Below are 48,689 nucleotides of genomic sequence, written 5' to 3'. Positions count from 1 at the left end.
ATAGCAGTATATTAGTCAACTGTATTGCTTTATATCTAAGAAAGAGCGCTTAAGCGCAACTACGTACCTTTATTGCAGTATCTATTTTTCAGAGGAGTTGTTTTTAAATTCGATAGCTGCATCATTTTTTTTTGTTATTCAAACGCCTTGGTGCTTTTAATTTTGCTTTCATGCGATAGTGTAATTGCTTGTGTAATGTTTGATATTTGACTGATATTTGATAGTTATCTTCTACCCAGGCCGCAATTTCTTTGTAAGTTGTGAATTCACAGGATTCCTCACTTAACTTTTCTGCAATTCCTGCTATTACTGCTGAGGGAATTATTCTGGGTCTACCAGTTGCTTGCCGTATTTTTAACAGTTCTTGCAGACCGCCAGCACTATATTGTTTTAACCATCTATGTACAGTAATTCTATGTACACCTAAACGTTCAGCTACATCTGTAAGGCTTTGGCTATATCCAGCCTTTAACCAATAAAGTGCCTGGATTTTTGAGCGATTAGTCAAGGTTCGTTGCTGCGACAGAAGTTGTTTTAATTCCTCGGCTGTTACATCAATTCTTTCTTGGTAGTTTACTTTCATAGAACATTTCTCAAAGCCTAAGCGTCATTGTAGCATATTTTTGGGTAAATTCTCTAAGCTTTAGCAGTTTTGATGAGCGCACAAATGACCCGATTTCGTAAAGGAATCGGGTCATGCGTGTTATGTTTTTTAGCGGTTATGGTTAGCGGCAAGTGCGATATTTGACGTGATAAACTAAACCGCGATGAGCTAAATCGAAGGAGTCAACGGTGGCTGTGCCGGCACCGCGGGCTGTCATCGAAGCATTTACTCGCATATTTACACTGTCGCCACAGCGAGACCACACATCTGCTACAGTGGCTAAGCTATCTCGAACGTTGTAGTTGGTTTCGCCGTTGAAAGTGCGAGAAAAAACTGGGCCCTTGGCTCCAGCAAAAAAGTATTCTGCTCTGAGGTTTCCGCTGGTTTTAGGAGCAACGTAACCGCGATAATCGGCATCGTAAATCGAAATTTGGAAGCCTTGGGGTACTTTGATGGGAATGCTCAAATTGCAGCTTTTCCGGGTCTCTGCTGAGACGTTTCCTTGGGCTACAAACTTATCAAATAGGATGCTGAGTTCTTGACCGTCGGGGCTGACGCTGACGCTGGCGGATCTGTCTGGGCAACCGCTACCGCCGTAGCTTGCACCTAATATTTGAACTGATGGGTTAGCAGCCAAGGCTGGGCTGATAGCAGCAGTGGTTAATACTGTGGCTAGCAATAGTTTTACAAATTTCATGGATGTTCTCCTTAATGTTTTTTTGTTAGGACAAACCTGAATTATTCAAGGAAGATTGAGGCGATACCCTTCCAATTAGGAGATGGCAAGCCTTTACTGAAAAGGCAGTCAGACTCTGACTGGGAGCTAGATCGCTGTACCTGGCTCGGAGCTTGATCAAGTAGCATTAGTTGATGGACTAATACTTGTTTTGTCCTGATACTTTCTAAGATTCATGGCATTTAGAGATTGTTCCGGAAAATTCGATGATAAAAAATTGATTTTTTTTTACAGGTGTTTGCGGGAACAAAGCTCTATTTTTTTTGTCTGCTGCTGCGCGGAAAAATGTTTTTTCAGCAGCAAATATTTTCCCGTGGCTATTTGTTGAGAAAAGATGCTTGAATTCTGGAATCATAGGCTTTGTAGCTGTAGTAAAATGATCTGTGTGGTAGCGGGTAACGGTAAAAAAGAGGAGAGATGTATTCTCAGGCAGATCTAGGTAGGGAGAGATGATAGTAAGGTAGATTAACTCTTCACAAAAAAATGAGTTAGTGTTATCGACCATCTTTTGATACAGCACAAGTTAACTCTCGTGCTGCAAGCTCAAGCGCACACGGGAAAATTTCGTTAACTGCTGAAAGAAATTGGGATGCTGCTAGCCTGTGAGGTGACGCGAGATTTGCTGCTGAAATACGAAGAAATGGAAATGCCGATCGCTAAAGTGAGATGTTTTGATTGTCGATCGCATTCTGGTTGCTGCTAACTCAGCAGTGGCGGCAGTCGATCGGCTTAAACAAGTGAATCCGAAGTCTATTAAGTTTTTGTCCTTGCTGGCGGCGCTGGAGGGAATCGATATTGTACTGGGACTTGCAGATGTGGCGATCGCCTTTATTGCCCTTTGTAAATTGAATTAAATATATTTTTGCTGTATATGCTAATACATTCATTTAACAAAACTTTGTTAACATGAATCTTGGTTTGATATTGCCATAATTTATAAATAGTTACATCTTTATGTCAGGAAAAACCTATATATAGCAAGGATTACAGGATTCTTAAGATTTTATTCACAAATTGCATTATCAAGATGTATTTACTGCATCTAATCGTTAAATTCTATGTATTTAGTATAACTAATGGCAGCAATTACTACATAAAATAGAGGTATGATGCTCACTGCTTACGATCGACTAATAACTTTTTTTGAACGAGGAAAAAAACAATGGAGACTACAGCACAGAAGCAAGCCCCACATCAGACTGCTGAGGAAGTGAAAATTAACGATATCAACAGCTTGGAGTTTGAGCTTTGGGCTAAAGCGGTCAAACGACAGATGATTGCAGCACTCTCTAAAAAGGCCGCGATCTAACATCTCTGGGTTTTTGTGTGCAAGTGGTGTAAATTAACTTAACAAAATTGTTGTCTGCATTGTTGTCCGATCTCTATAGGGGGAGATCGAGAGAAGAGAAGGAGAGGGGGAGAGGGGGAGAGGGGGAGAGGGGGAGAAGAAAACTTTTTGCTTCTTCCTTGTTTTGAACGCACGGGTGGCCGGAAACTGGGTTTTTTTGCGGAAATACTTCTGTTGCGACGGGCAGAAATGGTAAAAAAACTGGTTTCTTTGTACCAAGACTGCGTCCGTGACTTTTCCCTCTGCCGAAGGTTTTTTGCCGGATTACCAGAAAAACATGGTTTAAAGCCTCTGCCTTAAGCGGGAGAAATTAAAACAAGACTATTCATTACTCGAATCCTCAAACTTCCAGGTAGAGGTCGCCCTCAACTGTCAACTGTCAACTGTCAACTGTCAACTGTCAAGATCGCTTATCAACCGCCGCTAGCAATCGCAGATTTCCGTCTTGAATCTGCACCGCTTTTACGGTTCCCACAGCGACTCTTTGTTGACCGTTAGCCATCGCTACTTCTATCTTAATCTTGGGGTCAGCCTGCAAGCCCAGGCGCCCCCACAACCATTTGATTTGAGTAGCAGGAAAAGAGCGGACTTCTACATCGGCAAAGGGCGGATTAACCCAGCGGGTTCCGTCGTAAAAACTGGCTACTTGTACCTGATACCAAACTTGTTCTCCGGTCAATTTTAACTCGTTTTTCGCTTCTGGTTCCAGCCACTCAGCGGGGTTGATACTGCTAATTAAAGTAGCAGAACCCATAATTTGACTTTTGTGGTCTTCTAAATTTTGGGCCACAGAAACTGCTTCCTCAAGTTTATTGACCAAATTGCGAATTCGAGTTCGAGTTTCGCTGTCAGTATCTGATTGTTGGTCGAGCCAATTCATCGCCTCGCGAGTTCCGTCTTGAGAGGCTACAATCAGGGTACCCCAAGCTTTGACATCGGCGTCAGCCGCGTTGACTCTCAAGGCGGCGTCTACGCGGTTCATGATCCGCCCGCCTTCATTTTTGAGGGTGGTGGCAATTTCGTGAGTGTTGCTGGGATCGGCTTCAAATACTTGCAAAGCTTGACTCCAGCGGCCGTCTATCAATTCTGCGAGAACTTGTTGGCTGGGACTGGCCCAAGATGCGATCGCCTGAGCACGAGTAATTTTAGCATGAAATTCGATCGTCTCTAGTTGAGCTTGGGCGACTGCGGGCCAATTCTGACCGGCTTTGGCTTTAGCTGAACGCATGACATTTAATCCGGGAGACCAAAGTCCGCTTTTTGCCAGTCGCAGCCCATTTTTATAAGTCTGGTCATTGAAGGCAAATTCTTCTAAGGAAATCGCGGTTAATTGAACTGGGTTCGGGATAAATTTGCGCGAACCAATTTGATAAATGGTAAATTGCGGTTCTAAACCAATTGTTTGGTCGATCGCCAACTGGGGGTTTTGCCCCTTAACAATTTGCTGCCAATTCGGCGCTTGTCCGGCCGCACTCGCCCAATCCAACAGCGAGATTAAATGATTTTGACTGGGGTTGTAGCGAACGACTTGTCCGTAGGGAATTTTCTTGTCGCCCCGCACGAGTTTACCGCTGACATTAAACCAAATGCCCAATTCGGGGGGCTTGCCGTCAAAGCGGCGCAGTTCTGTTAGCGGTAGCGACTGATTTGAGGCTTGATTGTTGGATCCAGAGTCATCCAAAGAAGCAATGACAAAAGATTCCGCCGGGCCTTCTATATTCACAGAACTTGCTAGCTGAAAATACTGTACGGTATCGGAATCGCGATCGGGAAGTTGCACCCGCTTGTACACGCGAAGTTCGACAATTTGACGGCAAGGATTTTTGCAAACTGTAGAAGCATTAACTGTTCTTTCCACCATCACCGGCAACAGCAAATCGGAAATAGAATTATCTGCGGATTTCTCAACAGGAAGCGGTAGGGGTTCGCCGGTGATGAATCCCAATTTGCGGATGCTGGCTTTGATTTGATCGAGAGTTTGGATGGTATCTCTGCTACCTGTAGGCAGGCGCGACCATCCGGGTACAAACTGAGATATCAATCTGTTCCCGTTGGGATCGACAATTAGCTGGTAACTCAGCCAAGCGCCACCTCCCATCAAAGCTGCACAGCCGCACAAGACGCTGAGGGCTGTCAAATTAGCTACCAGTCTTTTCCAAGGATATCTGGCGGGAGTTGGGGAACCAGGTATGGGAAGCTGGGACTCTTGAAGTTTTTTGGCGCGTCGGTTTTGGCGGCGGCGTCTTGTCGGAGAAGGAGTAACTTTGCGATTTTCTGGGGGTTTGGCTCGATTTTTTGAGGAGTTTATTTTGTGTTCCATCGTCGAAATTTTAGAATTTAGATTTTAGAATTTAGAGTTTAAATTTGGAATAGCCGATCGTACTGCCGACCTATGATATCCCAGGTATATTGGCTTTCAACGAGCGATCGGGCCCTCAGAGAGAGTTCCTGTCTTAGCTGATAATTTTCAAACAAACTGGTAATCGCCTCAACATACTCCTGAACTTCGTTTGCCCGCAAGGCCCTTGTCGGGGAAGGCCCGCCACCGACGGTTAAACCCTCCAAACCTCGATCGCTAGCAACTACAGGCGTTCCAGCCGCCATCGCCTCCAAAGTTTTATTTTTAATTCCAAAACCAATCCGCATCGGCACCACACAAACAGCAGCCTGATGCAAATATTCTGCCACCCTTTGCACCCTGCCTACTACTTGAATTCCCGGAAGTTTCCCCAAGGCGAGGACTTCGGGAACTGGCGAGGTGCCGACTAGGGTGAGGGTAGCATCGGGATACCGCTGCTGCAACTTTGGGAGTACCTGCAAACTGAGAAACCTGGCCGCGTCTATATTGGGCAAATTGTTCATGGCGCCTGCAAAGATTAAGGTGTGTCCTCCTGGATCGATCGACCGATAGGGAAATTCTGCCAAATCCACGCCGTTAGGAATCACATCAATGGGAGGGACAAAAAAATCTGCTTTCCCTCCGAGGCTGCCAGAGGACAGCAATTCTAGCAGTTGCTGCTTGTCTGTGGATGTGGTGGCGACAATACGGGAGAATTTGGTACAGTAACGTTTTTCGTAGCGGGCGAGTAGCGGTAAATTTAGTCGATCGCGCAGGGGTTTTTGGGAAGTCCCGGTGGCTAACATTTCCCTGCAAGTTCCCCAAACGGAACTGTGAATATTTGCAACTGTTAGCAGTTTTTGCCGCCATTCTGGACGCACATAAATCTCGTTAACGCTGTGCTCGCAGGTAACAGCATCACATTTGCCTGCTATGACTAAATTGTCTGCCCAATTTTGCATTGCTTGAGAGTAGCTGGAGATTACGTTCGGAGGCGTCCCGGATAACAAAAATTGACTAAATCTGTGGAATTTTCCTATTATTTCGTTCATTTTCTCATCAATCCCCTGATTGAGGGGAGGAAAGAATTCTTCCTCAATCCCCCCCTTGTTAAGGGGGGGAGGAAAGAACCCCCCCTCAGTAGTCTCCTGATTGAGTCTTAGCCCCCCCTTAGCAAGGGGGGGTTGGGGGGGTGTCTGCGGGTGGAGGAAAACTGCTAATTGTGTAACTTGTTGCCTCAATGCGTCGATTTGTGAGTCAGTGACATCTGGCGATCGCACAGTACCAAGAATTACATCATGCCGCCGGCTCAAGTATTGCAACAAATTAAATGTCCTTACCTGAGTTCCGCCGCGGCTTGGCGGATAGGGAAAAGTTGAAGAAAGCATCAAAATTCGCATGGGATGTTGAATAAATAAAGTTGCCACTGTCACGATAAAATTGATTGATAAAACCTGTTTAACAATCCTCCCACCTATGGATGAATTATCTGTTAAGGCGCTGCTCGAAGATTTGAAAAAGTCTGACGAAAGCGTGCGCGATCGGGCTACTACAGAACTCTGGCGCACTTGGTTTAACCAGAAGGGTGACTACGGGATGCAAGTTCTCAGGCGATCGCAAGTTTCCCTAGATGCAGGAGATGTTCGGCACGCTTTGGATTTGCTGACAAAACTGATTGCGGAAGCGCCGGATTTTGCTGAAGCTTGGAACCGGCGCGCCGTACTTCACTATACCCAAGGCAATTATCAAAGGTCGATCAAAGACTGCGAAACAGTCCTCCAACTAAATCCGGTGCATTTTGGGGCGTTGCACGGTCTGGGTTTGTGCTACGCTGCCCTGGGAGAATACAGAAGTGCTATTCGAGCTTTTCGTCGCGCTTTGGAAATTCAACCTTTTGCATTGGTGAATCAAAAGTTAATTCTGGAATGTACAGCTCGTTTAAATTAAAAGACATAGGGCATTGGGCATTGGGCATTGGGCATTGGGCATTGGGCATTGGGCATAGGTGGTTTCTTTCCCTGAACTCAATTGCGAATTTTTTTCGCAATCTCAATCCCAAATCTAAAATGGTTTTAATGCCGAAAATTAGTGTTTGCATTCCTACTTGCAATCGAGTGCATTTGCTGGCTAGTGCGATCGCCAGCGTGCTAGATCAAACTTATACAGATTTTGAGTTAATTGTCTGCGATGACGGTTCGACGGACACGACTGCGCTGTTGATGTCGGAATTTGTCGTAGCTTGCGGGGCTCCCAGCCATCGCCCGATTCGCTACATTCGGCACCCGCAGAATATCGGCAAAAGTAATAATATGCGATCGGGCTTTGCGGCGGCTAGGGGCGAATATTTTATCAAGTTTGACGATGACGATCGCCTGAGCGCGCAATTTCTAGAGCGGACATCTGCTATTTTGGATAAAAACCCCAACATAGATTTTGTCAGTACCGACCACTGGGTCATTGATGTCAACAACAACATTGACGAAAACCAGACACAACTGAATTCGCAGCGGTGGGGCCGCACCGAGTTGTCGGCGGGAATTATTGAAGATTTACTTGCTACAGTTTTTCTGAGGCAAAGTTTGCAAATAGGCGCAACTTTGTTTCGGCGCCGCGCGCTGGAATCTGTCGGATTTCTGCGGCCCAATTGGCAAAATTGCGAAGATAACGATTTGTTTGTGAGACTTGCGCTTGCGGGCAAAAAGTGCTATTACTTGCCCGAGCTGTTGATGGAGTATCGATTTCATGCAGGACAGCAAGGATGCGATCGGGCAATTCCCTATTTGAGCGATAAATTGCGCTATTTGACCAGCTACGAATTTGATTCCGAGAAGTTGGAAACAGTCAGGATCAAGAGGATTGCAGAAACTCAATTAGCGCTTGGTTTGCGGTTAATTGAGGTGGGTGAAACGGCAAAAGGGCGGCGGATGGTGCGAGCTGGGAAGTCGGTTTCTGAGACTAAAATGTGGGCTGCTTTGGGATTGTCGCTGCTGCCAATTGAGTGGCGGGGGAGGGCTTTTGCGGCTGTGCGGGAGTTGTTGAAACGCGAGTTGTGAAGAGAGAAGATTTCGATAGAATACCGGGCGGTTGAAACGGCGGTTGAAACGGCGGTTGAAACGGCGGTTGAAGCGGCGGTTGAAGCGGCGGTTGAAGCGGCGGTTGAAGCGGCGGTTGAAACCGCGTCTACACAGACAAAACCTGCCTCCGCAGGTTGAAGAGTGGGTAGTTAAAATCACATTTATGGAGACAAAATCTACCGAAAAAGCGGTTTTAATTCTTGATTTTCTTGAGTCCGCGGAGGCGGACATTGTTTGTGTAGACGCGGTTTCAACCGCCGAGTCTTTTATACTGACATTATACGAATGCGTCTTTCACAATACTCCTGACTCTAATTGGTCTAAATAGATAAATTCAGGAGCTTTAACTCCCGCTTCCTCTCTAATTTTAACCAGTGCAGGCGACTCAAAAAATGCCCTGGCATCTGCTGTTGATGTCCACGCGGAGAAATGAACAATTTTGTTAGGTTCATTCTCATACTTCAAAACCTGATACGAGCGCTCGCCAGCTTCTTTTCGGATATTTGCAGCATTGTCAAATACCTTTTTCCAAGCTGCATAATTTTCGACTTCATGAATAATTAAGACATATTGTATACTAATCAAACCTATTTTCCTCTCAATACACTTGATCGTGACTACCAATATCTACAAACACAGTTTTACCATCTTCCGTAAAGTAGAATAGCACCCTTTCGTCATAATCTACGGTAAAACTCCAAAAATCATTAAGTTTCCCCGACAGTTTGTGAGTTTTCAAAGTCGGATCAAATGGATCTATCGTGAACTGCTCTAATTTTTGCCAAAACCTTGCCTCTAAATCTGCATTGCCTTTAATACGCTTTTTGAAAGCACGTTTAAATGAAGAACTGAAACTGACTTCCATGATTACTCCTCTATCAGTTGTTTCAGTTCATTGATGTTGGCAGAAAATTTCAGCAAACCTTTTTGTTGTTCGACTTGCGCCGACTTAAAATTCTCAGAGATCTCCTCACGGCGTTCTTCACGGAGATATTGTTTCAACAATAGTTGAATTTCTTGCTTCTCATCAGCGGAAAGAATTTTTATAGCTTCAACTACATCACTGAAAGTCATAGTCTAAAAATCCCTATCGTGTTTATTCGATTAATCTAACATGAAAAAAGTAAACGCGGTTTCAACTGCCGAGTCTACTTCATGAACGATCGAGACATCCTGCACAGGCATAAAACCTATTTTCCTCTAATTTCAAACATTCACAGAGCAACCTAAAAACTGCTCGTACCCCTCTTTAAACTTTTGCTTTCCCTGAGTCTCGATGATGCTGCCGTGAGCGACAATCACTCGCTCAAAGTCCCAACCTAAAACCTTCTTAACTGACTCTCTCACTTTTTCTTTATCCTTTGTCGCAATTCGCTCCAGTATCGATGGACTCAAATTTTTATATCCGCCGATCGCTCTGCTCGCAAATTGTGTGATAATTGGGAAGCTCTCATCAAAGTGAAAGGCCGTGTCAGTTAAGATCAGAGTGCGGCTTGCAGCATGAAAAAATACACATTCATTGAGTGAATCAAAACCGCTTAAACTAAGGGTTCTGAATCCATCAAAAAATACATATTCTAGCCCCTTCCATAAACTATTTGCTTCACCCTGGATGGTTAGATCGATCGCCAAATCTGGTTTTTTAGCTTCCAAACCCGGTGCAGCCCAGAATTTCGCGTTTGGGTAGAGCTTTTTGAAATTGGCTGCAAACAAATAGTGATACAGATTGGGCGCTATGATGTGGCTAACGGTTCCCTGTTCGCTAAGCTGACTCACGATTGTATCATTGACTTGAATCGGAGAAATAACGACTAACTCGCGATTAGCCAGCCGAATCACGGTCATTCTCGTGCCAACGCTGAGTCCAAAGTACCGTAACGGTTGTTCGGCAACCCAAATATCTCGATCGATTTCTCTGAGCATCTCAAACCTTCAGCAGCTTGCGAAACAGAGTCAATTGTAGCGCTTTTTGACATCGCACCCTCAACGATCGCGATCGCGCTTTCCACTAAAGTAGTACATAGTGCCCGATCGCAGTTTTTCCTAAATATCGTGTTTATATTGTCTGAAATTCCGACTGTGTGGTTGCAAATTTCCCTCGTGGGAGCCTGGTTGGGCGTAATTTTGCTGGTGGCTGAAGGGTTAAATCGCTTTACTGCTGTCGGTGCCGAGGTATCGCGCAAGGTGGTTCACATCGGTACTGGAAACGTGATTTTGCTGGCTTGGTGGCTGCAAATACCCGACTGGGTGGGGATTTCGGCTGGTTTTTTGGCTGGTGCGATCGCCCTAATTTCCTACCAAGTTCCGATTTTGCCAAGTCTGAACACTATCCACCGCAAGAGTTTCGGGACTTTTTTCTATGCTGTCAGTATCAGCGTTCTCGTCGCTTGGTTTTGGCCGCTACAACATCAAGAATACGCTGCTTTGGGCATTTTAGTGATGGCTTGGGGGGACGGATTGGCCGCTGTTATTGGGCAGAAATACGGCAAACATCTTTATCGAGTTTGGGGAATGCAGAAGAGTTGGGAAGGTTCTGCAACTATGTATTTGGTGAGTTTTGCTGTTAGCAGTTTGATTTTGCTGGCTGTGCAAGGTAATATTTGGCAAACTTGGGCTGTGTCGGCTGTTGTAGCTTTGGTTGCTGCTACTTTGGAGTCGGTGTCTAAGTTGGGAATTGACAATTTGACTGTGCCAATCGGCAGCGGGGCGATCGCCTTTTTGCTCAATCAATTTTGGTAATTGGTTCGTAGTGAGGACTTCAGTCCTCATAAAACTCAAAACATCAACGTCAATCGATTTTAGATTTTAGATTTTAGATTTTAGATTTTAGAGGCGACCCCACTGATAAATTCGGGGGAAGAGAGGATTTTCGATTTTTGATTTGGGATTGATTCCACGGATAAATCACGTGGCGGGTACCACCTTTGAAAATCTTGATCATTACTACCAATTTTTAACGGCAAAACCCCAGCTAAACTTTGTTTAGCTGGGGGAAATTGAAGATATTTCAAAGTAGTTGAAAAACTTACCGTTATTGGGTGAGGCGAATGTCTTTGCCTATCTCACTAGAAATACTCCGATCGCCTTTTCATCTGTCCCATTTAGAGCCTTTGGGTGGCGTACCTTCAAAAGGCTGAACGCCAGTAGCCGGATAATCGTCATCGCTCCGTCTAAAAATCCTCGATGCAGCTTCCGAAACGTAACGCATTGCGCCTACCACAGATTTAGAAAGATTCATAAGAACCGCCTCTCTTTTCTGGCTGTTGATACTTTATAGATTAGTCTGAGTTTCTGCCCTGCGATCGCTTTAGCAATATTTGTTTGAATTACTTATTAGTCTGCAACATCGAAGCAAACTGAAGCTTTTACCAATTCAGTGTTTTGGTCGATCGCCCCAATCTCCTCATATATATTTTGCGATCGATTTGCTGAGATTGCTAAATGCGAACTTTTTAGTGATTCTACCATAATTATTTTGTACCCATCTACACAAAAACCCCTATTAGAGGGCATAAATCATAAAATATTCCGACTCTCTCTGAAATCTTAATCAAACCTTTACAAAAAGATATGGTATTTGTCACTATAATTAAATAAACAAAGTTTGTCCGGGGTTTTTTTGATGAAAACTGCGACAGAAAGCCTGCACGTCACAGGTTTTGAGGAAATCTTAGAAGATCGGGAATTGACGGTTTCTCCAGCAGATTACAGCCTGTTGACCGATCTCTACCAGCTAACGATGGCGGCTTGTTACGTCGGGGAAGGCCTCGACGATCGCCCTGCGAGTTTTGAATTGTTCGCGCGCAGGCTACCAGATGGTTTTGGTTATGCGATCGCCATGGGTTTGGCTCAGGCGATCGACTATCTAGAAAAATTGCGGTTCTCAGAGGCGCAAATTCAGGCTTTACAGTCCACCGGAATTTTTGCCGGGGCCCCCGAGCGATTTTGGGATCTACTCGCTTGGGCCCGCTTTACTGGGGATGTGTGGGCGGTACCCGAGGGGACGGCGGTATTTGCCAATGAACCTCTCTTGCGGATCGAGGCTCCTCTGTGGCAGGCTCAGTTAGTCGAAACTTATTTGTTGAATGCAATCAATTATCAAACTTTAATTGCGACGCGGGCTGCGCGGCTGCGCGATGTGGCGGGCCCGGAGGCTAAGTTGCTGGAATTCGGGACGCGCAGGGCTTTTGGGCCTCAAGCTGCTGTCTGGGCTGCTAGGGCCGCTTTGGCTGCTGGGATCGATGGTACTTCTAATGTTTTGGCTGCTTTGAAATTGGGCCGCAAACCTGTCGGTACGATCGCCCATGCTTTGGTAATGGCTGTGTCGGCTCTCGAAGGCAGCGAAGATGAGGCGTTTGCAGCATTTCACCGCTATTTTCCGGGGGCGCCGCTGTTGATCGATACTTACGATACTGTGGCGGCGGCGCGGACTTTAGCATCGCGAGTCAACAGCGGTGAAATGCCCTTGGAAGGCGTGCGGCTGGATTCGGGGGATTTGGTAAAATTGTCTCGGGAAGTGCGATCGATCCTTCCGGGCGTGCCAATTATTGCTAGCGGTGATTTGGACGAACACGAAATTGCTAGATTAAAAAGTGCGGGTGCTTGCATTGACGGTTACGGTTTGGGAACAAAGTTGGTCACCGGTTCGCCTATCAACGGTGTTTATAAGTTAGTGGAAATAGACGGAATGCCCGTGATGAAAGAGGCCAGCGGCAAGGTAACATATCCAGGGAAAAAGCAAATTTTTAGAACCATGAAAGATGGAGAAATTATCGGAGATTGTTTGGGACTGGCAGCGGACAATATTTACAATTCGGAGCATCATTTACCATTAATGCAATTGGTTGTCAAGGATGGCAAACGATTGCACGAACCCGAAAGTTTGGAGGATATCGCCAAACGAACTGCTGCTTCTGTCGCCAGTCTCCCGGCAGAAACTCGCCAATTAAATAACCCGATTTCGCCACCGATGGAAATTTCTACAGATTTGCAGACTCTCACTCAAAAAACGAAAAAGAGTCATTAGTTATTTGTGTCAACGTCAGACTAAAACTTATGAAATATCTCGCTTATAGCATCGATCAGGTACGTTGTTGGGCTTTAGCCCTCTTTATAGATATAGATAAAGAGGGCTAAAGCCCAACAACGTACCTATTTCCCCATTACCCATTCCCAATTCCCTATGCAAAGAATTGCCTTGTTTGGAACCAGTGCCGATCCACCTACTGCGGGACACAAAACAATCTTGAATTGGCTTGCTCAGCATTTTGATTGGGTAGCAGTTTGGGCGTCGGACAATCCTTTCAAGTCGCACCAAACATCCCTAGAACATCGATCGGCAATGCTGCTGTTAATGATTCAAGAAATTAATTCGCCCAGACACAACCTTTGCTTGCATCCAGAACTCAGCAGTCCGAGGACGCTAGAAACCGTGGAACAAGCAAGATTGCAGTGGCAGGATGCAGAGTTGACGATGGTAATAGGCTCGGATTTGGTGGGACAACTGCCTCGCTGGTACAAATTTGAACAGTTGTTAAAAGAAGTAGAGTTACTGATAGTACCGCGGCCTGGTTATCCGTCAGAACAGTTAGATTTGTGGCAGTTGAAGCGCATGGGTGCAGAAGTGGCGATCGCATCTTTGAACGCTCCCGATGTTTCTTCAACTTCCTATCGGGAAACAGGAGACACGGAAGCCCTGACTCCGACTATCGAAGATTACATTAATCGGGAGCATTTGTACGCATGGCACGAGGCACAAAAAAGAGCGAAGGTTGCTCATTAGCTGACTTTAAAGTAGGAGTAGATAATGTAATTTTCTCCGTCGATACCGTGCAGAACCGCTTGTTGGTGCTGTTGGTAATGCGGCAAGACGAACCGTTTATCGATTCTTGGAGTCTTCCCGGTACTTTGGTACGGCACGGAGAGTCTCTGGAAAATGCAGCTTACCGGATTTTGTCGGAAAAAATTCGAGTAGAAAATTTGTATCTGGAGCAACTGTATACTTTTGGAGAACCGGGACGCGATCCGAGAGAATTCACCAGGGGCGATCGCTATCTTTCGGTGAGTTACTTTGCTTTGGTGCGGTTTGAAGAAGCTGAATTGATTGCTGGAAGTGTAGTTGCAGGTGTCGGGCACCGCGTCGGCGGCATTGCTTGGTATCCCGTCCAACAAGTTCCGAAGCTAGCCTTCGATCACAATCAAATTCTCGAATACGGATACCGGCGACTCCGCAACAAACTTGAATACAGTCCCGTAGCTTTTGAAGTTTTGCCAGAGCTTTTTACTTTGAGCGATCTGTATCAATTGTATACTACTATTTTGGGGGAAAATTTTTCTGATTATTCTAATTTTAGAGCTCGATTGTTGAAATTGGGCTTTTTGTGCGATACCCGTGTTAAGGTTTCGCGAGGTGCAGGGCGTCCTGCTAGTTTGTACCGCTTTGATGCTGCCGCTTTTGCTCCTTTCAAAAATAAGCCCCTAGTGTTTATATAGCTGTTCCTTGGATGACCTCGCCTAAAAATAGCCGCCACCGACGCTTGCTGAGAGTCGATCGCCAAATTTTAGACTAAGGTTAAATCTCTCAGATTAATCCGTGGAGTCAATCTAAGATCTAAAATCTAAAATCTAAAATCGACTGACATTACGAGTTCAATTGAGTAATATGAGAAAACAATCTATTAAGGAGTGCAGCAGATGAAAGACCCAGATCAATGTGCTAATATTCATGAAGTTCGCGAGGAAATTGATATCATCGATCGAGAAGTGATCGATGCTTTGAGCAAGAGATTTCAATACGTCATTGCAGCAGCCAGGTTCAAAACGAGTGAAGCGAGCGTTAGAGCGCCCGATCGCTTTCAGGCTATGTTACAACAGCGACGCGAGTGGGCTTTGGAATCGGGTTTGAATCCTGATGTGGTAGAAAAACTCTACCGGGATTTGGTCAATCATTTTATTGAGGAAGAATTGAAGCGTTACAAATCTGATTCAGTTGACAGTTGACAGTTGACAGTTGACAACGACCTCTACCTAGAAGGAAGTGGATTGAAGTAATGAATCGTCTGATTTAACTTTCTCCTTAAAAGGGAGAGGCTTTCAACCAATTCTTTCTGGTAATGTTTCCCTACATTCAAGTCTAAGACTATAGGAAATTGAGTCCGCGCGAGCGGACTGCTAGCAAGATTTATTAGGTGACTTGGTAATATGAAAATTGCGATCGCACAACTCAACCCTACTATTGGTGATATCTGTGGCAACTCCAACCTAATTCTGGAGGCGGCGAAACAAGCGCAGATTGAGGGCGCAAACTTATTACTAACGCCAGAACTTTCCCTGCTGGGTTATCCGCCCCGCGATTTGTTGATGAACCCGAGTTTCATTGCAATTGCCACCGCACATTTGGAACAACTGGCGCAAGCTTTGCCACCGGAGTTAGCAGTCATTGTCGGCACTGCCGTACCTAATGCTGATGCTGTGAAACTAGGCGAGAAGTTATTATTCAACAGTGCTGTTTTGTTGCAAAATGGCGCAGTGCAACAAGTTTTTCATAAACGCTTGTTGCCTACCTATGATGTATTTGATGAAGATAGATATTTTGAACCTGGACAAAACAGTAATTATTTCACTATTGGTGAACTCAAAATTGGTGTGACAATTTGTGAGGATTTGTGGAACAATGAGGAGTTTTGGGGTAAACGCAGTTACGCGGGCGATCCTATTTCCGATTTGACAAAATTGGGCGTGGATTTAGTGGTGAATTTGTCGGCATCGCCTTATTCTGTTGGCAAGCGGGGAGTGCGATCGGCGATGTTGCAGCACAGTGTCATCCGTTCAGGAATACCGATTGTTTATGCTAATCAGGTAGGGGGAAATGATGATATTATTTTTGATGGTAGCAGTTTTGCGGTGAACCGTCAGGGGAATTTGATTCAAGTATTGGCTTCTTTTGAAACTGATTTTGCAGTGCTGGAATATGATGAAAACAAACAAGATTTGCTCGGGGGTGGGAACAGGCAAGATGCCCGTTCCACAAGTGATTTAATTTCCACAACTGATTTAAGTTTTGAACCGCCATTCGGGGATGCGGAAATTTGGGCGGCTTTGGTTTTGGGAGTCCGAGATTATGTTCGCAAATGCGGTTTTTCTAAGGTTGTACTTGGTTTGAGTGGCGGGATAGATTCGGCTTTGGTGGCGGCGATCGCCAGTTGCGCGATCGGGCCCGAAAATGTGTTAGGGGTGCTGATGCCTTCTCCTTACAGTTCGGATCATTCGGTTAATGATGCTTTGGAGTTAGCCCGAAATCTCGGAATTGCGATCGAAATGTTGCCGATCGGCGATTTGATGAAAACTTACGATCGCACTCTCGGCGATTTTTTTCTCAATACCACTTTCGGAATTGCCGAGGAAAATATCCAATCGCGCATTCGCGGCAATCTGTTGATGGCGATTTCTAATAAATTCGGACATTTGCTGCTTTCCACAGGCAATAAATCGGAAATGTCGGTGGGTTACTGCACTCTATACGGCGATATGAATGGCGGATTGGCCGTCATTTCCGATGTGCCAAAAACTCGCGTTTATTCGCTTTCTTGCTGGCTGAATGCAGGGGGATATATAGGGACTGTACTCTCATCTCCTAACAGCGAAATCATTCCAGTTAATATTATTAATAAAGCGCCGAGTGCTGAACTGAAACCGGGGCAGGTTGACCAAGATTCTTTGCCTGCTTATGATATTTTGGATGACATCTTGCAGCGGTTGATAGAACATCACGAATCTGCCCAACAAATTATCGCGGCGGGACACGATGAAGCCGTGGTTAAGCGTGTAGTAAAATTAGTCAGGCAATCGGAGTTTAAACGGCGACAAGCAGCCCCGGGCTTGAAAATTAGCGATCGAGCTTTTGGTACCGGTTGGCGGATGCCGATCGCCAAATCTTCCTCTTATGAAACGCATCATTAAACGCAAAATGGTTAACATCGGCGGTACTTTCGGCTTCGATTTTCTTCTGGGAACTCCCGGAAGCGATACTATGAGAGGATTTGCAGGGAATGACACTATTCAAGGTTTGGCGGGGAATGACCTGATTTTTGGCGATCGCGACAATGACTCGATCGCCGGAAACGAAGGCGCCGATACGCTGTTTGGAGGTCAAGGAAGCGATACAATCTATGGAGGACAAGGTGAAGATGCGATTAATGGCGATCGGGGGAACGATTTACTAATCGGCGGCGATGGCAAAGATATCTTGACAGGAGGCGCGGGCGATGATTTATTTGTGTTTGAAAGCACCTCTGCTGCATCTACTGTCACCCAAGCCGATGTTATTACAGATTTTGGCAGCGGCAATGATAAAATTGTCTTGACAGAAGGCATCAAGTTTAGCGATTTGAATATTTCTGTTTCTGAGAACCAAACTGTGATGCAAAATAAAAATTCTGGTAACTATTTAGGAGTAGTTTCAGGAAGATTTAATTTGACTGAATCAAACTTTATCTCAATGTTTGGTGGGATAGATATGGGTCAACTTTTACCAGTTTCTGTAAATGCGATTTTGGGCGATCGGGCGATCGGGCTGGAAGTGGCAAAAACTCCCCAAGAACAAGCAATTGGCTTAATGTTTCGCACAGAATTGCCCGATGACAGGGGAATGCTTTTCGCGATCGCCCCCCCGCGCAATGTGCGTTTCTGGATGAGAAACGTGCAAATCGAGCTCGATATGATTTTTCTGCGCGAAGGGGTAGTGCAGGCGATAATTCCCAACGTACCGCCCTGTTTCAGCGACACCTGCCCCAACTACGGCCCCGATGTTCCCGTTGACGGAGTGATCGAGCTCAAAGGCGGTAGGGCGGCCCAGTTGGGACTCAAAGTGGGCGATCGAATTCCAAATTTGCCCTAAAAGGTATAGCCCTTCTCAGATAGGTTCGCGGACGTTGTTGGGCTTGGGCTCTCTTTGTTTAAGCGGTTATATAAGCTGTCAGTCATACCTCATCTTTCTGATAAATGCTATATATGATATCATGTCTGTTTGATTCGGAATTGTATGATGTTAAATTTTGTAGGGGCGGGTTCACCAACAATAATTGCCCATAATCTACAATCTCATAAACCCGCCCCCGCCCATGCTATCGGACATGATATGATTCTGTAAAAACATTCAACATTTTTGCATCCAATGAATCCTATTGAATTAACAATAATCCCCAATCAAACTCAAGACGGTTTAGCCTACCAACATTTACGCTTACGAATTACTACTCAAGACGGTATTATTATACCAGATGATTTACAAGGTTTGAAAATCCCTCAAAATGTTCAATTCAGCCAAGGAATTGTCATTGAAGGTAGAGGAGCAATTTGGCTGTACGGGTATTTAGTGCACGAATGCCATCCTGCTGCTTGGGTTGGATGTTACGATCCGCGACTAGAAGGCGCCGTGGTAGTAGCAACTCATAAGCACGAAGTATCAGTGGGACAAATAATCAAATTGAACTTACCAACTTAGTAATTTGGTTCGTAGTGAGGACTTCAGTCCGCATCCATAGAAGGACTAAAGTCCTCACTACAAACAAATTGTACAACGTTATTCGATAAAACTTTTCAAAATACCGATAATTTTGCCAGGATTGCCCACAAAATACTCATTGATATCGATCGATATAGTTTGTTCTTCTAGCTGCATAAATTTCCAGAGACTTCCCGTTGTCACAACTCCGTAAACCTTCTTAATTTCATTGCCTTTTTGTTGGTTAAACAATTGAGCTGCGATCGTTTCAGCCATACATTGAGCCAAACCAGATTCTATATTATCATTTTTGGCTTCGACTAAAGCAATAACCGGCGCTTCGATAATTAACTGTTCCGGCGATTGGCTAATCAGGAAATCGCAAAATCCGTTTAAACCTCTCAGGCTATCTACCGTAAAATCTTTACCGGAAAATAAAGCTATTCGATTGTCAAATTGTTTTCTGAGTTCAATCAAAATTGGCGCTACAGCGGTTCTCAGAAAGATGAGGTACGTTGTTGGGCTTCAGCCCTCTTAATTTAAGGGTTATATAAGCTGTCAGTCATACCTCATCTTTTTGAGAAAGGCTATACAATCATTTCCGATCGAGATTTGTCCGAGTTAATCGCCAGAGCTAACGGAATATTGTACTCTAGGGTTTCTGATAAAAACTGGCTGTAGGTAGCTTCTGGAATCTCTGCAAACAGTCCGAATTGCTCGCAAAAAGTTATTCCAAATTCTGACTTGATTTGTTCGAGCCTAAATTGGCTGTAGGGCATTGAAAAGACCCTCTAATAAAATAGAGTGGTAAAATTATATTTTATCACGCGATCGCCCAAAAAACCTTTAATTTTAATTAATATTTATCCTTTCACTTTCACAGGCAAAACGATCGCAAACTCAGTGCCAACTCCAGACTGGGACTTCGCCTCGATAGTGCCGCCATGTTTTTCTACCACAATCTGATGGGCAATTGCCAACCCCAATCCCGTTCCTTTCCCGACAGCTTTTGTCGTGAACAAATGGTCGAATATCTGTTTTTTTACTTCTTCTGGCATCCCGGTTCCGTTATCAGCAATTTGAATTATAATATAATCTTCCCCAATTAAATTAGTGCAAATCGTGATGCGGTTGGGATTGACAGCAATTTCGTGAAAAGTGCGTCCAATATTTAACTCTTCTAAGGCATCGATCGCATTGGCAAGTAAGTTCATAAAAACTTGATTTAATTGACCGGGAAAACATTCAATTTTAGGGATATTACCGTATTTAGCTATCACTTCAATCTGCGGGCGATTTTCGTTAGCTTTTAGACGGTGTTTCAAAATCAAAATAGCGCTATCAATGCCGTCGTGAATATTAAAAGGAACTTTGTAGTCTTTATCGCCTCGGGAGAATGTACGCAAACTGGTGCTGATGCTGGAAATGCGATCGCACCCGACTTGCATGGAATTAATCATCTTCGGTAAATCTTCCAAGAGATAATCGATATCTATCTCTTCGGCATGGTTCGCAATTTCCGATTTGGGTGCATCAGAGCGATACAATTCTAAGTGTTCTATTACATCCCCGAAACTTCTTTTAGCTTCACTTAAATTGCCCGAAATAAACCCAATCGGATTGTTAATTTCGTGGGCGACTCCGGCAACTAAATTACCTAAAGCCGACATTTTCTCATTTTGTACGAGTTGCAGTTGCGTTTGTTGTAAGTCTTTTAAAGTTTGTTCGAGGCGCTGATTTTGCTCTTGCAAAAGTTCCTGTGCTCGCTTACGCTCGGTGGCATCAACACCCAAACCAATAATCCCGATCCTCTCGCCATCGGATTTTTTTAACTGCACTTTTGTGACTTCTAAATAGTGCAGTTTGCCGTCCACAAACATTAGAGTTTCGTTGGAGTAATGTGGCGAATCTTGGGCAAGACAGGCTGCATCTGAAACCAGGCAATTCGCTGCATTTTCTCCGAGTATATCTTTGTAATGTTCGACAGCTAGTAAAGCGGAGAGAGGCACACCGATATCTTGACAAAAAGTGTTGTTGAAAAAGTGTACTTTTCCATGAGGATTAACCATCCAAATCCAAATCGGAGCGACATCAAGAATCGCTTGCAGCATTTGTTTTTGCTCGGCAAGCTGAACTTCTGTTCGGCTGACTTTTGTTAGCATTCGCTCTAATTTTTGGCTGTAATCCTGAGAATTTTTATATAGCAGAGCATTTGACAAACTGATGGCTGCTTGAGAACACAGGAGATTGAGATATTGCAGCCGATCGCGCGTAAAAACTCTTGCAGTTAACAGATTCTCTAGATACAAAATGCCGACTAACTTGTCTCGATCGAGAATCGGCAAACACGACAGGCTCTGCGGTTGGTATTTGAGGATGTAGGAGTCGGACTCCCAATCACATTGTTGAGGAATGTCCCGCAAAATCACAGGTTTTAACAATTCTTTAACGCAATCAACAATGTTTAGGGGCAGGATATCGCTGTTTTTATCGAGTGTTGCGGATGATAAGTCGATCGCTCGATCGACACCCAAATTGTCGATCGCTCTTGCAGCAGCAATTTCCCATTGATTGCCGTTTTGCAAAATCAGCACTCCTTTGTCAACGCCTGTATTTCTCATCGCCAGTTGTATCAGTTTGGCAATTAGTTGATCGAGATCTCTTTCACTAGAAAGCGCTTGACAAGCTTTTAGCAGAGTTGAAAAATTCCCAAAATCTGAGACTGTCGCCGACACAGACGGATTCATCAATGAAGGTACAGATTGATTTTGTTTGACAGGTATCGCGAAGGTTGCTAATGAATCTGTAGCGAGTTTAGCAGGCTGCAAAATCGCTGACAACAATTGAGGATAGCATTTTTCTAATTCATCAATTTTGGCTCGATCTCCCCAGCGCAGATAGCAATCATAGGTGTCTATCATGTAGACTGTAGCAATTTTTTCTCTTCCCAATGACAGGTAAAACTTAGCAGCGAGTTCGCAAGCAAGAGCTTCTTCATTCAAAAAATCGTTAGCTTTAGCTCCGGCAATAGCTCGATCGTAAAGTTCCATTGCTTCTGTAGTCTTCCCAAAAACGCGAAGCCATTCTGCTTCAACCAGATCTAATTTGTGCTGGTGACTATTCGGGTTACGCTGCGCGAATTCTTTGAGGTTTTTTTGAATTACAAAAACACGTTTTAGGATTTGTTTTCGCTTTGTCGGTGCGGCATCTTCATAGATTGCTAAATCTGCCAGCGCATCGTAAAATTCGTGCATCATAGTTACTAGCATTACAACACAACTTTCCCATGAATCTTGTTGGTATCTCCCTGTCTAACTACTTCGGATTGCGGCTGGAATTTATTGCCGATCCGGCGTCTATTTGTGCTAAGATTTATTCCGTTTTATCTGGCAGGTTACTATAAATAAAACTTCCCAGATAGGAATCTTTCATATATTTTAAAATAACTGACCTCCTTTCGATTTCGTCCTGGAATATCTGTTTGCTTGATGACTATTTCGAGCGATGCAATTAACTGTCACGCGATGCAACTCGACGATCGCATTCTGGCACAACCGCCTCGCAGAAGTCCACAACAAATCGGTAACTGCGGGCGTAGGTTTTTATACTGCGGGCAGGAATTGCGCCCGGAATATCTAGATTTTTGGTCGTTTCGCGCCGATCGGGAAACTACAAGAGTTTGCTACAGGCGGGTTAGCGGTTTCAATCGCCCACAGCCCCGAAAGCGGTTCGATAAATCGGTGTAAAATTCGCGATCGGGCGATCTCCAGGCATTACCGCAGTCAAATGTACTGCATCTATTGTTGCATCCATATTGGCTGACCCCAAGCCAGGAATTAAGTTGAAAATAGTTAGTGTATCTATCTTAGGGCATAAACAGCATAATTTTCGAGCTTTCGAGCTAAAATTCTACTGATCTACTACGGAATAGTATTTTATACTGGGACGATCGGGATTAGAGTTAATTACTTACGTATAAGTTTCTGCGGTTAATATTAAATGCCTTATATGAACGCAAAACACTGGTGTCTTGCGTATTAATGCGCCAATGCAGTGTGCCTAAAAATACTTGTTAATGTTCAGTAAATCTAATATATGAGAATTGGAAATTGGGCATTGGGCATCGGCCAAAGAGGGCATCGGGAATTGGTTGTTATTAATTATCACCAACAACCAACAAATAACAACCAACAAATAACAACCAACAAATAACAACCAACAAATAACAACTGACAAATAACAACTGACAACTGACTACTAAGAGGGCGGGCACGGGGGCACCGCCCCTACTAACTACTGACTACTGACTACTGACTACTGACTACTGACTACTGACTACTTTCGCCCGAGCAACAAATAAGTCATCATTTCTCCTTTACCTTTAATTTCAACAGCACCGCGCATTTTAAAGGAAAAATTATCTTTCAAACGCTCATAAACCGCAGCAGTCACCTGAATTTCTCCCGGAATACCGTTTGATTCCATCCGGTGAGCAACATTCACTGTATCCCCCCACAAATCGTAACTAAATTTAGTTAAACCAATGACTCCCGCCACCACCCCACCAATATTTATCCCAATGCGGAGACTAAAAGTTTGATTGTGTTTGAGATTGAAGCTAGCGAGAGCAGCTTGCATATCGAGTGCCATTTGGGCGATCGCCTCTGCGTGATTTTCTTGCGGTTGGGGCAAACCGCCGACTACCATGTAAGCATCACCAATAGTTTTGATTTTCTCTAAACCGTGCTCTAACGATAACCGATCGAATTGACTAAAAATTTGATTGAGAACTTTCACCGTTTCTGCCGCACTTTTTTGAGATGCAAAATTTGTAAATCCCACCAAATCAGCGAATAAAACGCTGACATCCGAAAAGCTGTCAGCAATTATGCTTTGTCCTTCCTGCAAGCGATCGGCAATCGGTTTAGGCAAAATATTTAAGAGCAATTCTTCAATTTCTTCTTTCTGAAATTTGGTTGTTTCCAAGAGCAACCGCGTTTCAATTTCTGCCTCTTCCCGAGAAGCAATTTCCCGCTGCAACATCTGATTTTTATGCGTAAGTTGCAGTTCTAATTCCCGCAGCCGCAATTGATTTTCAACCCTAGCTAGCACTTCTACTGCTTCAAAAGGTTTAATAATGTAATCCACCCCGCCAATATTAAAGGCTTTCACCTTATGAGAAACTTCTACCAAAGCACTCAGAAAAATAATGGGAATGCCGCGAGTGCGATCGCTAGCTTTCAAGCGACTGCAAACTTCATAGCCATCGATCCCAGGCATCATAATATCTAGCAAAATTAAGTCAGGTTGAGTCAACTCCACAGCTTCGAGTCCCCGTTGGCCGCTAGATGCAAGTCGTACTTCATAGCCTTTTTTCGACAAGATTCGCTCCAGTAAACTTAAATTGTTAAGAGTGTCGTCAATAATTAAAATACTGCCCCTGAATTTTTCAAAAGATAGTTGATTCATCAGCTTGCTAGGAAGTTAGTTAAACTTATAGCCTTTCTCAGAAAGATGAGGTACTCATGGGCATCGGGGATAGGGCATCGGGCATCGGGCATACCTCACTTTTTTGAGAACCGCTATAAGATTGGTTTAAATTCAAAACTTACGCACGGTGCATCGAAATCTTTTTTTTCATGAAACTACTTGTTGAAGCAGGGAGAAAGAGCGATTGGCCCTATTTTTGATGTACGAATGCCTCCTTGACTCAAATGTATACTAATTTGTCAGGCACAACAAAAGCTTTGCCAAAAACTTCATGTTGTGGGTAAATTCGATCGCCCTCCATGTAGATTGATTGACTGGTAAGTTGATTGACTGCTTGGTACCCGTTTTGAAAACAAACATATCGCACTATTCCCACCGCTGTTGCAATTTACACTACACTCATGGACTTACTGGCACAGTTGGCGGGGCTAATTTTCCCGAAATTCTTAGTATAGCTGGATTTAAAAGTACGATCGACATGGCGGGCGATCGAGAAATGGGCGTGATTTTTTCGTCATATCATCCCTGAGTCTCTGGTGCCACATTTTATTAAGAAATAATACAATAATTTTACACATGGGGAAACTCGGGAAGGGAGCAAGTCAAACCATGCGATTAGCGATCGGATCGAGTACAATTTTGATAAGATTTAAGATTCAGAAAAAATTTGCTATTGTCCGTCGGGGTAACAACAATGAGCGATCGACCAATCATTCTCGGTATTGTCGGAGACAGCGCAGCAGGCAAAACCACCCTGACGCGGGGAATTGCCCAAGTATTGGGGCCAGAAAATGTCACTGTGATTTGCACAGACGACTATCATAGGTATGACAGACAGCAGCGCGCCGAAATCGGGCTCACAGCACTGCATCCCGACTGCAATTACCTCGACATCATGCAGCAGCACCTCAGCCTGCTGCGTACAGGTCAAGCAATTCTCAAACCCATATACAACCACCACTCAGGTACATTCGATCCCCCGGAATACATCAAGCCAGAAAAATTTGTAATAGTTGAAGGTTTGCTGGGTTACTCAACCCGAACCATCCGCGATTCTTACGATGTCAAAGTGTATCTTGCTCCCCCAGAAGAGTTGCGAACTCAGTGGAAAGTTAAGCGCGATATTATGAAGCGCGGTTATACTGAAGAACAGGTACTTGCAGAAATGGAAAAGCGGGAACCGGATTCAGAAAATTATATTCGCCCCCAGCGCAAATTTGCCGATGTTGTAGTTAGTTTTTACCCGCCAGAAGCCGACAAAGAATCAAATTTGAGCGTGCGTTTAGTCCTGAGACCAACAATTCCTCACCCTGATTTTACTGAGATTTTAGCTCAAGGCAGCGATAGTTTTAAACCGGCCATTCGTTTGGGACTCGATCGCGATATGGGGAAACCAGTAGATGTTTTAGAAGTAGACTCCCACGCTACGAGCGAACAAGTAAACGAACTGGAAAAGATTTTGTGCAACGAAATGCCCCACCTGCGGGGATTTTGCAGTGCCCAAGGCAACCCGGAAATTGGCAAACTAATCGGCACAACTGGCGAAGTTTTGCAAAGTTACCCGCTAGCTTTGACGCAGTTGCTAGTTGCATATCACATGATGAAAGCAATTCATGTGTATTAGTTAGTTGTTAGTTGTTAGTTGGCAGTTGGCAGTTGGCAGTTGGCAGTTGGCAGTTGGCAGTTGGCAGTTGGCAGTTGTTGGTTGTTAGTTATTATTGCCATAACCAATAACCAATAACCAATAACCAATAACCAATAACCAATAACTAATGTGAGGGCAAAGTCTGATTAACTGTCGCCAATTGCTGAACTTGCAGCGATACTGGCAACTGACTTTGAGGTGCGGGAACCATTTCGCCTCGGAAGTCGAGGAGAGTGACGAGCAGCAGGTAGGCAACTGCTAGGATTACAGAAATGACGCCGGTGATAATAGCAATAATTTTTGAACGTTCCATATTCAGAAAAATTTAAGTGCAGCTAATCTTAGTTTAACATTAAATGGAGCAATTATTAAGAGACTTATGCAATACAATATAATCAGGTGCTACTTATTTTTATGACGAAAATGGAACCTGTTATAGATGCGCCAACTTCCACCCAGATGCCAGGGGCTACCCCAGTGGTGCAAACATTCGATCTGGGGAAGTTCTACCGTACTGGCTTCTGGATGAACGAAAAGATTGAATCGCTCAAAAATTGCACTCTGACTGTCTCTGAGGGGGAAACTTTCGGGCTGTTAGGGCAGAATGGAGCGGGGAAAACTACGCTGCTGAAGACTTTGCTGGGGATAGTGCGGCCGACTTCTGGCAGGGCGCTGTTGTTGGGGAAGCCTTTGGGCGATCGCACTGTGAAGCAACGAGTCGGCTATTTGCCAGAAAATCCCTATTTTTACGATTATCTCACGGGCTGGGAATTTTTGCAATTTGCGGCGGGCTTATTTCAAATCCCCCCCTCGATTCAGCGGCAGCGAATTCCGCATTTACTAGATTTAGTTGGGCTAGCTCAATCGGCGGCAATTAAAAAACAGTTGCGCCAGTATTCTAAGGGAATGCTGCAACGGATCGGCATGGCTCAAGCTTTGATTAACAATCCCGATGTAGTATTTTTGGATGAGCCGATGTCTGGTTTAGATCCGATGGGGCGCTATCAGATGCGGGAGATAATTTTATCGCTGAAAAATCAAGGGAAAACGATTTTTTTTAATTCGCACGTACTCTCGGATGTGGAGAAGATTTGCGATCGGGTGGCAATTTTGGCTCGCGGTGAGTTAATCTGTGTTGGTGCGATCGATGAACTTTTGGGTAATACTAAAACTTACCGAGTTCAAGGTAAGGGTGGCCATTTGAATATTCTGCAAAAATGGATACCGGATATGGAAGTTGATAATGATTTATGGTACGGTCATTTGCAGGGACATCCGAAGGACTTTATTGCAAATTTGAGTGCGATGGGAGGGCAGCTAATTGGGATGAATTTGGCTAAGCCTTCTTTGGAAGAGTTTTTTATTCAGCAACTGCAAGAAAGAGGTATTTATTCGAGCAGTTGAAATAGGGATATTTGTTGAAAACGGCTACCGCCGAGGCCAGATCCGATCGATGGACAGGATGAAAACCCTGCCAAGAATAACTTGCTTGTTTTTCTTGGCATCAACCGCCCGAGTTAGGTGATGTTAGACAGGCCATGCAATCGCAGTTTGACCTTAGAATCCCCGCGCTTTTACGTGCCCGGAGTATGTCCGCGACGGAACCAAGCGAATATATTAAAATCTCCCTGCATTTTCTGCAATTCTTGTTGGTGCTGCTTGGCTGTAGCATAATACCACTGGCAATAAAGCTCAAATTCTTGACGGTATTTAACTTCGTCATAAAACTCACGGACAACTTGATGTCTCTGAAAAATTTCAGCCGTTGGAGTCGGTTCTGGGACAATGTTTTGTAGCTCGTGGGGCAACATAATTGTTTGGGGGCGACTGTGGCAAATATTTGGTGTGATTACTTTAAGTTAACACATTAAATCCTCGAATTTTAGATTTGGGATTTTAGAATTTATAAGATTTATAAAAAATCGTGCGTTGAGTTGGTTTATTCAGAGATTGTCGTGCTGGTGCGTCGCTGGGTAGATTTTTAGGATCGCAAATTAAATAATTTACAGAAGTTCGTGGGATGGGCGGGACGCCCGTCCTCTCTGGACGGGCGGGACGCCCATCCCACAATAATCATCATCAATATTGTTGCATTGATTGTTCTTGCTTGATATTAGTTAAAATTCTGCAATCCCAAATCCAAAATCCAGAATCTAAAATCCATTAAAGCCATCCCCGCAGGCGATATACGATTAAGCCGATGTATTCTTTTAGAGCTTTAGTAGATTGGTGTAGATAATAGGTATCCGGCAATAAGTCGAGGGCGAATGCTAGCCCGTTGCTTTGAGATGTGGCGATATCCTGCTGGGTTATCTGAAAATCTGTTGGTGCTGGGATTACTTTTATTCCCTGGCGCTGAAAAATCAAGAGGGATCGAGTCATGTGCATCGCCGATGTCACTAGCAAAACGGGCTTTTTGATGTTTTTTGCGTCTAAGATTTGCCGCACGTTGACGGCATTTTGATAGGTGTTGTGGGAATCGGGATCTTGCAGAATTGCTGATGCCGGTATGCCCATTGTTTGGGCAATTTCTGCCATATCTGCCGATTCGGGAGAGCCCTCACCTTTCCAATCTACTCTACCGCCACTGAGCACTAACAGGGGAGCTTTGCCTTGACGGTAAAGTCGGGAAGCGTATATTATACGATCGCCCGCTTCCCCCAATTCTACCCAAGGGCGGGGCGCTAGTCCTGCTTTCACACCGCCACCCAACACGATAATCGCTTCAGCTTGAGGGAACTCGGCGGTTGGTAAATTTTGCCATTCGAGCGATCGCACTAACGATTTTGACACCCAACCGCTACTCCCAAGCAGTAAAATAATTAGAGCCCCAGCCATTGGTGCTGCCGCCCATTTGGGATGCTTCCAAAGCACGATTAAAGCCGCCATCATTAACAGGCAACTGAACCCCAAAGGATAAATAAACAGCGGTAAAAGTTTAGACAGAAATACAAACATTCAGGAAGTAATTAAAATTGCTCGTTAGCGGGAATTCGGAATTCGGAATTGGGCATTGGGCATTGGGCATTGGGAATTGGTAGAGTTATTGCCAAGATTTTATTAATAAGAAAACCACAGATTAAAGGCAGATGTACCGAGATAAACGCAGATATGGCTTTTCTCAAAAAGATGAGGTATGACTGACAGCTTATATAACCACTAAACTCAGATAAACTCAGAGGGCTAAAGCCCAACAACGTACTTCATCTTTCTGAGAACCGCTATATTTTTAAAATAGGCAAGCTTGGGAGTGGCAGGGATCTGCTAACTATTTTGGTCTAAAAGTTTAATTTTTATGATTGAGTTTTGAAGTTTACACTGTTAAAATTAAAGCTCAAAACTCAATACTAAAAACAAATCGGTGCTAGCGACGATCCTCAGGCTCTGATAGCCAGTCAAAGAATGAAGTAGGCTCACGCCGGGAGGTTTTGTATTTATGCCCGTCTACTTCCACGACTTCTTTATTGAGGATAGCATCCGAGGTTTTCTCCTTGGAACGTGTATTCGGGTTGAGTAGTAGTTCATTGTGCCACCAAGCAACCATTAAGCCTGCTGCCACGCCGCCGAGGACACCAAGGCCAATACTCACGGGCAGACTACATCCTACTAAGCGAAACCCAACGGTAAACAACACGAACCAGATCAGCGCGGGGTTAAACCCCTTGGAGTCTCCGTTAAATTTTGCCATGAGCTGCAAGTTATTTTTGTAATAATACAGAAAGATATTGACAATATTAGCAGAGAATGAAATTCATCGCGGGCGATCGCACTCCAACTACTTCCCACAAATCAAATTTAATTGTACATCTAAGTCTTGTGCGGTATCTACAACGTTTAGAGAAATTTGCTCTAATTGTGTAAAAGGTTCTGCTTCTGCTTGCTGCGAGGTCAATAGTTCTGCTGTGGCGTCGGCAATATCGCCTCTGCGCTGTTGCAGTCGTTGTCGCAATACTGCCATTGGTGCGGTGCAGTAAACGATTTGCAGGGGCAAGCCGTGGGATTGAGCCAGATTCATCGCATCGGTTCTCCAGTTTTGGCGATCGAACTTAGCATCTAAAATCACATCCCAACCTCGGTCAGCCAGCATTATCCCCAACTCTAACAATCTACCATAAGTCCGTGCCGTCATCTCATCCGAGTACAAATCTTGACCACCGCGTTCATTTAAAGGAATTCCCCCTAAATGTTTGCGAACAGCATCGGATCTAATGTGAATCGCCCCAGTGTGGCGGGCCAAATATCGAGCCGCTGTACTTTTCCCAGAACCAGACAAACCAGACATCAAAGTTAACTTTCCCGAGCGCGGCTTTGTGTATTCCCAAGCCAGTTTGTAGTAATGAGCGGCACTCTGTGAAATCTGTGCTTTTTCATTAGTAGAAACCGCTTCATCGTCCAACATTAACGAAGTTACTTTTGCTCTCACATAAGCTTGACGGCTCAAATACAGCGGCAGCACTTGCAGTCCTTCCCAATCGCCTGTTTGTTCGACGTAAGTATTGAGAAAAACATTTCCTAAATCTCTGCGCCCCCGCGATTCCAAATCCATGACGGTGAAAGCAATATCGTACATGACATCCACAAAGCGAAAATGCTCGTTAAATTCAATGCAGTCAAACAGCAATATTTTATCTTGCCACCAAGCGATGTTCCGCAAGTGCAAATCTCCGTGACACTCGCGAATTTTATTGTTAGCAATCCGTCGCTCGAACAAGTCTTGATTTTCATCAAAAAACGCATCAGTATAATCTTTAGTTTCCCGATATTGACTCGCAGTCTGCGGCCCGCCGATATATTTTTGGGAAATCCGGTAGTTGTTATCTATTGCTGTACGAATCTGAGTGACTTCGCCAAATTTGCGAATGTAGCTATTACTAACTGCCCTGCTGTGAAACCTAGCAACTTCGCGCCCTAAGTCTGCCATAATTTGCTCGGTCAATAGTCCGTGTTCCAACAAACTGAGCAACAGTGAATCTTGAGGAAACTGCCGCATTTTAAGCGCGTATTCTACAGCAACTTGGGTGGGATTTACATCTGGTGAATTACTGCCAAATTGAAACGCATCGCCACTTTGAATAATTGGCAAAACTTCGAGATAAATTTCCGGTGCTGTGCGTCGGTTCATTTCCAATTCTTGGATGCAGAAATGCTGCCGTTTCTCCACAGTCGAATAGTCCAAAAAGCCAAAATCGACTGGCTTCTTGATTTTGTAAGTATAATCTCCAGTCAGCAGGACAAAGGAAATGTGAGTCTGAATTAGTTGCACTGGTTCTGTCACCCCGTGCGGGTAAAACCCGGGCTGCAACATCTGCTGAATCAGAGGTGGGAGACAAGTCATATCGATTTTGGATTTTAGATTTTAGATTTTGGATTGAGGATTTTTAGATTGGGGATTGGGGATTTTTAGATTGGGGATTGGGGATTGGGGATTGAGGATTTGGATTTGGGGATGCAAGGATATTGACTTTCATCCGATTTATTATAGAGTTGATAGTTAGTGTAAACCAAAAATTAGTGATGACAGAAAACAATCAAGAATCCGGTTCCGTAGATGTGTTTGGCGTGGGCAATGCCCTTGTAGACATCCTAGCATTAGTCGAAGATGATTTTGTGGTCAAGCACGGGCTGAATCGCGGCGCGATGACGCTGATGAATTCGGAAACACAGGGGGGAATTTTGCACGATTTGGAACACAATTCGCTGCAAATGCGATCGGGGGGTTCTGCGGCAAATACGATGATTGGTTTGGCTCAGAGTGGCGGTAAAGGCTATTATTCGGGGAAGGTTGCTAAGGATACTAACGGCGAATTTTACCGCCAAGATTTGCTGGAGGCTGGGATTGATTTTAATGTGCATCCTGCTACTGAGTCGAATGGGCCCACGGGTACTTGTGTCGTGCTGACTACGCCGGATGCGGAACGCACGCTGTGTACTAATTTGGGGGTTTCTACTACTCTGGCGGCGACTGATATTGATGTCGATCGCCTGTCTCATTGCAAGTACAGTTATGTTGAGGGCTATCTTTGGGATGCGACCGAGCCCAGAAAGGCTAGTATTGAGACGATGGAACAGTCTAAGCGTCTGGGTGTGAAGGTGGCTTTTACTTTTTCGGATGGCTTTTTGGTCGATCGATTTGCGGATGATTTTCACAAGGTGGTTTCGGAATATTGCGATGTCATTTTTTGCAACTCTGACGAAGTTCGGAGCTTTTTCAAGGAGGAATCTCTGGAAGAGTGCGCTCGCAAGATGAGCGAGATTTCGGATTTGGCTTTTATCACAAATGGGGACAAAGGCTGCATGGTGGTGGAAAACAAACAGATTGTAGATGTGGCTGGATTTCCCGTAAAGGCGATCGATACTGTGGGTGCTGGCGATGCTTTTGCAGGCGGTGTTTTGTTTGGAATTACTAATGGTTTGAGCGCTGAAAAAGCGGCTCGTTGGGGCAATTATTTGGCTTCAATGGTGGTGCAGATTCACGGCCCTCGTCTTGAGGGTTCTCAGGCTCATTTGCTGAACCAGGTGATTTCTGGTTAGTAGTTGAAAATGGCGATCGCACTTTTTGTCGTAAGGGGCGATCGCCTGTGGAACTAATCGGATACAAATACATTAATCTACTACTTCAAAGGACAAGGAGAAGTTACCTAAAACGTTCTGTCAGAGTGAAAACAGTTTTATGGTGGAAAGTAGCGATAAATATCTTTCCGGTGAAGCACCCTGGCAAAAGTAACAGTTTCGCCATCAAAATAAAAACCTATTCGATAGTCACCAATCCGAAGCTGATAGGCATTATCATCCCCTTTCAATTTTTTCAAGTTAATAATTGCCTGTAATATCAAGTCCGGTCGATTAACATAACAAAAATTGTTCGTAGTGTGGACTTTAGTCCGCAGTATGTTGCGGACTAAAGTCCACACTACGAACCTTCAATGGGAAATGGGAATAAGCTACCTTATCGACACCCATCGCACCCGACACGATCGCCTTTTTTGTGTAGTACAATATAGTTATATTCGTGGTACACGCGTAACTATAACCGCATCATGCCATGTCACAGCCAAAGTCCCCAAAACCCAAAATGGCGACAATCCGCGAGATTTACGATCGCATTTTATGGGATAGTCGTTTAGACCATCGTGCCTTTAGCCTTGGTTTTAGCGATCGCATTTCTGGTAATATGCGGGAAAAGCCTTTGTCAGAATGGGCAGTCGATGGCGATATTCCCTGGCATCGGATTCGTTATGTTAAATGTGGGGAAACAATTGTTTGGGATCGCGATCGGCTGGTAGACTTGTTTACTACTGGAGAATTACCAGTCGCGGCATGGGTTGTCGCCACGGAAAATATAGAATCGGCAAACCAGCAACTGCAAATCGATCCTCAACAATCAAATCCCACCTTTGTGAAAGACTTCCCGACTAGATCTATTTACCAATACAATCAACAAAATTGGCAAGCCAGGAATTTGCCCTTAGAGTCGGTAACGATAACCAGATTAAAAATTGTCAGTTATAACGTATTATCAGATCTCTACGAGTCAGAACTTACCGAGACAGCCCAGCGAATTCCGATAATTATAGAGCATCTGCGTCAGTGTGATGCCGATATTATCGCCCTTCAAGAAGTAACACCGCGTTTATTAGAAAAATTATTAGCTGAGGATTGGGTTCAGGCTTATCATATCTCCGAATCTCCCCAAGGCGAAACGCTGGAATGGCACGGTTTATTAGTGCTATCGCGATTGCCATTTACTTTAGTAGAATATCGCTACTCGCCACGGAAGCGGGTATTAGTAGGAAAGTGGTTGCTGAATAGTAAAACTCTCAATGTCGCCGCCGTCCATTTCACCAGCGATTACAATAAAAATTCTGAAAAAGTCAGGTATAAGCAACTTAATATCTTGCTAGAATACCTAAACTCACAGCCGGGAGATTGTCTAATTGTTGGCGATTTCAATGCCAAAGACAACGAACCAGCAGAGATATTAACGACAAACAATTTTATCGATCTTTGGCAAACACTGCATCCCGAAGATCCGGGATACACTTTCCATCCCCAGGCTAATCCTTTGGCAGCATTAATGAGTCTAACTGGACTTGCGGGACGGTTAGATAGGATGATGTTACGGAGTCAGAACCGAGATTGGATATCTCGTCAAATAGAATTATTTGCCTGCAATCCCATACCAGATACAGAAGGAAAAATCTATCCCTCAGATCATTTTGGTCTCCTCACCCAACTAGAATCCATCACCTGTTTGCAAACCATCTCACCTGTCTATAAAAGTGCAGTTGTCATCATTCCACCGGATGACATTTTACCTGCAATTCAAAGTATTCGCCGCCGTTGCGATCGGCAATTTCATCGTTGGATGCCTCATATCAATATAATATATGGTTTTCTGCCAGAATCATATTTTTCAGAAGCAGCAGCAGCCATTACCCAAGCACTGACAAAACTAGAACCATTTACTATAACTTTATCAAACTTTGAAACTTTCACGCACTCTTCTAGCTGTACGGCATGGTTAAATCCGATTCCTCAACCTGCCGATCCACTGCATCAATTACAAGCAATACTTCAACAAATATTTCCGCAATGTGATGAACAAAGTAGCAAATCAGCTAACGGATTCACACCCCATTTAACTGTAGGTCAATTTGACACAACCGAAGTCGCCAAAACCGAACTTTCCCAATGGCATCCAGTCAAATTTCAAGTAGACTCGATCGCCCTAATTAGCCGTCGCGATAACGAACCATTCGAGATTAGATATCGGATACCTTTAAAATCGGCAACTCCCCCAGAAAATCCCGGCGCAAAAACAGGAGAAAATGAGTCTAACTTATCACTAATACAAATAATCAACCAACTCGATCCAAAACTAAGCCAAACACAGACACTGCATCAAGAACTAATTCAGTCGATCGTCACCCAAGCCTGTCAAGAATGTTTAGGCTACCAACCATTATTACAGCAAATTGGATCGGCGCGGATCGGCATACAAAGCAGCCACAGCGATTTAGATTTACTTTGTATAATTCCTGCCCCTTTAACAGGAGAAACATTCCTCAAACAGGTACAAACTAGATTAGCAGGATTGTGCTATTGCTCCCAACTGGTAAAATCGGGGAGAGTACCAGTATTGAGAATGGAAATAGAAGGAGTGGCAGTCGATTTACTCTCTGCCACAACCCTCGGACAATTCCAGATAATTGAACCATTATCTCAAGAGGCTAGACCATTTTTTGATGCCGTCAGTTGGAGTGCCGTAGTAGGTGCTTTGGAAGCGGATTTAATGGTAGATACAGTCAGCCAACATTTGTCCTGGGATTTATTTATAAACTTGTTAAGGGCGGTGCGAACCTGGGCGAAAGCACGTCAGATTCACGGTAATGCTTGGGGATTTCTCGGTAATTTTTCTTGGGCATTACTGACAGCTTGGAGTTCTATTCATAGCGAACACTTAAACCTAGATATATTACTTGCTCATTTTTTCCAAATCCTCAGCCAACACGATTGGACTCAACCAATAGCATTAACTGAAGCCGGAACACAGTATCAAGTACAAAAATCGCGGGAATGGTTGCCTGTAATTACATCGATCGCACCTTGTCAAAACAGTACCAGAAATGTCACGCGATCGACCGCAGAAATATTGCGCCGCGAATTGGGTCGCGGTGCAGAAATTGCGTCGGAAGTATTGGCGGGAAATACCACTTGGACAACTCTATTTGAGTCCGTTGATTTACTGGAACAATCAAATGCGTTTTTAGTATTGACGGTAAGTAGTGCAGAAGTTGGTAATTTAGAAAAATGCGGCGGCTGGATTGAAGGTCACATAATTGGATTAGCGATCGATTTAGAGCAAAAACTAAATATTTCTGTCAGACCTTGGCCTGGAATTCGGAGAAGGCAAAATCTAGTTAGTGTCGTGCTAGGTATCATCTGTAATATAGATGAAGATTCTGGTGCGATCGCCCAAATTAGCAATGAGTTTATCGATCGGTTCAATGCTGCTAACGATTGTAGCAGTATCTTGCAGATCGAGTTGTGCGATCGCGACTCATATCATGTCCAGTCGGGTTGGTCACATTGTACCTCATCTACCTGAGAAAGGCTACAGAACCCATTTGACATCTTTTCTTGAACAAGAAAGGCAGATCGATCGGTCGTCTGGTGTAACTCAATGGTAAAATTGTAATTCAACTGTAGCGCTCCGATGAATTTGCATCCTACATTCCCAAATAAAAACTCAAATTAGCGCCTCCACCGAGTCACTAACCTACCAGCGTTATCTGCGCCTAGCAGTTTTTAAAGAAATGGATTTACCAAAATTTTTATGAATATAAAATGGTCGATAAAAAACTTATTTCGATCGCAGAACTTCTGGATAATTGTGCTAGTTGTGGCCATCTCTAGGATTGTCTTAAATTCGCAGCTTGACGAGTGGATTGGTGTAGCGCCACCTTCAGCAGCAATCGAACGTCTCGCCACCGCCACCACCATGACGCGGGAAGCGCAACAAATTTTCTACCGGCAAACTCCAACCATCGAACCCAAGCAAACCTTCTTTAAAATCTGTCAAACAAAAGAAAAGGTGAAGGATACCTTAATTATCTTTGGGTGCTATTTCACCAACGGTAAATCGGGCAAAATCGCGATTCAGTCGGTTACAGACGATCGATTTCAAGGCGTGATGGAAGTGACAGCAGCCCATGAAATGCTCCATGCCGCTTACACTCGCCTCAGTCCATCGGATCGCGACAAGCTAACACCCCAACTCAAACAAGCTGCTTTGCAAATCAAAAACGATCGCTTGTCTAGCATATTGAAGCAATACCAGCAAAAGGATATAGCTTTGTATGTTAACGAATTGCACTCGTATCTGGGGACAGAACTCGGCTATCTCGGCGATGTCGAACTCGAACAATACTATCAGCGTTACTTTCGCGATCGCCAACAAGTGGTAAAGTTAGCCGATCTGTCTCAAGAGATCGTGCGAAAATTAGATGAGAAATCCCAGCAACTCAAACCTGAAATTGAGACCTTAGAAGCAAGTCTCGCACAAACCAAGCAAACAATCAAAGAGCACAATCTCGAACTCGGATCGAAGAAACGCAATCTAGATGCGTTGCAATTGGATTTAATGCGTTTTAAGGAACAAGCTGAAGAATCTTACCGACAGGGTAACGGCTCTCCAGAAAAGGTGTTTCAGTTTGAACAAAAAAAATCTGATTACAATCAAAAAGTGCAAGAATTTAACGATGGAGTGCGCGAACAGCAGGAGCGCGTTGCTGCTTTTCAAGAGCAATTCGATATTTACAAGCAGAAAGTGAATGATTACAATGCAATTGCTCGTGAAGAAAAAGCCCTCTTCGACGATCTCAAAGCTACCCCACCAGTCAAGCTCGAAGCCCCAGCCGGCCATGATTCCCATCTTGTTTAATAACTTACACAAGTTTGTGGGATGGGCGTCCCGCCCGTCTTTTCGGGACGGGCGGGACGCCCATCCCACAAGAACAATAAAAACTGTAAGTTATTTAATTTTCATTCCTTATTAGGTACGTTGTTGCGCTTCAGCGCTCTTTGCTAATCTTAGGAAAGAGCGCTAAAGCGCAACTACATACCTTGACCTATTGGTAGTTTTATATATCCTATCCTGACAGGAGGGTTTTATTGCAGTCACACAAATTAGGTACGTTGTTGCGCTTGGGCACTCTTTGCAAATATTAGGAAAGAGCGCTGAAGCGCAACTACATACCTTAGCCTATTAGTAGTTGTATATATCCTATCCAGAAAGGACGGTTTTATTGTAGTCAGAGAAATTAGGTACGTAGTTGCGCTTGGGCGCTCTTTACAAATATTAGGAAAGAGCGCTGAAGCGCAACTACATACCTTGGCCTAAAACTTTTATTATAATACCAACGGAAGTGTCACCACACAAGTTGTACCAATACCAACTTCACTGGTAATCTCAATACTACCTTGATGCAAGTCAACGCACTTTTTAACCACGATCAATCCCAATCCCGTACCAGGGATAGTTCGGACATTCTTACCTCGGTGAAATGGCTCAAACAACTGCTTTATATCTTCTGGAAAAATGCCAATTCCTCGATCGCAAACCTGGAGTAGCACCTGATGCAACTGAAACTCTAAACCAAGATGCACATTACCTCCCTTAGGCGAATACTTAATCGCATTGGATAATACGTTGGACAGAATCGATCGCAACAATTTTTCATCCAAGCAAACGGGAATTGGATTTCCTTCACAGGTAAAGGTGATGGTATACTGACTGCCAGCGCTGAGCCGCATTTCTTCCACAAATTGTTCGCAAAATTTGTCCAAAACCAAAAATTTTGGATTAAATTCTAGTTTCCCAGTTTCGGCGCGATTGATGGTTAAAATATCGTCGAGCAATTGCACCATATTCCTTACAGAATCCTGAATTCGGTGCAGGTTTCTCAGTCGCTTTTGGGAGTCATTCCATTCGTCTGGGCTGTTTTCTAGAATTTGAGCTGCTGCTAAAGCCGTACTGAGTGGAGTGCGAAATTCATGGGATGCCATTGAAAAAAAACGGGTTTTCAGAATACTCAGTTCTTTTTCGCGCTCCAGGGCTAACCGAATTTCGTCCAGTCGTTTTCGTTCGGTGATGTCACGAGTATTGACGATAATTTGTGTGGTGGCTGCATTGTTTATAAAAGGCTGGCTAATCGCTTCCAAGGTTCGCCAAGAATTATCTTTGTGCCGATAGCGGAATTCAATGGGACGGTTGAGTTCTGCACTTTGCCAAGTATTGGTGAGACTTTGATAAGTAGTGGTAAAATCATCTGGGTGAATTGGCTCAAATATTTTTTTCCCCACGAGTTCAGATACTAAATACCCTAAGACTTTTTCCACAGAAGGACTGACATAGCCGATCGTACCATCTGTATCTAGAATCATAATGATGTCTAGAGCATTTTCAATGAGCGATCGAAACCGTTCTTCGCTATGTCGCAGGGCTTGTTCTGCTTGTTTTCGTTCGGTGGTGTCTCGCTGGATGGCGATCCAGTGAGTATACCAACCCGTGCGATCGCCAACAGGAACAATACTAAATTCATTCCAATATTCGGAGCCATTTTTCCGATAATTAATCACTTCAACGGTGACAGATTCCCAACGCGAAAGTGCTATCCGAATTTTGTCTAATTCTGTGCTATCGGTTTTTTTACCCTGCAAAATCCGGGGTGTTTTACCCAAAACTTCTTCTAGGCTATATCCTGTAATCTGGGTAAATGCTTCATTGACATAGATGATGCGAAGACCAACTTCATCGATCGCTTCCGCTTCGGTAATTACGACGCCATCATTTGTGTTAACAACAACTGATTGGAGGAGTCGCACCTGTTCTTCCTGTTGCTTTTGTTCGGTAATGTCGGCAATCACTGCGACAATGCCCTCAATCTGATTCTCACTATTCTTTAAAGGAGCAGCGGAGAAGATAATGTCGATCGCACTTCCGTCTTTTTTGTGGCGGCGCAGTTCGACACTATATGTGATTCCTTGCAGGAGATTGCTGCGGAGAGTGGAATAATTTTCTAATGGATCGTCGATAAAAATTGGGTTGGGATGGTTGATGACTTCTGCTTCAGTCCAACCAAACATCTGTTCGGCGGCAGGATTCCAAATTTTGACGTACCCTTCTATATCCAGCGTGAAGATAGCGCGAGGAGAGGCGCTAATCAGGGTTTTTAGGGTGTGGTTGGTGTGGCGCAGTTCTACTTCGGTGCGCTGTCGTTCGCCAATTTCGTCTCGTAGAGCGACGTTGGCTTCAGCTAATTCTTCGGTACGTTGTTGGACGCGCTGTTCTAGTTCGGCGTTGAGTTGTTGAAGCTGTTGGTATAATTCTGACTGTTGAATGGCGATCGCCACCTGCGTCGCTAGTTGCTGCATTAACTCCAATTCCCAGGTTTCCCAGATGCGCGGGCGATCGCACTGGTGAGCAATCAATAACCCCCAAAGATAGGGTACAGAAGGATTCCCCTCAACCTGCCGATTTTCTTGGATGATGGGGACAACCAATTTTGCTATGACTCCAAATTGTTGAAGAAAATCAGTCAGACAATTTTCGAGATCGGCTTCTTCAAGATTGGCAATGAGGCGGGTTTTCCCCAGAGAATAAGCCTCATGGTACTCGCTGGGAAAGACTTCTGCTGGGAAGGATTTTCCTAAAATGACGGGGTAAGGGGGTAAAACGGCTTCGTTAATGGCGCTACCCGTTCCGTCTGGCCACAGGCGGTAAATGAGAACGCGATCGGCTTCCAGAAAGCGTTGCACATCTGCTACCGTGGTTTCTAGCACGTGGTCTAAATCCAGGGATTGTCGGATGTGTTGAGCAATTTGATTGACTAACCGTTCGCGATCGGTTTGTTGGCGCAGCACCCCTTCGGCTGTTTGTCGTCGGGCTACTTCCTGTTTGAAGCAGGGGCAAATTACTACCACAACTAAAACGCCGATCGCAACTAGAAAAATGTTACTTAGCATAGAAAATGGTTGGATAATTCCTATGAAAATCAGGATGCCACCAACAGACAACAACAATGCTACAACCATGCTAACCAGTATCAGCCAGATCAAGAGCTTGGATCGAACCTAGTCTGGAAACTACCATATTTAAACCAGTATTGCTTGAGGTTGTGACAAGGCGTATGCAAACTGGCTTTGGCACGATATAGAATGACTTGACGGTGATCGCCCATCCAAATTTTGTCGATCGGCTGAACCGAGATTAATGTTCCTCCTAAAGCCGTAATCGACTCGGTAAATCGCTCAATAGCGCTATAGTCTATAGTTTCAAAGATGTAAAAATTGCCAGAACAAATTAAATGACGGCTGCGAATCCAGCATTGCAACTTTTTTTGGGCTTGTGGTGGCAACATTCTAATATGATTGAGTATCAATACTTCGGACAGTTTTAGGTGCTAATCGAGTACATGAAACCTAGGCTGGATCTATTGTGAACTATTTTTTCCAAGTTTGTTTTTAATGGCAACGCAGAAAAAAAATTAAAAATTGCAGGGCTGGTACTGTCCAACTTACAGAGGCTTTAAAAAAACTGTCTTAAGTATTGGAGTATAGAGAATCATGGCCGATCGAAAAAACGTGATGAGGATTTCAAATTAAATTTCTCCAGCTAGTTTATCAATAGAGTTGGCATTCTCCAGAATTGGGCATCCTCCAATTCTGGAGATGTTTACGGCTCTCAAGATGAGGAAATACCAGTTATCCCAAATTATACAGTAACAACAGTAGGTTGATTGTAGAATATCGACCCAAAGATGTAGATTGTACAATTATTTTGACAAACTGATATAATCTCAATTTCTATCCAATTGTTGCTAGAAATTTAGAGATAGCTGAATCTAATTAGAGAAGCCAGAAAAACCCTCTAAATATGACTTAAATCCATCTATTAAACTTCTTGTTTTTGTTGGATTTAGAGAATCTCAGTGATGCTGACAATTTTGCCAGAGGTGCGATTGATCCGCTGAATTTGCGGACTCATATTGTCTCCTGCCACAATGTATGTCGTGTTACTGAGGCGCCGAGGTCTGTCGAATTTCGACCCTGTTACCACAATTTTGAACATTTTTTCGGTTGCGACATAAGCGCCTCCTCGACTGGTTGAGGGCTTGATGGCGTTAGCGCTGTTGGTAGCAACGGCGTAGACTAACTGAGAAGCTTTGACGGCACTGTCGATTTGGGCGAAACCCCGATCGAGCAGCGACATCCGATTGTAACCTACTTGCTTGGTATTTGCTTCGCTGCTTCTGCCTCGGTAATAGGGAACAACGTTTTCACCAAAAGCGGTTTGATACTCGTCGCTGTCGATATAGGAGTCAATTTCGGCACCGTAGCCTTGCTCAACACAGCGGATAATGTGTTCAGAAATTTCTGTTTGATCTTGTGGTGCACGACCTAGCAGGTGCAGGAAATTGAGTTCTACAAATCGATAGGGAGCGCACTTTTGAAAATAGCGAGTGCTATAAAAATCAGATTTAGCAACCAATCGGACAAATTCACGCACGGAGATGCTGCGATCGCACAATTGAGATTCCGCAGTTACCAAGCGCTCGCTTTCCATCACGTGGGGATTGCCCAAAACCTGCTTGTAGACGGCGCGAATCACAGCTTGCACCTCATCTACACCGCTGGTTGGCCACAGTTCACATTTTGTCGAATCTGCCATTGCAATTAATCTCCTTTACAGATAATAGTTGGTAGTAGCTGAAATCTTGCACCATTTTCAGCAACAGGCTCTCCGGCCTGTTCCACAAAGAGTGGATTTCTTGTGGAACAGACCGGAGAGCCTGTTCGTAAAAGGTTAATTGAGAATGGTTCAATATGTCAGCAATACACGGCTTATATCAATTCCAGTTGTACCGGAATGATTGTTGATTTTTGATGATTGATTGTTGATTGTTGATTGAAGCAAAGCTCCGAATTCTCATTACAAGCCCCGAATAATTCTTCAATCTAAAATCTAAAATCTAAAATCTAAAATCTAAAATTGATCGACTTTCAACTAGACAGGGGTGATACTAGCGATCGTCCCACCTTGTTTGTGAATCCGTTGATAGGTTTCGGATAGCTCGTTAAACGACACCAGGTAAACTTGGTTGCTGCGGCGAAACTTGGAAATCCGATTCACCACATTGGCGCGATAGCCGGTAACTTCAATGCGATAGACTTTTCCGTTTTCATCCGATCCAGCGCCATGACGAGTCCGAGCGCTACCGGATGGATTGCGGAATGTCGATCCGCTGCTGGCTGGAGAAATTACGGCGGTTGGCGTGCCCTGAATTACTAGGGAATTCAAACGCGGACTCTTACCAGCCAGATTTCCCTTCAAGCTGCTGCTACAAGCACCTCGCACCAACTCGAAGGTATGGGTAAACTGCACCATGCTTTGACAAGCTTCGGTTTTGTATCCCCGGATGTAGGGAACAATGTCATCTCCAAAAGTATTCTGGTATTCATCGCTATCGAGATAAGAATCGATCTCAGCCTCAAAGCCCTTGGTATCCAGAATGGTACTTTTGCTCCGCATTTCTTCGAGATCCAGCGGAGGGCGACCAAGTAGATGTCTGAAGTTGAGTTCGATCGCCCGATAGCGAGCACAACTATCGAAAAATCGCGATCGATACAAGTCAGACTTTGCAACCCGACGCACAAACTCCCGTACCGTCAGTTCATCGCGTTTAAACTGCGACTCACAAACGGTGAGGCGTTCGCTCTCCATGACGTAGGCATTTCCCAAAACTTGTCGGTATACTGCCTGAATGATGGTTTCAAGGTCTTCATTGGAGTTACCTGTAACCCGCTCTATTGGTGGGGTTTCATCAAACAGGCTCACTCCCAATCTTGAAGCTGGTCCAAAAGCCATTTAACACTAATCTCCCAAATTAACTATCAAGTGGGTGGGAGAATTGACCCCATCCAAGTGCCGATCCCACCTACAATTACATATAACAAGTAAAGAAATGAGTCAGAAAATGGTAAAGAAATCGGAAAGATTCTCAATAAGTAATAAATCGTGATTTTTGGCAATATTTGTTAAGAAAGCTTTGGCCAATGGTTTCTGAGCTTCCCTTGGGTCAAAACTTGTTGACATCTCGATCGCAAATCGGTAAAATTTGGGGCCCAAATGCGAATAAGATGTTGAGGAGCCAGCATGGCGATCGCCCTAGCCCTATTGGTATTAGAGCGCTCTGGTTCGCTAACTCAATCTTGTCTAAAAGTCAATAAGTGGCTTTGTACTTTCCCCCAGCCTCTTGATTATGAGGATTCTCTTGGTTGAAGACGATCTGCGCCTTGCAGAAACGTTGGCAGAAGCCTTGACAGACCAGCGCTATGTTGTTGATATAGTTACCGATGGGGAATCTGGATGGCATCAAGCAAAGATGCTCAACTATGATTTGCTGCTGCTAGATTTGATGTTACCAGAACTTGATGGAATTAGTCTCTGCCATCGATTGCGATCGCACGGCTATACTATGCCTGTCCTGATGATCACAGCCCGTGACACCCTCAGTGATGAAATTAATGGGCTTGATGCTGGGGCTGATGATTATGTAGTCAAACCCGTGGACTTGCAAAAACTATTTGCTCGGATTCGAGCCTTATTGCGTCGAGGTAGTAGCACTTCTGGGCCGATTTTAGAATGGGAAGAAATTCGCCTCAACCCCAGTACCTATGAAGTTAGCTATAGATACACCCCACTCCATCTCACGCCCAAAGAATACGCGCTTCTGGAACTTCTGTTGCGAAATGGTCGCCGTGTTCTCAGTCGAAGTGTCATGATCGAACACGTCTGGTCGTTGGAATCTCCTCCAGAAGAAAATACTGTCAAGGTTCACATCAGAGGTTTGCGTCAAAAACTCAAAGCTGCGGGAGCTGCTGAAGATTTAATTGAGACAGTTCACAGTATGGGCTATCGCCTGAAGCAATCAGATTCCCCTGTAAATGCGGTCAGTAACTCTAGGCTCAAGCCACTGAGCTTGTAAGAAATTGCCACCTATACTGATACAGCCTATTCCAGATTCATGAAGTACAGTAGCAGATATATTGTGTGCTGTTAATTTGTAGGGTGCGTCGCTCCGATATCTTGGATAATTTGCTGATTGACTGGTGGCGACGCACCTTACTTACGACAAGATTGTGTGTACCACATCTACATAGAATATGCTTTATTATTTCGGGTTGATTCGTCTTTGTATTTCATCTTCCTTCTTTCTTCCTTCTTGGTTCTTACTGCTGTCATACTTCGATTTTTACCCGATATTCTTAAAGTTTAGACTGCCGATTTTGCGAGCAAGTATTTAGCCCGATCGACCTCTTGTCCGCTGCCTTCTACGATTAGTAAAACACTGCCCTGAGAAATCTGCTGCTGATAGGCTTTAGCTTGCTCTGAAGTCAGCCCCAATCCAATTAAAGCTCCCATCAATCCACCCGCAGCCGTGCCAATTCCGCCACTCAACAGCGTAAAGCCGATCGCCCCAGACAGCAATACTTGACCCACACCGGGAAGGGCAAGGAGTCCCACTCCTAACAGTAGCCCGGTGGCACCCCCCACCAAATTGCCCAGAAACATTCCTTTTTTCAGACCAGTTGCAGTGCCTGCGATCGCTCCAAACGACTCTGAGGGAAGGTTTAAAGAATTTTGCTGTTCCTCGCACCTTTGCCCCAGCAAGAACACCTGCGCTAGCGGAAAGCCTGAAAACACCAGACAATCCAGAGCCTGTCCTGCGTCTTCACGGCTAGAAAAGGTTCCGAGGACTTGTCGCTGCTGGCTCAAAATCGTATTAAACATGGTTTATTTCTGATAAATTAATTATTTTCTGTATCTTTAACTACTATTTAACACATTTTTTGAAAAAGCAAGCATGAAAAAAGCTGATTGTCAGCAAAAGTTGACAAAAAAGAGATCGTGGCTGAACTTCAACCCGCGATCTCTTAGTCTGCGGAGGCAGACTTCGTATGACAAGAAGCGGTTTCAACCGCCGAATCATTCCAAATGATGCCGAATCATGCTAACTAACGGCGAGGCGCATACATAATCACCAAAACGCCCAGCAAAGCAATCCACCCTCCGAGTAAATCGTACTTATCAGGAGCAATGCGATCGACAATCCAGCCCCACAGAATTGACAACACAATAAACACACCCCCGTAAGCCGCATATGCTCGCCCAAAAGTAGCCGGTTGCAGCGTTGGCACCACTCCGTAAACCCCTAAAATAACCATCCCAATTACGGCTAACCAAGGGCTTTTGCCTTCGCGCAACCACAGCCAAAATAAATAGCCACCGCCAATTTCGCATACTCCAGCTAACACAAAAAGCAACAAAGATTGAATCATTATTTTTTCCAGGAATCGCTCAAAGTTGCAGGTTCTTCGATTGTCAAAGCAGCTTCGTTTTCTTCGCCTGTGCGAATGCGAACTGTTCGGCTTACCGGAATCACAAACAATTTGCCATCTCCGACAGTTCCTGTTTTCGCCGTTGTCACAATCGTATCGACAACCGCATCAACCATATCGTCGTTCACGACAATTTCAATTCTGACTTTCGGCAGAAAGTCAACCGTAAAAGGTTTGCCTTCCATATCTAAGAGTCCCAAAAAAGCAAGCGGTTTCCCTTTTTGCCGTCCGAATCCTTTTGCGCCTGTGACAGTCATTCCTTGAATACCAAGTTTGACTAAGGCTTCCTTGATGGAATCCAATTTAGCAGGCTGGATAATCGCAAGAACTAATTGCATAGATTTCAATTACCAAATATCTTGGGTATAGCATCCCCCGCCCTCAATCGGCAGCTAAGAGGGCGGGCACGGGGGCACCGCCCCTACCACAGGTCAACTGTTTAACTATGGAGATTTAGATGCAGAGGTGTTATCGCGCAGGGGATGATTAATATCCGACGGCAAAAACAGAGGTTTGCCTTTGATCAAGCTGTCTCCAATCAGGTAAGCAAATCCGGCAAAAAAGAAGGCAACAGAAATGCCGATCGCAGTCATAGAATTAGTTTTGGCATTACCAGTTCCAGTCAAACCGTAGTAAAAAATGCCACAAACCATAAGTAAATTCGTGACCAAACCTAAAACGGGAATCACAACAGTTTTGATTGGGTTGTGTTCCTCATCTAGCAAATGCTCTAGGGTAGCAACTAACGTTACTCCACAGGTAATTCCGTAGAGCATAAACGTGCCAATATTAGACACTAACGTAACGATCGTCACGTTATCCACACTCTGCACCGCATAAGCCCCAATCAAAGCGGAAAGTCCAGTTAGAAAGTAAATTCCGATGTGAGGCGTATTGTAACGCCCGTGTAAAAAGCCGAATACGGCGGGTAATTCCCGATCGCTCCCCATGGCATAACTGATCCGAACACCCGTTGACAGCGACGATAGCGCTGTCCCGATCAATGCCATGACGACTGTGCTGGCGATCGTAATTTGCAGCAGAAATCCGTTACCAAATAGTAGCGTATCTCCCAAAATTTTCGCGATATCGCCGATCGGCGCACCCGACGATAATGCAGCGGCAAATCCCGTTACAGTTTTGCCATCAACAGTTGCAGTATATTGGTCGCCAATGAAAAAATTAGCCGCGAAATACTCGAAGAAATAACAGATACAAGCCTGAATAAATAAAGAGAGAATAACACCGCGAGGAATATCGCGCTGAGGATTAATGGCCTCACCAGCCATCGCTGTTGCCGATTCAAATCCGACAAGTAACAGAATTGCGATCGTCGCTTGGTAAATCAATCCCGATAAATCATGAGGCATCACAACGCTAAAAGCATTTGCGTGTTCATAATTCACATTCGGATGACCTAATCGGTAAACAATCATCAACAATCCCAGGAAGGTGAGAGAGCTAATTTGCACAATATTGATGATGATATTAATCAGCGTAGAACCGGTAACGCCCTGGAGGGCAATAAAGCCCACCAGCCCAGTGAAGATAAAGCAAATTAAGGTTTTGCTGAACCAATCCGCTGCAAAATCAGGGTTAAACAACTGCCCGATGTAAACGACAAGCGTTCCCATAAAGCTAATCATGATGCCGGGGTACACCCAGTAGTACAAATGTGCAGCCCAGCCGGTTACAAACTTTGCCAAACGCGCCAAACGAAAGTGTTTGTGTTCCTGTTTCGCTAAGATTGCTGCTTCTGCATAGTAATAGGAACTGCCGGCACCTGCTTCGGGGTAAGCTTTAGAAAGCGTTGCATAACAGCTTGCTGTCAGCAGGGCGATCGCAGTTGCTAGGGCGATCGCAGCCCACATATTTTTAGCAGAATCCGGCGGGGCTTGCAATTGGTAAGTCGTCCACAGAAAAGCGCCCGGTGCAATCAGCGCCATCGCGTTAATCGTAATGCCTACCAGTCCTAGGGTAGGCTTGAATTCTCCATTAGAGTTTGTCATGGGTTTTTTTTGAGCTTTGAAATTGTCGATCCCGTCCTAAGCCTGCGAAGGAATGAATCTGAGGCCACGGAGGAAATTGCTTTTGGTCATTGTGAGCTCTGAGATCGGGTGCATCTGGTTTTTGAAGAGGGCGAAGCATGACCGCATATAAGTTATTACTTATAATCCCATATTGACGGAGGTCATGCTATAGCCCATACAAACATATTTGCTTGCATTGAGATGCACCCGTGAGATCTGCGATCGTTTGGATTTAACTTCTTGTTTAAACGGGAATAGTTTATAAATCCGTATATAAAAATACAATAGATGCCTATAAGTCCGATCGGGACTTAAAAAATTTTCAAGCCCAAACATAGCTTAAATGGTTCTCCTGAGTTTGTAGTGATAAGCAAACCGCATATCCTTGACGAAGAGGGGAGCACAGAATCGCGAACAATTGTGCCTAATACCGTATCCACCATAAACCCAGGAGAGCCGCTTAAACCTGCTGTGAGTCAAATCCGGTAGCATCGGAATTATTAGCCGAAATCAGGAGACGGCTTGGCCTTAATCCCTACAGTATTATTTTTAGTAGGGACTAAGGCCAAGCCGTCTCCTCTATATCATTCCGGTGCAGCCGGAATTGATATGAGCCGTGTCCCTACAGTATTATTTTTAGTAGGGACTAAGGCCAAGCCGTCTCCTCTATATCATTCCGGTGCAGCCGGAATTGATATGAGTCAAATACGTGACCATTAGACTTCTCCGAAAAAGCCTGTCAAGAACAGGCATCTTGCCTGTTCCACAAGAATTATGGGAGATATCTATTATCTTGCAGCCAACCGACAAATCGATTCAGATATAGCTCTTCTAAAAGCTATAGCAGTTGACAGTTACAAAGTACCGCTCGTAAAAACATGGACAAAGCTACCCAAAAGTAGTCAATGTTAGACATCTACGTTAGTAATTTTAGTCCACAGTCCTAAAACTACAGGAATAA

The 48,689-nt window shown here is 44.4% G+C and carries 48 protein-coding genes; 20 read left to right on the top strand and 28 right to left on the bottom strand.

The features are described from left to right. Positions 1-121 precede the first annotated feature (121 nt). The 3 genes from JGK14_RS15960 to JGK14_RS15950 all read right to left on the bottom strand — a co-directional run bounded on the left by JGK14_RS15960 (position 122) and on the right by JGK14_RS15950 (position 1,860). Positions 122-583 carry a helix-turn-helix domain-containing protein gene (locus JGK14_RS15960; RefSeq protein ID WP_293182419.1) on the bottom strand — a complete coding sequence of 154 codons (462 nt, stop codon included), beginning with the start codon at positions 581-583 and terminating at the stop codon, positions 122-124. A 142-nt stretch (positions 584-725) separates the two neighbouring features. Beyond that, the gene (locus tag JGK14_RS15955; RefSeq protein WP_293182417.1) at positions 726-1,301 is read right to left on the bottom strand and encodes a DUF4360 domain-containing protein; all 576 of its coding nucleotides are present in this window, start codon (positions 1,299-1,301) and stop codon (positions 726-728) included. A 205-nt stretch (positions 1,302-1,506) separates the two neighbouring features. Then, positions 1,507-1,860, bottom strand: coding sequence for a hypothetical protein (locus JGK14_RS15950; RefSeq protein WP_325315264.1), 354 nt, complete (start codon positions 1,858-1,860; stop codon positions 1,507-1,509). A 151-nt stretch (positions 1,861-2,011) separates the two neighbouring features. Here JGK14_RS15950 and JGK14_RS15945 point away from each other — a divergent pair, with 151 nt between their 5' ends. Both JGK14_RS15945 and JGK14_RS15940 read left to right on the top strand, forming a co-directional pair. After that, positions 2,012-2,194: a hypothetical protein gene (locus JGK14_RS15945; RefSeq protein ID WP_325315263.1), complete on the top strand. Its 183-nt coding sequence runs from the start codon at positions 2,012-2,014 to the stop codon at positions 2,192-2,194. Positions 2,195-2,502: 308 nt separating this feature from the next. Beyond that, entirely contained in the window at positions 2,503-2,649 is a 147-nt protein-coding gene (locus JGK14_RS15940) for a hypothetical protein (RefSeq protein ID WP_293156176.1), read from the top strand. 439 nt (positions 2,650-3,088) lie between these two features. On the opposite strand, the gene JGK14_RS15935 is transcribed toward JGK14_RS15940, so the two are convergent. After that, positions 3,089-5,008 carry a hypothetical protein gene (locus tag JGK14_RS15935; RefSeq protein WP_325315262.1) on the bottom strand — a complete coding sequence of 640 codons (1,920 nt, stop codon included), beginning with the start codon at positions 5,006-5,008 and terminating at the stop codon, positions 3,089-3,091. A gap of 38 nt (positions 5,009-5,046) precedes the next feature. Further along, on the bottom strand, positions 5,047-6,426 hold the full coding sequence (locus JGK14_RS15930) for a glycosyltransferase family 4 protein (protein ID WP_293190293.1): 1,380 nt from the start codon (positions 6,424-6,426) through the stop codon (positions 5,047-5,049). Positions 6,427-6,502: 76 nt separating this feature from the next. Here JGK14_RS15930 and JGK14_RS15925 point away from each other — a divergent pair, with 76 nt between their 5' ends. Both JGK14_RS15925 and JGK14_RS15920 read left to right on the top strand, forming a co-directional pair. Next, positions 6,503-6,973: a tetratricopeptide repeat protein gene (locus tag JGK14_RS15925; protein WP_293182411.1), complete on the top strand. Its 471-nt coding sequence runs from the start codon at positions 6,503-6,505 to the stop codon at positions 6,971-6,973. A gap of 128 nt (positions 6,974-7,101) precedes the next feature. Beyond that, on the top strand, positions 7,102-8,079 hold the full coding sequence (locus tag JGK14_RS15920; RefSeq protein ID WP_325315261.1) for a glycosyltransferase family 2 protein: 978 nt from the start codon (positions 7,102-7,104) through the stop codon (positions 8,077-8,079). Positions 8,080-8,394: 315 nt separating this feature from the next. On the opposite strand, the gene JGK14_RS15915 is transcribed toward JGK14_RS15920, so the two are convergent. From JGK14_RS15915 to JGK14_RS15900, 4 genes are all read right to left on the bottom strand, one after another. Beyond that, positions 8,395-8,685, bottom strand: coding sequence for a putative quinol monooxygenase (locus JGK14_RS15915; RefSeq protein WP_293216464.1), 291 nt, complete (start codon positions 8,683-8,685; stop codon positions 8,395-8,397). A 13-nt stretch (positions 8,686-8,698) separates the two neighbouring features. Beyond that, positions 8,699-8,965: a type II toxin-antitoxin system RelE/ParE family toxin gene (locus JGK14_RS15910; RefSeq protein ID WP_293231657.1), complete on the bottom strand. Its 267-nt coding sequence runs from the start codon at positions 8,963-8,965 to the stop codon at positions 8,699-8,701. A 2-nt stretch (positions 8,966-8,967) separates the two neighbouring features. After that, a complete protein-coding gene (locus tag JGK14_RS15905) occupies positions 8,968-9,174 on the bottom strand; it encodes a hypothetical protein (protein WP_293211048.1) in 207 nt (68 codons plus the stop codon). 132 nt (positions 9,175-9,306) lie between these two features. After that, on the bottom strand, positions 9,307-10,023 hold the full coding sequence (locus tag JGK14_RS15900; RefSeq protein WP_293231655.1) for a DUF4336 domain-containing protein: 717 nt from the start codon (positions 10,021-10,023) through the stop codon (positions 9,307-9,309). Between the two features lie 129 nt (positions 10,024-10,152). Between JGK14_RS15900 and JGK14_RS15895 the strand changes: the two genes are divergently transcribed. Next, a complete protein-coding gene (locus JGK14_RS15895; protein WP_293277081.1) occupies positions 10,153-10,839 on the top strand; it encodes a diacylglycerol/polyprenol kinase family protein in 687 nt (228 codons plus the stop codon). 349 nt (positions 10,840-11,188) lie between these two features. On the opposite strand, the gene JGK14_RS15890 is transcribed toward JGK14_RS15895, so the two are convergent. Both JGK14_RS15890 and JGK14_RS15885 read right to left on the bottom strand, forming a co-directional pair. Next, complete coding sequence (locus JGK14_RS15890; protein WP_293182399.1) at positions 11,189-11,338, bottom strand: isochorismate synthase; 150 nt, start codon at positions 11,336-11,338, stop codon at positions 11,189-11,191. A gap of 95 nt (positions 11,339-11,433) precedes the next feature. Beyond that, positions 11,434-11,568 carry a hypothetical protein gene (locus tag JGK14_RS15885; RefSeq protein ID WP_293182397.1) on the bottom strand — a complete coding sequence of 45 codons (135 nt, stop codon included), beginning with the start codon at positions 11,566-11,568 and terminating at the stop codon, positions 11,434-11,436. A 154-nt stretch (positions 11,569-11,722) separates the two neighbouring features. Here JGK14_RS15885 and JGK14_RS15880 point away from each other — a divergent pair, with 154 nt between their 5' ends. From JGK14_RS15880 to crn3, 7 genes are all read left to right on the top strand, one after another. After that, complete coding sequence (locus JGK14_RS15880; protein ID WP_293190243.1) at positions 11,723-13,126, top strand: nicotinate phosphoribosyltransferase; 1,404 nt, start codon at positions 11,723-11,725, stop codon at positions 13,124-13,126. Between the two features lie 156 nt (positions 13,127-13,282). Continuing rightward, a complete protein-coding gene (locus JGK14_RS15875) occupies positions 13,283-13,882 on the top strand; it encodes a nicotinate-nucleotide adenylyltransferase (protein WP_293190241.1) in 600 nt (199 codons plus the stop codon). Then, positions 13,843-14,592: an NUDIX hydrolase gene (locus JGK14_RS15870; RefSeq protein ID WP_293190239.1), complete on the top strand. Its 750-nt coding sequence runs from the start codon at positions 13,843-13,845 to the stop codon at positions 14,590-14,592. Before JGK14_RS15875 ends, JGK14_RS15870 begins: the two co-directional genes overlap by 40 nt. A gap of 201 nt (positions 14,593-14,793) precedes the next feature. Continuing rightward, positions 14,794-15,099, top strand: a complete 306-nt coding sequence (locus tag JGK14_RS15865) for an isochorismate lyase (protein WP_293182391.1) — start codon at positions 14,794-14,796, stop codon at positions 15,097-15,099. Between the two features lie 201 nt (positions 15,100-15,300). Next, entirely contained in the window at positions 15,301-17,058 is a 1,758-nt protein-coding gene (locus JGK14_RS15860; RefSeq protein ID WP_325315260.1) for an NAD+ synthase, read from the top strand. After that, the gene (locus JGK14_RS15855) at positions 17,042-17,995 is read left to right on the top strand and encodes a DUF192 domain-containing protein (protein WP_293190235.1); all 954 of its coding nucleotides are present in this window, start codon (positions 17,042-17,044) and stop codon (positions 17,993-17,995) included. The genes JGK14_RS15860 and JGK14_RS15855 overlap by 17 nt, the downstream gene beginning before the upstream one ends. A 276-nt stretch (positions 17,996-18,271) precedes the next feature. Next, positions 18,272-18,601, top strand: coding sequence for a CRISPR-associated ring nuclease Crn3/Csx3 (gene crn3, locus JGK14_RS15850; RefSeq protein WP_293182385.1), 330 nt, complete (start codon positions 18,272-18,274; stop codon positions 18,599-18,601). Positions 18,602-18,679: 78 nt separating this feature from the next. Here the strand turns inward: crn3 and JGK14_RS15845 are convergent, their stop codons facing one another. The 3 genes from JGK14_RS15845 to JGK14_RS15835 form a co-directional block, all read right to left on the bottom strand. Further along, positions 18,680-19,078, bottom strand: coding sequence for a hypothetical protein (locus JGK14_RS15845; RefSeq protein WP_293182383.1), 399 nt, complete (start codon positions 19,076-19,078; stop codon positions 18,680-18,682). A 110-nt stretch (positions 19,079-19,188) separates the two neighbouring features. After that, entirely contained in the window at positions 19,189-19,380 is a 192-nt protein-coding gene (locus tag JGK14_RS15840; RefSeq protein ID WP_293182381.1) for a hypothetical protein, read from the bottom strand. Between the two features lie 84 nt (positions 19,381-19,464). Next, a complete protein-coding gene (locus tag JGK14_RS15835) occupies positions 19,465-21,870 on the bottom strand; it encodes a GAF domain-containing sensor histidine kinase (protein WP_293182379.1) in 2,406 nt (801 codons plus the stop codon). 219 nt (positions 21,871-22,089) lie between these two features. Between JGK14_RS15835 and JGK14_RS15830 the strand changes: the two genes are divergently transcribed. After that, entirely contained in the window at positions 22,090-22,347 is a 258-nt protein-coding gene (locus JGK14_RS15830) for a hypothetical protein (protein WP_293156235.1), read from the top strand. A gap of 589 nt (positions 22,348-22,936) precedes the next feature. Here the strand turns inward: JGK14_RS15830 and JGK14_RS15825 are convergent. After that, positions 22,937-24,070 (bottom strand): adenylate/guanylate cyclase domain-containing protein, encoded by a 1,134-nt coding sequence (locus JGK14_RS15825; protein ID WP_293182377.1) that lies wholly within the window; start codon positions 24,068-24,070, stop codon positions 22,937-22,939. 367 nt (positions 24,071-24,437) lie between these two features. Here JGK14_RS15825 and JGK14_RS15820 point away from each other — a divergent pair, with 367 nt between their 5' ends. Both JGK14_RS15820 and JGK14_RS15815 read left to right on the top strand, forming a co-directional pair. Then, complete coding sequence (locus JGK14_RS15820) at positions 24,438-24,620, top strand: hypothetical protein (RefSeq protein WP_293182375.1); 183 nt, start codon at positions 24,438-24,440, stop codon at positions 24,618-24,620. A gap of 165 nt (positions 24,621-24,785) precedes the next feature. After that, complete coding sequence (locus tag JGK14_RS15815; protein ID WP_293197109.1) at positions 24,786-25,715, top strand: phosphoribulokinase; 930 nt, start codon at positions 24,786-24,788, stop codon at positions 25,713-25,715. A 145-nt stretch (positions 25,716-25,860) separates the two neighbouring features. On the opposite strand, the gene JGK14_RS15810 is transcribed toward JGK14_RS15815, so the two are convergent. After that, entirely contained in the window at positions 25,861-26,049 is a 189-nt protein-coding gene (locus JGK14_RS15810) for a hypothetical protein (RefSeq protein WP_293182371.1), read from the bottom strand. Between the two features lie 110 nt (positions 26,050-26,159). On the opposite strand from JGK14_RS15810, the gene JGK14_RS15805 reads away from it, so the two are divergent. Continuing rightward, a complete protein-coding gene (locus tag JGK14_RS15805; RefSeq protein ID WP_325315267.1) occupies positions 26,160-27,140 on the top strand; it encodes an ABC transporter ATP-binding protein in 981 nt (326 codons plus the stop codon). Positions 27,141-27,310: 170 nt separating this feature from the next. Here the strand turns inward: JGK14_RS15805 and JGK14_RS15800 are convergent, their stop codons facing one another. From JGK14_RS15800 to JGK14_RS15785, 4 genes are all read right to left on the bottom strand, one after another. Then, positions 27,311-27,547 carry a hypothetical protein gene (locus JGK14_RS15800; protein WP_293156254.1) on the bottom strand — a complete coding sequence of 79 codons (237 nt, stop codon included), beginning with the start codon at positions 27,545-27,547 and terminating at the stop codon, positions 27,311-27,313. Positions 27,548-27,899: 352 nt separating this feature from the next. Beyond that, complete coding sequence (locus tag JGK14_RS15795; RefSeq protein WP_293190229.1) at positions 27,900-28,694, bottom strand: YdcF family protein; 795 nt, start codon at positions 28,692-28,694, stop codon at positions 27,900-27,902. A gap of 406 nt (positions 28,695-29,100) precedes the next feature. After that, positions 29,101-29,424 carry a hypothetical protein gene (locus tag JGK14_RS15790; protein ID WP_293156260.1) on the bottom strand — a complete coding sequence of 108 codons (324 nt, stop codon included), beginning with the start codon at positions 29,422-29,424 and terminating at the stop codon, positions 29,101-29,103. 87 nt (positions 29,425-29,511) lie between these two features. Next, a complete protein-coding gene (locus tag JGK14_RS15785; RefSeq protein WP_293190227.1) occupies positions 29,512-31,071 on the bottom strand; it encodes a bifunctional aminoglycoside phosphotransferase/ATP-binding protein in 1,560 nt (519 codons plus the stop codon). 179 nt (positions 31,072-31,250) lie between these two features. On the opposite strand from JGK14_RS15785, the gene JGK14_RS15780 reads away from it, so the two are divergent. From JGK14_RS15780 to JGK14_RS15770, 3 genes are all read left to right on the top strand, one after another. After that, entirely contained in the window at positions 31,251-32,267 is a 1,017-nt protein-coding gene (locus tag JGK14_RS15780; protein WP_293190225.1) for an adenosine kinase, read from the top strand. A 511-nt stretch (positions 32,268-32,778) separates the two neighbouring features. Next, positions 32,779-35,844: a poly(A) polymerase gene (locus JGK14_RS15775; RefSeq protein ID WP_325315259.1), complete on the top strand. Its 3,066-nt coding sequence runs from the start codon at positions 32,779-32,781 to the stop codon at positions 35,842-35,844. A 228-nt stretch (positions 35,845-36,072) separates the two neighbouring features. After that, positions 36,073-37,179, top strand: coding sequence for a hypothetical protein (locus JGK14_RS15770; protein WP_325315258.1), 1,107 nt, complete (start codon positions 36,073-36,075; stop codon positions 37,177-37,179). A 467-nt stretch (positions 37,180-37,646) separates the two neighbouring features. Here JGK14_RS15770 and JGK14_RS15765 read toward each other — a convergent pair whose 3' ends face one another. From JGK14_RS15765 to JGK14_RS15750, 4 genes are all read right to left on the bottom strand, one after another. Then, on the bottom strand, positions 37,647-40,262 hold the full coding sequence (locus JGK14_RS15765) for a PAS domain S-box protein (RefSeq protein WP_293202975.1): 2,616 nt from the start codon (positions 40,260-40,262) through the stop codon (positions 37,647-37,649). Between the two features lie 89 nt (positions 40,263-40,351). After that, positions 40,352-40,657, bottom strand: coding sequence for a CpeR family transcriptional regulator (locus JGK14_RS15760; RefSeq protein ID WP_293182355.1), 306 nt, complete (start codon positions 40,655-40,657; stop codon positions 40,352-40,354). A 557-nt stretch (positions 40,658-41,214) separates the two neighbouring features. Further along, the gene (locus JGK14_RS15755; protein ID WP_293190223.1) at positions 41,215-41,967 is read right to left on the bottom strand and encodes a phycobilisome rod-core linker polypeptide; all 753 of its coding nucleotides are present in this window, start codon (positions 41,965-41,967) and stop codon (positions 41,215-41,217) included. Positions 41,968-42,303: 336 nt separating this feature from the next. After that, a complete protein-coding gene (locus tag JGK14_RS15750) occupies positions 42,304-43,164 on the bottom strand; it encodes a phycobilisome linker polypeptide (RefSeq protein WP_293182351.1) in 861 nt (286 codons plus the stop codon). Positions 43,165-43,558: 394 nt separating this feature from the next. Between JGK14_RS15750 and JGK14_RS15745 the strand changes: the two genes are divergently transcribed. Next, positions 43,559-44,284 carry a response regulator transcription factor gene (locus JGK14_RS15745; protein ID WP_293224427.1) on the top strand — a complete coding sequence of 242 codons (726 nt, stop codon included), beginning with the start codon at positions 43,559-43,561 and terminating at the stop codon, positions 44,282-44,284. Positions 44,285-44,571: 287 nt separating this feature from the next. Here the strand turns inward: JGK14_RS15745 and JGK14_RS15740 are convergent, their stop codons facing one another. From JGK14_RS15740 to JGK14_RS15725, 4 genes are all read right to left on the bottom strand, one after another. After that, positions 44,572-45,090 (bottom strand): hypothetical protein, encoded by a 519-nt coding sequence (locus JGK14_RS15740; protein WP_293224425.1) that lies wholly within the window; start codon positions 45,088-45,090, stop codon positions 44,572-44,574. A gap of 224 nt (positions 45,091-45,314) precedes the next feature. Next, positions 45,315-45,638 carry a YnfA family protein gene (locus tag JGK14_RS15735; protein ID WP_293224423.1) on the bottom strand — a complete coding sequence of 108 codons (324 nt, stop codon included), beginning with the start codon at positions 45,636-45,638 and terminating at the stop codon, positions 45,315-45,317. Then, on the bottom strand, positions 45,638-46,036 hold the full coding sequence (locus JGK14_RS15730) for a P-II family nitrogen regulator (RefSeq protein ID WP_293224421.1): 399 nt from the start codon (positions 46,034-46,036) through the stop codon (positions 45,638-45,640). The genes JGK14_RS15735 and JGK14_RS15730 overlap by 1 nt, the downstream gene beginning before the upstream one ends. 105 nt (positions 46,037-46,141) lie before the next feature. After that, complete coding sequence (locus JGK14_RS15725; RefSeq protein WP_293224419.1) at positions 46,142-47,707, bottom strand: APC family permease; 1,566 nt, start codon at positions 47,705-47,707, stop codon at positions 46,142-46,144. Positions 47,708-48,689: the final 982 nt, after the last annotated feature.

It is taken from the genome of Microcoleus sp. PH2017_28_MFU_U_A (assembly GCF_020738035.1).
Classification (GTDB): Bacteria; Cyanobacteriota; Cyanobacteriia; order Cyanobacteriales; family Microcoleaceae; genus Microcoleus.
Note: the sequence above shows the minus strand (reverse complement) of the source record. Positions and strands in the feature narration are given on the sequence as shown.

Coding starts and splice junctions, on each gene's coding strand:
- JGK14_RS15785 (WP_293190227.1), bottom strand. CDS start 31,071: ATGACTTGTCTCCCACCTCTGATTCAGCAGATGTTGCAGCCCGGGTTT.
- JGK14_RS15880 (WP_293190243.1), top strand. CDS start 11,723: ATGAAAACTGCGACAGAAAGCCTGCACGTCACAGGTTTTGAGGAAATC.
- JGK14_RS15930 (WP_293190293.1), bottom strand. CDS start 6,426: ATGCGAATTTTGATGCTTTCTTCAACTTTTCCCTATCCGCCAAGCCGC.
- JGK14_RS15795 (WP_293190229.1), bottom strand. CDS start 28,694: ATGTTTGTATTTCTGTCTAAACTTTTACCGCTGTTTATTTATCCTTTG.
- JGK14_RS15890 (WP_293182399.1), bottom strand. CDS start 11,338: ATGAATCTTTCTAAATCTGTGGTAGGCGCAATGCGTTACGTTTCGGAA.
- JGK14_RS15825 (WP_293182377.1), bottom strand. CDS start 24,070: ATGAATCAACTATCTTTTGAAAAATTCAGGGGCAGTATTTTAATTATT.
- JGK14_RS15860 (WP_325315260.1), top strand. CDS start 15,301: ATGAAAATTGCGATCGCACAACTCAACCCTACTATTGGTGATATCTGT.
- JGK14_RS15960 (WP_293182419.1), bottom strand. CDS start 583: ATGAAAGTAAACTACCAAGAAAGAATTGATGTAACAGCCGAGGAATTA.
- JGK14_RS15765 (WP_293202975.1), bottom strand. CDS start 40,262: ATGCTAAGTAACATTTTTCTAGTTGCGATCGGCGTTTTAGTTGTGGTA.
- JGK14_RS15745 (WP_293224427.1), top strand. CDS start 43,559: ATGAGGATTCTCTTGGTTGAAGACGATCTGCGCCTTGCAGAAACGTTG.
- JGK14_RS15735 (WP_293224423.1), bottom strand. CDS start 45,638: ATGATTCAATCTTTGTTGCTTTTTGTGTTAGCTGGAGTATGCGAAATT.
- crn3 (WP_293182385.1), top strand. CDS start 18,272: ATGAATCCTATTGAATTAACAATAATCCCCAATCAAACTCAAGACGGT.
- JGK14_RS15775 (WP_325315259.1), top strand. CDS start 32,779: ATGTCACAGCCAAAGTCCCCAAAACCCAAAATGGCGACAATCCGCGAG.
- JGK14_RS15800 (WP_293156254.1), bottom strand. CDS start 27,547: ATGTTGCCCCACGAGCTACAAAACATTGTCCCAGAACCGACTCCAACG.
- JGK14_RS15830 (WP_293156235.1), top strand. CDS start 22,090: ATGACTATTTCGAGCGATGCAATTAACTGTCACGCGATGCAACTCGAC.
- JGK14_RS15805 (WP_325315267.1), top strand. CDS start 26,160: ATGGAACCTGTTATAGATGCGCCAACTTCCACCCAGATGCCAGGGGCT.
- JGK14_RS15865 (WP_293182391.1), top strand. CDS start 14,794: ATGAAAGACCCAGATCAATGTGCTAATATTCATGAAGTTCGCGAGGAA.
- JGK14_RS15935 (WP_325315262.1), bottom strand. CDS start 5,008: ATGGAACACAAAATAAACTCCTCAAAAAATCGAGCCAAACCCCCAGAA.
- JGK14_RS15725 (WP_293224419.1), bottom strand. CDS start 47,707: ATGACAAACTCTAATGGAGAATTCAAGCCTACCCTAGGACTGGTAGGC.
- JGK14_RS15770 (WP_325315258.1), top strand. CDS start 36,073: ATGAATATAAAATGGTCGATAAAAAACTTATTTCGATCGCAGAACTTC.
- JGK14_RS15755 (WP_293190223.1), bottom strand. CDS start 41,967: ATGGCAGATTCGACAAAATGTGAACTGTGGCCAACCAGCGGTGTAGAT.
- JGK14_RS15875 (WP_293190241.1), top strand. CDS start 13,283: ATGCAAAGAATTGCCTTGTTTGGAACCAGTGCCGATCCACCTACTGCG.
- JGK14_RS15780 (WP_293190225.1), top strand. CDS start 31,251: ATGACAGAAAACAATCAAGAATCCGGTTCCGTAGATGTGTTTGGCGTG.
- JGK14_RS15920 (WP_325315261.1), top strand. CDS start 7,102: ATGCCGAAAATTAGTGTTTGCATTCCTACTTGCAATCGAGTGCATTTG.
- JGK14_RS15835 (WP_293182379.1), bottom strand. CDS start 21,870: ATGCTAGTAACTATGATGCACGAATTTTACGATGCGCTGGCAGATTTA.
- JGK14_RS15760 (WP_293182355.1), bottom strand. CDS start 40,657: ATGTTGCCACCACAAGCCCAAAAAAAGTTGCAATGCTGGATTCGCAGC.
- JGK14_RS15815 (WP_293197109.1), top strand. CDS start 24,786: ATGAGCGATCGACCAATCATTCTCGGTATTGTCGGAGACAGCGCAGCA.
- JGK14_RS15910 (WP_293231657.1), bottom strand. CDS start 8,965: ATGGAAGTCAGTTTCAGTTCTTCATTTAAACGTGCTTTCAAAAAGCGT.
- JGK14_RS15955 (WP_293182417.1), bottom strand. CDS start 1,301: ATGAAATTTGTAAAACTATTGCTAGCCACAGTATTAACCACTGCTGCT.
- JGK14_RS15750 (WP_293182351.1), bottom strand. CDS start 43,164: ATGGCTTTTGGACCAGCTTCAAGATTGGGAGTGAGCCTGTTTGATGAA.
- JGK14_RS15810 (WP_293182371.1), bottom strand. CDS start 26,049: ATGGAACGTTCAAAAATTATTGCTATTATCACCGGCGTCATTTCTGTA.
- JGK14_RS15740 (WP_293224425.1), bottom strand. CDS start 45,090: ATGTTTAATACGATTTTGAGCCAGCAGCGACAAGTCCTCGGAACCTTT.
- JGK14_RS15840 (WP_293182381.1), bottom strand. CDS start 19,380: ATGCCCTACAGCCAATTTAGGCTCGAACAAATCAAGTCAGAATTTGGA.
- JGK14_RS15900 (WP_293231655.1), bottom strand. CDS start 10,023: ATGCTCAGAGAAATCGATCGAGATATTTGGGTTGCCGAACAACCGTTA.
- JGK14_RS15885 (WP_293182397.1), bottom strand. CDS start 11,568: ATGGTAGAATCACTAAAAAGTTCGCATTTAGCAATCTCAGCAAATCGA.
- JGK14_RS15870 (WP_293190239.1), top strand. CDS start 13,843: ATGGCACGAGGCACAAAAAAGAGCGAAGGTTGCTCATTAGCTGACTTT.
- JGK14_RS15940 (WP_293156176.1), top strand. CDS start 2,503: ATGGAGACTACAGCACAGAAGCAAGCCCCACATCAGACTGCTGAGGAA.
- JGK14_RS15905 (WP_293211048.1), bottom strand. CDS start 9,174: ATGACTTTCAGTGATGTAGTTGAAGCTATAAAAATTCTTTCCGCTGAT.
- JGK14_RS15855 (WP_293190235.1), top strand. CDS start 17,042: ATGAAACGCATCATTAAACGCAAAATGGTTAACATCGGCGGTACTTTC.
- JGK14_RS15730 (WP_293224421.1), bottom strand. CDS start 46,036: ATGCAATTAGTTCTTGCGATTATCCAGCCTGCTAAATTGGATTCCATC.
- JGK14_RS15925 (WP_293182411.1), top strand. CDS start 6,503: ATGGATGAATTATCTGTTAAGGCGCTGCTCGAAGATTTGAAAAAGTCT.
- JGK14_RS15790 (WP_293156260.1), bottom strand. CDS start 29,424: ATGGCAAAATTTAACGGAGACTCCAAGGGGTTTAACCCCGCGCTGATC.